Source organism: Ancylobacter defluvii (assembly GCF_018390605.1).
Taxonomy (GTDB): domain Bacteria; phylum Pseudomonadota; class Alphaproteobacteria; order Rhizobiales; family Xanthobacteraceae; genus Ancylobacter; species Ancylobacter defluvii.
The window spans coordinates 166,360-220,189 of record NZ_JAHBGD010000027.1 but is presented as its reverse complement, the minus strand read 5'-3'; the positions used below and the strand labels follow the sequence as shown (position 1 = coordinate 220,189).

The window sequence follows — 53,830 nt, the reverse complement described above, 5'->3', positions numbered from 1 at the left end:
ACGATCGCCAGGAGCGGCACGATCATCAGGTCCTCGAACAGGAGGATCGCGACCGACTTCTGTCCTTCCGCGCTCGAGATCTCGCCCCGGTCCTGCAGCATGGACATGATGACGGCGGTCGAGGACAGGACGAAGCCCGCCCCGGCGATGAAGGCGACCGGACCTGACAGCCCGAACACCACCGCGCCCGTCAGCCCCAGGCCCGCGATCGCGCTGGCGACCTGGGCAAGGGTAGATTAGTCGATACATATTATAGTTGATAAACTTGATCGTCGGAATCCGCGACCGCTTGCGCTATGGACATGCGCAAGCTGGTCGGCCGCAATCTCGCGCGCCTGCGTCAGGCTCAAAAGCTGACTCAGGAGGAGCTCGCCATGCGTTCGGGGTTCAGCCAGCAATATCTGTCCGACATGGAGCGCGGGCTCAAGAACCCGACGATCATCACACTGTACGAGATCGCGCTGGCTCTAAGCGTGAGCCATGTGGCGCTCGTCGAACCGGACGGCATGGCGGAGGAGACGGCGCCACAACCTAAGCAAAGGCGCGCCGCAGGCACGAGCCGGATCAAGTGACACGATACCGGAATATGCGGAGATCACGTTCGGACGGCGCCCCGATGGCCAGGCGACTTCCTCAGTTCGCGCGCGACGGACAGAAGCCGGGTCAGGGCAGGGTTGGGATTCGAGCGTGACCAGACGGAACGAAGCGGCAATCCCTGTCCTTTGAGAGGACGGCAGGTGACCGGTGCATGAGATGACACGGAAACGGTCGTCAGCGTCAGGCCCTGGCCAAGCGCGACCAGTTGCAGGAGGTTTGTCTCCCGGGCGAGCGGCTCAACGGAGAAGCAAACGGTAGGCACGTGGGCCAAGAGGTCTCGGAAAACGGGCAGAGCCGGGTCGCCCGCCATGAAAATGAAATGCCGCCCGGCCAGTTCATCAAGGCCGATCGCGTGCGACGCGGCCAGAACATCCCGCTCTGCCATGACGATAAGCACAGGCTCGTCCCACAGATCGAGTCCGGCCTCGCCCTTCACCGCGGGTGCCCCGGCTTCAATCACGACATCAAGTTCATGCCGGCGCGCTGCCTGATACTGCGACGCCGGATCCGCATCGACGAGTTCGACACGGACGTGCGGACAGACCTGCAGGAATCGGAGAAGCAGCTGCGTGAGGCGTGCTCCCGGCGTGATCGGGGGAGACCGATGCGAAGCACGCCATCCTGCGCGGTTCCGGCGCGCTCCACCGCCAGTGTGCCAGGATCTCCCGCGCGGGTCCCAGCAGACGACGGCCGGCGAAAGTCGGCCGCACGCCGGCATGGGACCGGGCAAAAAGGGTGGCCCCCATGGCATCCTCAATGTCACGAATACGCCGACTCAGCGTCGATTGCTGCACCCCGAGCCGGTCCGCTGCCCGTCGGAAGCTGCCCTCTTCCGCCGCAGCTAGAATGAACCGCCAATGTTTCAGCAGGAAGGGATCCAGGCGCTGCGCCAATGGCGGCAGTATCCCACTGCGCCTTCATGCACCGTCCTCGCGAGGCGTCGACAGGTGGAAGGCGGCGTAGATATAGCCGGTAGTACGCTCCAGCCGATCATCCATGCCTTGCTCGGCCATCAAGGCGAGGATGGAGGCGCGTTCGTGCTCGGTCGAGAACCAACGCTGGCGTTGCCGAAGGTGGGCGCTCTCGATGGTGACGAGACCGAACTCCGCCAGCATGGCCGCAATCTCCCCGTAGCCGAAGGGATGCATGGCGAAGCTCGCCACCCAGGGTCGGGTGGCGGCGGTCGCCTCATAGACCCGCTGGAATGTCTGTGCGGTCGCATAGCCAACGCACCCCGTGCTGATGATCAGATCCGCATCACGAAGGGCCTCACGATCCTCAAGGGAGAGTTGTTCAGTCTCCAGATTGGCAGCTATCGCCGTTCCTATCAGGCCGACGTCACGGGCGTAGCGCAACGCCTGCCCACTTGGATCCAGGCCCACGATCTCAAGGTCCTCCCGCAGCTTCTGGCGCGTGAAGAAGGCCTGGTGATCCTCAAGGCGTTGCGACGCCAGCGGCCCATCCGCCAGGGTATAGGCGGCGTAGAGATCGTCCAAGGTGAGCGGAGTGCGCAGCAGGGCCGCGTTGAGACCGTAGGACGCGCCGATATCCACGATCTTGAGAGGTCGATGCGGCCGCTGGCGGCGCAGGCGCGCGATGATGTTCTCGAACACCGGCCGGGTGCGGTCGCAGATCATATAGTCGAGAGCGAGATGAGCCTTGTAATAGGCGTGCGGCCAGGGCTGGTCATAGGTCGGCGAGAAGTCGTGCTTGGCCGCCCGCACCCCCGATTCAGATCCGCTCATCGACATCATCCGCCTTCGCATTCCCGCGTGTGATAGCGAGGAATTTTCGCGTTCGGCGCGGGCAATGGCAAACTACATTCAGGAATGTACGAGACATTTCATGAGCTTATGCTACGCGTCGTAAACCAGTATACCGGTTATCGAATCCGGAACGCTGTCGTTGACGATACATACTTTAAGATGTACCACTTGAACAATAGGAGGCCGCCATGACCGTGACTGTTGAGAGCCGACCCACGCCGAGGGAGCGGTTTTCCGCTATCCACCGCGCCCTGCGCGACCGCATCTGTCTTCTGATTTACCCGCCCGGCACGGCACTCAGCGAAGCCGAGCTCGCTCGCGAATTCGGTGTCAGCCGCACCCCCATGCGGCGGGTGATGCAGACGCTGGAGAATGAAGGGCTGATCGAGACCACACCCAATGTCGGCTCGATGGTAACGTCGGTGGAACTCAAATCCCTGCGCGATGCCTATGCGCTGCGCATGAAGCTTGCCGAACTGCTCGGCGACCTCAACCCAGCGTCCATGCTCGACGCCATTACCGCGACGCTCCGCGAGCTTCTGGCCGAATGCCAGCCGCTGAGCGGTCAGGTCGATGTGCGCGCCCTGGCCCAGATCAGCCACCGGCTTCAGGACGAGATCCTGCATCTTTCCGGCAATGCCGAATACCGGCAGGTTTCCGAGGTTCTCTACTACAAGACGATCCGCGCCTATCTCGAGATCCTGCCCGAACTCAATTGGTCGGCGGAGGTCACGGCACAAGCCGACGAGATCACCGAAATCCTGGCTTCGCTCGCCGCTGGCGATATCCGCGCGGTGGGCTTCATCCGGCGCAACCACATCGCCCGCACCCTCAACCGCATCACCAGCTTCATGCTGGGTGATCACGATTGAGGGTGCCCATGCTGATGAAGGTCACGAGCGCGCTGGCGCCATCAGGCAACGGGCCCCAGGCGGAAGCTCTGGTGCTGCGCTGCGTCGACAAGAGCTATGATGGCGTCACCAAGGTGGTGGACGCGCTTGATCTCGACGTTCACCCGGGCGAGTTCCTGACTATTCTCGGTCCCTCAGGCTCCGGCAAGACCAGCCTACTGATGATGCTCGCCGGCTTCGAGCCGCCGAGCGCCGGGACAATCGAGATCGGCGGGCGCGACGTGTCCAGGCTGCCGCCCTATAAGCGTAATATCGGCATGGTGTTCCAGCATTATGCGCTGTTCCCGCACCTGACCGTCGGCGAGAACCTGGCCTATCCACTCCAGGCGCGCGGCTGGCGCAAATCCGAGATCACTGAGCGTGTCGCGTGGGCGCTGCAGCTCATCCGCCTGGATGGCATGCGGGATCGGCGCCCGGCGCAACTGTCCGGCGGGCAGCAGCAGCGCATCGCCGTGGCTCGGGCGCTGATCTACAAGCCGCAGCTCGTGTTGATGGACGAGCCGCTCGGCGCGCTCGACAAGCAGCTGCGCGAGCAGATGCAGGACGAGATTGTCAGACTCCATCGCGAGCTACGACCGACCATCGTCTATGTCACCCACGACCAGAGCGAAGCCTTGTCGCTTTCCGACCGCGTCGCGGTGTTCGAAGCGGGGCGGATTGCCCAGATCGGAACGCCCTCTGAGCTCTATGAGGCGCCGCGCACCGCCTTCGTGGCCGGCTTCATCGGCGAGAACAACCGTATCACCGGCATGGTGATCGCCGCCAATACCGAATTCTGCCATGTCCGCTGCGCCGATGGCGCAGTCCTTGAAGCGCGAAACATCGCAGACGCGCGCATCGGCGATCGGGTGAGCCTTGCGGTCCGGCCGGAGCGGCTGCGGCCGGCACAGGTCGGGGATGGATCCTCGGTCGAGGTGGAGGTCGCCGACATCACCTATCTCGGCGAGGTTTCCCGTGTGCGCTGCCGGATGCGCGACGGCACCGAGATCATCTGGAAACTGCCCAATTGCGGCCAGAGCGCGCGCCCTGAGCGCGGCGCGACCATCGCTCTCGGCTTCTGCCGAGAGGATGCACGGGCCTTCGCCGCCTGAGCGCACCCTTCCCATCTTAAGGAGGTTCACCATGGTTATCGCGTGCCCGAAAGTGTCGTCCGCAGCCGTTCTCTGCCTTCTGATCGCTTCTGGCCCCGCGAGCGCGGCGGACGCTCTGACCATCGCCTCCTTCGGCGGCCAATACACGGCAAGCCAGAGCAAGTCGCAGTATGATCCGTTCACCGCCAGCACCGGCGTGACAATCAAGTCGGTCGACTACAATGGGGGACTTGCCGAGCTCACCGCCCAGGTCCGTTCGGGCACGGTGAACTGGGACATCGTTGATGTCGAGTTGCAGGATCTTGATCGTGGCTGCGCCGACGGTCTGTTCGAGAAGATCGATCCGGCGCAACTGCCGGCAGGCTCCGATGGGGTTCCGGCCATCAAGGACTTTGTTACCGGGTCACTTCATGAGTGCGGTGTCGGCACCGTCATCTGGTCCAATGTGCTGGCCTTCAGCGATCCGGCCTTTCCCGATGCCAAGCCGAGCCGGATCGAGGACTTCTTCGATCTGGAGAGATTTCCGGGCCGCCGTGGACTGCCCAAGCGTCCTCACGCCATACTTGAATGGGCGTTGATGGCCGATGGCGTGACCCCCTCTGAGGTCTATCGGGTGTTGGCAAAGCCGGAAGGTCTCGACCGTGCCTTTGCCAAGCTCGACACGGTGAAGGATCACGCCGTCTTCTGGGAGACCGGAGCGCAGATGATCCAACTTCTCGCCGATGGCGAGGTGGCGCTTTCTGCCGCTTATAATGGGCGCGTCCAATCGGCTATCTCGGAGGATGCCAAGCCGCTGAAGATCATCTGGGAGCGGCAGATCTGGAATGCGGACTACTACGCGGTCGTCGCCGGTACCGGAGCCAAGGAGCGGGCACTCGATTTCGTACGCTTTGCCACGGGCACCGCGCCTCTCGCCGCGCAAACCCAATACATCGCTTATGGCCCTGTGCGTCGATCCTCCCAGCCGCTGATCGCGCCGGCGATCGCCGCCACGCTTCCAACGGCACCGGCCAATTTCAACAACGCCCTGGCCTTCGACGCCGCCTGGTGGACCGCTCATGGCGACGCGATCAATGAACGTTATGCGGCGTGGCTGGTCCAATGAACGCGGCCTCGCCCTCCCGCGCCGGCTTGGCGCTCGTGCTTCCTCTGGTCGCCTTTATCGCTATCGCCTTCCTGGCGCCCATCGCGACAATGCTCCTGCGCAGCGTCCATGACCCGGAAATCGCCGAGCTCATGCCGCGTACGCGCCAGGCCCTCATTCGATGGGACGGGACTGGCGTTCCGCAAATGGCCACTAAAGCCGTCACCGCGGATCTACGGGAGGCGAGCGCGACCAACCGGATCGGTCGGCTCGCCCAACGCCTCAACCGCGAGCGGAATGGGCTTCGCGCGCTGATCGACGTCACCGTGCGACATCTGGAGCGGGAGCCTGACACGGAGCTTACGCGGATCGATCGAGGCTGGAGCGATCCCGATCTCTGGCGGATTCTGGCGCGCGTGACCTCGCCCTGGACGGGGCGACATCTGCTCAACGCACTTGATGTGACCGTGACGGCCGATGGTGCGCTGGTTCGGCAGGAGGAGGCGCGGCGGCTTTATGTCGATCTCTTCCTGCGGACCGCCTGGGTCGCCGCCTTGGTGACCCTCATCTGTGCGCTGCTCGGCTATCCCTATGCCTATGCCATGGCAGCGTCCGGCCCCTCATTGCGTACGCTGCTGCTCTTCCTGGTGCTGCTGCCGTTCTGGACCTCATTGCTGGTGCGCGCCACGGCCTGGATCGTGCTGCTGCAGCGGCGCGGTGTCATCAATGAAGGTCTGGTCGCGATGGGGCTGGTCAGCGAGACCGGCCGTCTGGACCTGATCTACAACATGACGGGCACCATCATCGTCATGGTTCACGTGCTGTTGCCCTTCTTCGTGCTTCCGCTCTATTCGGTGATGGCGGGACTGCCGACGTCCTATGTGCGCGCCTCTGCAAGCCTGGGAGCGCATCCACTGCGAACCTTCGCACGCGTCTATCTTCCGCTGACCTATCCCGGCGTTGCAGCCGGCGGTCTGCTCGTCTTCATCCTGTCGCTTGGCTACTACGTCACCCCGGCCCTGGTGGGAGGACGAACCGGCCAACTCATCAGCAATCAGATCGCTTTTCACATGCAGAGGAGCCTGAACTGGGGCTTGGCTGCCGCTCTTGGGACGTTGCTCCTGCTCGCGGTTCTGCTCCTCGCTTTGACGCTGCCGCGCCTCGCCGAACGCGGAGGGCTGCGCGCATGAACCGGCTCGCCCGTTTCGGGTTCTATCTTCTCTGCGGCCTGATCGCGGCCTTCCTTGTGCTGCCACTCCTCGTGATCGTGCCGCTATCCTTCAATCCGGAACCGTATTTCTCCTTCACGCCGGCCATGCTCCAGCTTGATCCGTCTGGCTGGTCAGTGCGCTGGTATCGGGAAATTGCGGAAAGCGCGCAGTGGCGGCTGGCGCTGCGCAACAGCCTGAGCATCGCGGCCGTCGTCACGCCGCTGGCAACCCTTCTTGGCACGATGGCGGCGCTTGGATTGCGGCGGCTACCGACAAGACCGCGCAAGATGTTTGCGGTCATCATCGCGTCGCCGCTGGTGGTACCGGTCATCCTGTTCGCCACGGGGATCTATTTCTTCCTGGCGCCGCTGGGGCTTACCCAATCCTTCGCCGGCATCATTCTCGCCCATACCGCATTGGCTGCGCCCTATGTGGTTGTGACGGTGGGCAGCACGCTCACCAACTTTGACGAGCGCCTGCTCCGCGCCGCATCCATTCTGGGCTCGTCGCCCTTGGCCGCCTTCTTCAAGGTGACCTTGCCGCTGATCGCGCCCGGTATCGCCTCAGGTGCTCTATTCGCCTTTGTCACGTCCTTCGATGAGGCCGTCATCGCGCTATTCCTGGCCGGCTATGACCAGCGCACTATTCCGTTGCAGATGTGGTCGGGTGTGCGGGATCAGTTGAGTCCCGCCGTGCTCGCCGCAGCGACGCTCATGGTGCTTCTCGTCACCATCGTCATGCTCGCAGCGATGCTGATCGCTCGCTCGGCGCGATCGGCAGGAGCACGCCGATGAGCCGTCCGGACTGGCTCGACGCCGACTTCCTGGCCGACGTCGCTACGCGGCTTGCCGGGCGTGACTGGCCTGCAGCGACGTTGGCGCCGCTGGTACACGGGGCGGGGCATGGCCTCGTCAGTGGCCTGGGTGATCTGCTGGCAGGCTTGCGGGGGCTCGCCGATGAGGATCTCGCCGACATCGGACCGGCAATCCCCCCTTTCCAGGAAACAGGCCAATGAGCGACCTCACGCGTCTGTCCTTGCGCAAGCTCCGGCGGCTGATGGTCTCCGGGGAGGTCCGGCCGGAAGAGGTGACCGCGGCGTTTCTGGCGCGAGCCGAAGCCCGCAATGATCGCGATCTCAGCTATGTCTCGATCGGCGCGGAAGGCGCACACTCGCGTGCTTGTCTGGTGGAGCAGGCCGGCGCATCGGGGCGCCTCGCCGGGATCCCCTTCTCCTGCAAGGACGTGTTCGACACGGTGTCGCTGCCGACCACGGCCGGATCGCGCGCCATGCATGATTACCGGCCCATCAGAGACGCGCAGGCGCTGGAGCGGCTCAAGGCCGCTGGTGCCATCCTTTTGGGAAAGAACAATCTGCACGAGTTCTGCTATGGCATCACCGGCGCCAACCCGACCTTTGGCACGCCGGCTAACCCGCATGACCGACGCCGCCTGGCGGGCGGATCCTCCAGCGGCTCCGCCGTTGCGGTCGCCAATCGGACGGCCATGTTTGCCATCGGCACCGATACGGGCGGCTCGGTGCGCGTTCCCGGCAGCCTGTGCGGCCTTGTCGGCTTCAAGCCGACGCGCGGGCAGATCAGCCTGAAGGGCGTGGTGCCGTTCTGCTGGTCGCTGGATCATGCCGGGATTCTTACGCGAAGCTGCGGCGACGCGGCCGAGGTGTTCCTCGCCATTCGCGAGGCGGATGAGGCCGTCTTGGCAGCGAATGCCGATCATTCCGAGCGTGGCAACTCGCTGCACGGCCTGCGGATCGGCGTACCCAGGGGAGGCTATCTTGAGAATGTGGCGTCCGACATTGCCCTGCGCGTGCATCAGCTGATTGCGGAATGCCGCCGGCTCGGGGCCCAGATCGTCGATGTGGTGATGCCGGACGCCACCCATGTGCGCACGGCCTCGCTGGCCGTCCAGCTCGTCGAAGCTTTTGCCTGGCACCGGACAAATCTCCAGCGCCGGTTCGATCTCTATGGCGAGGATGTGCGTGAGGGGCTGCTTCAGGGCCAGTTCATCCTGGCCGAGCATTATGTGCAGGCGCTCCGGCTGATCGCCGCGAAGCAGGCCGAGGTCAGCGAGCGGCTCAAGGATATCGATGTGCTGATGACGCCGACGACGCCGATCGTCGCGCCAGCGCTGGACCAGAAGCAGGTGTCACTAGCGGGCGTTGCGGTGCCTGTCGGCAATGCGCTGTCGCACTTCACCTGCCTGTTCAACCTGACCGGTCATCCGGCGCTGACCGTTCCCATCGGTCGGGACGGTGACGGCCTGCCGATCGGGTTGCAACTGATCGGTGCGCATCATCGGGATATGAAACTCCTGGCGACCGGCGCTGCGCTGGAGCGGGTGGGTCTGGCCGGCTGGATCGAGCCGAAGGATGAGATGGATGACGGTCCCGGCATGCAGCCTCCGCTGTCAGAACGGCGGGAGCTCTATGCGCATTAGGGATACGGCCGCTACGGATACTGTCCAACTCCGAGTGGCGCCGCCTGTGGAGATAGTTTTTCCCAATCTGGGAAAGCATCTTGTTCCCAATCTGGGAATTCGCTATAAGCTCCTATGCAGATCATCGCTCGCCGGACTCTCAAGCTCTTTTGGGAGCGCTATCCGCAAGCTGAGACGCCACTCGTGCTCTGGTATGCTCGCGTGGCGAAGGCCGCGTGGACCGGCCCTCAGGACGTGAAAGCGACCTTCGGGACTACCGTGGATTTCATAGGGGACAACCGCCTGATCTTCGATGTCGGTGGCAACAAGTTCCGCCTCATCGTCCACGTTGCCTATCCATTCCGTCGGGTGTTGATCAAGTTCGTGGGCACTCACGCTGAATATGACGCCATAGATCCGGAGACCGTTTGATGGACATTCGACCGATCAAGACCGACGCGGACTATGAGTGGGCGCTGGCCGAGGTGACTCGCTATTTCGAGCAACAGCCTGAACCGGGCTCGACGGAAGGGGACCGCTTCGACGTGCTCTCGGACCTTATCGCGGCGTATGAGGAGCGGCACTTTCCACTGCCAGATGCCGATCCTGTCGAAGCGCTGCGTGCTTTCCTTGAAGCGACCGGGCGAACGCAGCAGGATCTTGCGGTGTTGCTCGGCTCCGCACCGCGCGCATCGGAAGTCCTGCGCCGCAAGCGAGCCCTGACTGTCGATATGATCGGCAAGTTGAGCAAGGAGTGGGGTATTCCGGCGGATGTCCTGGTGCGGCCTTACAGGCTGGCGGCGTAAAACGTCTCCAAGGAAGGTTTCATCGCGCCGCGGGATGGTGATGGTACGATCAAGCTCATTGCGAAGGCGGACGATCAGTGGGGATATTGAGATCCATAGTAGCCGCCTTTCCGGGCATGACGTGATCGAGGTGATGTCCTTCCCGATCACACGCGTTAGTCCTGCATCAAGGACGTCGCGAGCGCGCGCATGACCAGATCCGGCAGCGCCGCCTCAAGAACCCTGAAATGATCATTCAGAGCGATCACAGCCGCCCCCATTTTTCCGTCGGCCAGCGCGGAGGCGAGGGCGGTGAGTGAGGCATGCAGCGGCACGGTCAGATCGGATGATCGATAGGCACAGCGGCGAACATGATGGGTCCGCTCGCACAGATCGATCACGTTGCGCTCGATCACATCGCTGCCCGTATATCGGCTCATGGCGATGAACAAGGCTTCGGTTCGGCGGGCCAGCGCAACGGCCGTCCTTGGATCGCACGGCGTCAAGGGGGGAGGTCCCAGGTCGGGCAAAGGGCGCAATGAAGCTTGAAATGCCCCCACTTCGAGGCTGTGTCGGAGGAGGAGTTGCAGGAGGTCGTGGATTTCCTGCATCTCGCGCAGGCGAAGTTCGCGAGCGAAGAAACCTCGCGCGGGAACAGCAGCGATATGACCTTCGGCATGCAGGCGGATCAGCGCCTCACGCACGGGCGTATTACTGACCTTCAGCTGATCCGACAGTTCGACGACGGCCAGATGCTGCCCAGGACGGAACCTGTAGAGCAGCGCCCGTGTCTTCAGGGCGCGGTAGACCTGATGCCGCCGGTCCCCGCCGAGACATCCTGATGGCCGCGATCCCGGGTGAAAGCGGTCCCCGTCACGTTTCATCCTCGCGTCTACGGCCCCTTCCTCAAAGAACTTTCAGGTTGCGGGGATAGGGCGTGAGATAGTCGAAACCGTCCTCGGTCACGACGATGGAGTCGCCGATGCGTCCGCCGCCCTTGCCGGGCACGGTAATGCCGCCATCGACGGCAAAGGTCATGCCGGCCCGTAGCTCGCGTGTTTCGCCGCGCTTGAGTTCCGGCGCCTCCAGCAGCGACATGCCGACCGAGCGGCCGGTGCGATAGCCGGGTGAAAAGCCGGCTGCCGCATAGGCCTCTTCCGCTGCGGCATTGACTGCCTCGCAGCGTATGCCTGGGCGGATCGTGGCCAGCGCCGCGCGCTGGGCGGCCAGAGCGGCTTCCTGGATGGACGCCTGCTCATCGGTCACAGCTCCTACATAAAACTGGCGATCAAAGCCGAGCTTGTAGTTGCGGAAACTCACCATGCCGCAGAAGCACAGATAGACAGGATCGCCGGATTCCAGCCGGCGCACGCCGGCGCGCCTATGGACCATGCAGGTGTCCGTGCCTGACTGCAGGATCTGCAGATTGTGGATCAGTGGCGAGACATAACGGTCCTGCGGATCGCGCAGCAGGGAAGCGGCCCGGCGCGTGCCGGCCTGCATGGCGGCGAGCGCGATCTCATATTCGGGCACACCGGGACCGATGGCATCTGCGGCCGCATCCATCATGGCGATCGCGACCGTGCCGGCCTGGCGCATGATGGCGACCTCGTCCAGAGACTTGATCATGCGCTGCTCGGCGATCAGCGGAGCAATATCCGTCAGGATGCGCGCGGGAAGTTGCTCCCTGATCTCGGCGGCGATCACATTCGGCAGCCGGGCCGTTTCGATCCCGATCGGCGTGGCCGTTGCGGGGTTGCCCAACAGGCCAATGAGCAGGTCCCGCCATTCCCGGCCGCCGTCGGTCCAGGGTCGGATGTCCCCGACCCAGCTCATGGCGGCGCACATTTCCGATTCCATCAGCGGAGTGAGGATCACCGGAGCCTGACCGGGACGCACGATCATCACCGTCGGCCGCCCGAATTCCATGCCGAGATAATTCCAATAGCTCCCGTAATAGGCGATCGAGTCCGGATCACTGAGAAGGGCCAGTCCGATGCCGGCGCTCTCGAGAGACCGCGCGAGAAGATGCGTGCGCATCTCAAAGGGGCTTGTCATTTGCCAACCTGTATGCAGCTATGGTGTGCCTCACGATAGAGAGACGCGAATTACGTTGTCAATAAAGGAATTATGACTGTGCTGTCCGGGAGTTCTTCCATATCTGCATACATCAAGGAGGCAGGGCGTGCGTGAGATCAAGAGCGATGCTGGTCGCCATCACCGGGCAAAGATCGGTTTCGTGCTGTTGGCGATGGAGCAGACGATCGAAGACGACATGTTCACGCTCCGCCCCAAGGGCGTAGGCATTCACTTCACCCGCGCGCGCATGGCGAACCGCGTCAGCGTCGACACGCTGGCGGCCATGGCGTCAGGCATTGCCGATGCCGCTAGCCTCCTACTGCCCGACGAGCCGCTTGATGTCGTCTGCTATGCCTGCACCTCGGGCAGCGTCGTCATCGGCGAGGAACGGGTCCTTGCGGAGCTGAACCGCGGCAAGCCAACGGCCCGGGCGACCTCGCTGATCACCTCGGTGATGCGGGCGCTGGAGGCGTTGAAGGTGCAGCGCATCGCCATCGCCACCCCCTATCTCTCTGAGGTCGATGCCATTGAGCGCAGCTACATGACGGCGCGCGGCTTCGATATCGTTCACATGCAGGGATTGGGCATCGAGAAGGACGCCGATATGGTGAGGGTCACGCCGGAAGCCATTCTGGATTTTGCCCTCAGCGTCGATCGTCCCGAAGCAGAGGCGCTGTTCATCAGCTGTGGCGCCCTGCGCTCCCTCGACGTGATCGAGGAGCTCGAGCGCAGGCTCGGAAAACCGGTCGTGACCAGCAATCAGGCGATGATGTGGGACTGCCTGCGTCTTGCCGGGATCGCGGACCAGCGGGATGATTATGGCATTCTGCTTCGGGAGCATTGAGTGAACGAGAGCGCGACGAACGAGACCTCAAGGACGCGGGCACCGCGCGGTCAGGTCACGGACATCTACCGGGCCTTGCGCGACCGGATCTGTCTGCTGCGCTATCCCCCGGGGATGCTGCTCGGCGAGCACGAACTCGCCGAAGAGTTCACGGTCAGTCGCACGCCGGTGCGCCAGGCGCTGCAGCGGCTGGAATATGACGGGCTCACCGAGACCCGCAATGGCGTCGGAACCATGGTGACGGGCGTCGATCCGAACGCCTTCCGCGATATCTACGCGTTCCGGCTGCGCCTGAGCGAAATGATGGGCGAGTTCCCTGCGGAAGAAGAGGTGCCGCGGGCCCTCTCCACGATCCTGGCGCTTCAGGACCGACTGGAGGTCCTGAAAGGCCAACGGGACATGGAAGCGTTCTGGCAGCTCAATCATGAGCTCCATCATGCCACCAACCGGCTCATCGCCAATCTCGCTTTGCGCGAGACCCATGAGCGCTATTACTTCCAGGCCTCGCGCATCTGGTACAGCGTGATCGAAGCCTTCTTCGAGGAGCAGCTCGCCGATCTGGCCAGCGAGCTCAACGAGATCGCGGGCGCATTACGAGCCGGCGACATCAGGGCGGTCGGCTATATCCAGCGCAACCACATCGCCTTTGGCCTGCATCGCGTCGCCAGCGCACACATGGCGGATTGATTCCGTCGGTCTGGCCGAACGCGGGACACGTCGTATCCAGCCCTCTGCGCTTACATATTATAGTTGATAAACTTGACGTGACAGAATTGCGATCGGTTTGCGCATGGATATGCGCAAGCTGGTCGGACGAAATTTCGCCCGCCTGCGTCAGGCCAAGGACCTGACGCAGGAACAGGTTGCCGAGCGCTCGGGTCTGAGCCAGCAATATCTGAGTGGCCTTGAGCGGGGCCGGCGCAATCCGACGATCATCACACTCTATGAGCTTGCCCGCGCTCTGGATGTCAGCCATGTCGCGCTCGTTCTGCCCCCTGATGAGAAGTGAGGGGCCGTCCAGCTGACCCCGGCCGGTGAGGCCGGGGGCCTGACCCGGGCGTGGTCTTAGTCACTGCTGCGCCCGTTGGGGCGCGACCCGTGAAGTTCGGATTGGCCTGCTGCCGGTTCCGTGGACACCGAGATAAGGTGTTCAACGGGACTGGAGAGCGGGAATGCAACGACGGAGGTTCAGCCGCGAGTTCAAGCTTTAGGCTGTAAGATTGGTGAAGGATCGGGGCGTTGCCGTTGCGCAGGCTGCCCGCGACCTGGATGTCCACGAGAACGTGCTGCGTAAATGGGCTCGCGAGGTGAAGACGGATCCTCAGCATGCCTTTCCCGGGCAGGGTCAGATGAAGCCCGAGCAGCTCGAGATTGACCGGCTGTGCAGGGAAGTGGCCAAGCTGAAGGTGGAGCCGAGGTGGATGTTCGGGGCGCCTGACCTCAGGAAACAACAGAATCGACATGCTCTCTTGACTTGTATGGTAGTATGCAAGAAGGTCTTCGAAGGTAGGAAACAACGAGATGCAACTTGCCAGACCAGACACCGCATCATTGCAAACGATGCGTGTGAGCGTCGTGGATCAGCTGTATGCGACCCTGCGCGGTGCAATTATCGACAACGACCTCAGCCCCGGCGCTCGCATCTCCGAGACCGAAATTGCGCAGCATTACGGCGTAAGCCGTCAGCCTGTACGGGAAGCTTTCATCAAGCTCGCCAATGAAGGGCTGCTCGAAATCCGCCCGCAGCGCGGCACCTTCGTCGCGAAAATTTCCCGGCTTGCCGTCATGGACGCTCGGTTCGTGCGCGAAGCTGTGGAAGCCGACATTGTCAAGCTGCTGGCGCAGGCGCCCGAGCCGACGCTGATCGCTGATCTGCGCAACCACCTCGTCCGTCAGCGCGACATTATCGGCGGCTCGGCTCGTGACTTCATGGAAGCCGACGAGGCTTTTCATCACACGCTTGCAGCCGGGGCCGGCAAGGAAAACGCCTGGCGGGTGATCGTCGAGATGAAGGCGCAAATGGACCGTGTGCGCTTCCTCTCCAGCATGCATTTCTCCGTCGCGCGCCTTGTCGATCAGCATACGCAACTGGTCGACGCCATTGCAGAGGGCGACGCAGGCGGCGCCGAACAGGCAATCCGCTTTCACCTGAAGGGGATTCAGCAGGACCTGCCGGTCATCGAGCAGGAACACCCCGAATATTTCCGCTAGTCCCGGCCCCCCGCCGGAAATCAAAAACGAGGAGGAAACGATGAAGATGAAGACAATTACTCGACTCGCCGCCGCCTGTGCCACCCTCGCACTGCTCGGCGGAGCCGCCATGGCGGACGTCACCCTCAAGCTTGGCCACCTCGCCAATGAGGACAACATTTGGCACAAGGCGGCCCTGAAGTTCGGCGAAGAGGTTCAGGCCCTCTCCGATGGCCGCGTGAAAGTACAGGTCTATCCCAACGAGTCGCTCGGCAAGGAGATGGACCTCATCAACGGCATGCAACTCGGCACCGCCGACATGACGATCACGGGCGAGAGCCTGCAGAACTGGGCGCCCAAGGCGGCGCTGCTGGCGCTGCCCTATGGCTATCGCTCGCTGGAGCACATGGACAAGGTCGCTTCCGGCGAGATCGGCAAGCAGATCGAGGCCGAGATCATCGAGAAGGCGAGCGTGCGCCCGCTCACCTATTTCGCGCGCGGTCCGCGCAATCTTTCCGCCAACAAGGAAATCAAGACGCCGGACGAGCTCAAGGGCTTCAAGCTGCGTGTCCCGAATGTGCCGATCTTCGTCGCGGCGTGGCAGGCCATGGGCGCCAACCCGACCCCGATGGCGTTCTCGGAAGTGTTTACCTCGCTGCAGAACGGGACGATCAACGGCCAGGAGAACCCCCTCGCCCTGTTCAAGTCGGGCGGCTTCTACGAGGTGCAGAAGGTCATCAACAAGACCGAGCATGTCCGGTCCTGGATCTACCTCGTCATCTCCGAGAGGACCTGGAACAAGCTGTCGGACCAGGACAAGGCGGCGGTCACGGAAGCCGCCAAGCGTACGCAGGTCCATGAGCGCGCGCTGTTTCTCGCCGACGAGGCGGCGCTGGTCAAGGATCTGGAAGGTCGCGGCGTGAAATTTGTCGATGTCGACAAGGAAGCGTTTGCCGCCAAGGCTCGCGATGCCGTGATCAAGGCGGTACCCGCCTCCATTCGCCCGCTTGCCGAGCAGATCTTCAACAGCAACTGACACGCCCGTTCCGGCCGGCTCCACCGGTGAGCCGGCCGGTCCGCGCGCGGAGGCATTCATGACACGTTTGTTCAAAGGGCTGGAGGGGCTGTGCCGCCTCCTGATCCTGGCGGCATTCCTCGTGCTGTCGGGCTCGGTGCTGCTGCAGGTGTTTGCCCGAACCTTCCTTGCCTCCGCCCCTGTGTGGACCGAGGAACTGACACGGTTCTGCCTGATCTATATCGGCGCCCTCGGTGCCGGTCTGGCGCTTCGCAGTGGCGACCTGGTCAATGTCGACCTTCTCTGCGAGAGCATGCCGGGTCGTCAGCCCTGGATGTTGCGGTTCCTCTGCGCGCTGCTCACCGCCGGTTTCGCCCTGGTTCTCATCCCCGCGGCCTGGGACTACACCTCGATCGGCGTGCGTCAGACCGCTCCTTCGCTCGGTTGGCGCATGGATTTCATCCACGCCGCCATGCTGGTCCTGTTCGTCACCCTCGCGCTGTGGGCGTTGATGCGCGTCTACGAGATGCTGTCCCGTCGCCATGACGGTCGCCCAATTCCGATGTCAGGGGACGAATGATGGGCCTCACACTGCTGCTTTGCACCTTCGTGATCGGGCTTGCCATTGGCCTGCCGGTCGCGGTCACACTCGGCATCTCCTCGATGGCCTATCTCGTCTTCGCGGACATCCCCCTCGTGGTGATTCCCCAGAAGATGTATGCCGGTATGGACAGCTTCGTGCTGCTCTGCATCCCCGGCTTCATCCTGGCCGGCAATCTCATGAATTCCGGCGGCATTACCGAACGCATCATCCGCTTCGCCAACGCGCTGGTCGGCTGGATGCGCGGCGGCCTTGCCCAGGCGAACATCGCCGCCTCGATGCTGTTCGGCGGCATTTCGGGTACCGCAGTTGCAGACGTCGCCTCGGTCGGCGGCATGATGATTCCCGGCATGAAAAAGGCGGGGTACCCCGCTGCCTTCTCGGCGGCGGTCACGGCGGCCTCCTCGACCGTCGGCCCGATGATCCCGCCGAGCGTGCCGATGATCATCGTCGGCTCGCTGTCCGGTCTTTCGGTCGGCAAGCTGTTCCTGGCAGGCGCGGTGCCCGGTGTGCTGATGGGGCTCGCCATGATGGTCACCACCTATTTCCTCGCGAAAAAGCACGCCTTCCCGCGCGAGCCGTTCAAGGGCCTGCGCGAACTGTTCACCTCCTTCGCGGGGGCGATCTGGGCCATCGCGATGACGGTTCTGATCGTCGGCGGCCTGCTGCTCGGCATCACCACCCCGACCGAGACGGCCATCGTCGCCTGTCTCTACGCGGTCGTTGTGGGCCTCTTCGTCTATCGCGAACTGCCCGTCAGCCGGATTCCGAAGATCATCATCGACAGCGCCATCAGTTCGGCGGGAATCCTCGTGCTGGTCGGCACGGCCAATGTATTCGGCTGGATCCTGGTGGCCGAGCGCATCCCGCAGATGCTCGCCGATACCGTGCTGTCAATCACCGACAACAAGTTCGTCGTCATCCTGCTGATCAACATCCTGCTGCTGTTCGTCGGCATGTTCATGGAGACGATCGCGGCGCTGATCATCCTGTTCGTGCCGCTGCTCACGCTGGCGACCGCGGTCGGCATCGATCCGCTGCACTTCGCCTGTTTCGCCGTGCTGAACCTGATGATCGGCTTGACGACGCCGCCCGTTGGCGTGTGCCTGTTCGTGGCGGCCAATATCGCGCGGCTGCCGCTCTCCCCGGTCATCAAGGCCATCGTGCCCTACATCATCACCAACATCATCGTCCTTCTGATGGTCAGCTATTTCGCCCCGCTCGCGACCTGGCTGCCCAACCTGCTGATGCCGTGAGGTCTGTCATGAGCGATGAAATTCCCAGCCGCGTGGTTCGCCTCCATGCGCAGGACGACCTACGGATCGAAACCCTGCAGGTCGCCGACCTTCAGGCCGGCGAGGTGCGCGTGGCCGTGCTGGCCGGCGGCATCTGCGGCTCGGACCTGCATTACTGGCACGAGGGCGGCATCGGCACGATCCGCGTGCGCGAGCCGATCATTCTCGGCCATGAGGTGGCCGGCCGCATCGAAGCGCTGGGCTTCGGCGTGGAGCGGCTCAAGGTCGGCCAACTCGTGGCGGTCAACCCCTCGCACCCTTGCGGGGAATGCGAGTTCTGCCGCAAGGGCCTGCCGCGCCATTGCATGAACATGCGCTTCAAGGGCTCGGCCATGTACCTGCCCCATGAACAGGGTATGTTCCGCGATCACCTCGTCATCGGCGCCGCCCAGTGCTTCCCGATGCCGGAGGGCGTCTCGCCCGGCGCCGCCGCGTGCAGCGAGCCGCTCGCGGTGTGCCTGCACGCCGCCAATCGCGGCGAGGCGGTCTCGGGAAGCCTGAAGGGCAAGACCGTGCTGGTGACGGGTGCCGGGCCGATCGGCGTGCTGTGCGTCGCGGTCGCCCGCCAGCGTGGCGCGGCCGAGATCCTCGTCACCGATATTCAGGATGCGACGCTCGCCATTGCCCGGAAGATGGGTGCGGACCACATCGTCAACACCGCCCGCGAGCCGGAAGGGCTTGCCCGCTGGCAGGAAGGCAAGGGCAAGGTCGACCTGGTGTTCGAGTGCTCGGCGGCGGCGGCGGCGATCCGCGATGCGGTCAGCGTGCTGCGTCCGCTCGGCACCCTGGTGCAGGTCGGCGTCGCCGGCCCGACGCCCCTGCCGCTCAACGTGATGGTGGGCAAGGAAATCCTGTTTGTCGGCTCGCAGCGCTTCGACAGCGAGTTCGCCGAGGCGGCTGAATTGATCGGATCCGGCGCCATCGATCCGCGCCCGATCATCACCTCGACCTATCCGATCGGTGAAGCGCTCGCGGCCTTCCACGCGGCCTCCGACCGCTCGGCCTCGGTCAAAGTGCAACTTGCCTTCGCTGCCAGCTGACCGCACGTTCGACACGAAACACGAAAGACGACCTCATGAGACAAACCTGGCGCTGGTTCGGCCCCAAGGACCTCTGCTCCATCGACGACATCCGGCAGGCGGATGTGGAAGGCGTGGTGTCGGCCCTTCATCATGTGCCGACCGGGGCGGTGTGGACGCCGGAAGAGATTGCCCGGCGTCAGACCGAGATCGCCACCATGACGGATGGCGCGCCCTCCACCCTCACATGGGATGTGGTCGAGAGCCTTCCGGTTTCCGAGGACATCAAGCGGCAAAGCGGCGAATGGCGCGACCATATCGCCAACTGGAAGACCTCGATGCGCCACCTGCGCGCGGCCGGCATCGAGGTGATCTGCTATAATTTCATGCCGATCCTCGACTGGACACGCACGGACCTCGCCTACCGCCTGCCGAGCGGCGCCACCTGCATGCGTTTCGACGCCATTGATTTCGCCGCTTTCGACTTGTTCATCCTGGAGCGGGCCGGTGCGATGGAGGGCTATGAGCCCGAGCTCGTCGAGACCGCCCGGGAACGCTTTTCCAGCATGTCGGACACCCGCAGGTGCGAGCTTGCCGGCAACGTTGTCTTTGGTCTTCCCGGTTCGGCCGAGGCGATGTCGATGGAGGATGTGAAGGCCCACCTGGCACGCTATGACAACATCTCGCCGAGCACCCTTCGCCAGCATCTGGTCGACTTTCTCGCGGAGGTCAGCCCGCTCGCCGAAGAGATCGGCATGCGGCTGTGCTGCCATCCCGACGACCCACCGTTCCCGCTGCTCGGACTGCCGCGCATCATGTCGACGGAGGCCGATTACCGCGCGGTGATGGAAGCCGTGGATATTCCGGCCAATGGCATCACGCTGTGCACTGGCTCGCTGGGCGCGCGCGCGGACAACAATCTGCCGGATATGATGGATCGCCTCGGCAGCAGGGTGCACTTCCTCCATTTGCGCAATGTGGCGCTGGAGGCACGCCATCTAGGCGGCTCTTTCCATGAGGCGGCACATCTGGAAGGCAATACCGACATGGTGGCGATGATCGCCGCTATCCTTGCCGAGGAAGGTCGGCGCAAGACGGCCGGGCGCGCCGACTGGAACATTCCGTTCCGCCCCGACCATGGCCAGAACATCCTCGACGATCTCAACCGGGGCGGCCAGCCGGGTTATCCTTCGATCGGACGCCTGAAAGGGCTGGCCGAACTGCGTGGGATCATGATCGCCCTGTCGCATCCGCTTCCGCGGGCTCGGCAATGAACAGGCTTTCCGCAACGGCTTTTTCCGCCGGAGCAGCCGTCTGGCCGCGTTACCGCCCGGAGGAGTATCGGGCCGGCATCGTGCATCTCGGGCTCGGCAATTTCGCTCGGGCGCATCTCCTCGACTATACCGACAAGGTGCTGGCGCGGCGCGGTGGCGACTGGCGGGTGATCGGCGTTTCGTTGCGGGGAACAGCGGTCGCCGAGGCGCTGAATCCACAGGATGGACGCTATGTGTTGATCGAGCGTGGGCTGGAGACCCATGCTCGGGTGATCGGCGCGCTCAAGCATGTGATCGCCGGCCCGCGTATGGCAAGCTGCGCGCTGGCCGCGATGTCCCGTCCCGGCTGCCGGATCGTCTCGATTACCGTGACCGAGAAGGGTTACGGTATAGCCAGCGACGGCGCTCTCGATCGTACCCATCCAGCGGTTGCGGCTGACCTAGCCCATCCCGAGGCGCCGGCCGGCGTGATCGGGCTGATCGTCGCGGCGCTCGCCGCGCGGCGAGCGGCGCGCCTGCCTGCTTTCACCGTTCTTAGCTGTGACAACCTCTCACATAACGGGCAGAAGCTGCGCCGGGCGGTTCTTGAATTCGCTGACGCGACCTACCCGCACGATCTTGCCGGCTGGATCGCGGCCCATGCCACCTTTCCCTCGACCATGGTGGACCGCATCACCCCGGCTGCCACGCGCGACACGCTGGCCGCGGCGCAGCAGCTCACCGGGCATGAAGATATTGCTGCGGTCGAAACCGAGCCTTTCCGGCAATGGGTGATAGAGGACGATTTCAGCGCTGGCCGCCCGGAGTGGGAGCTCGAAGGTGCTCTGTTCGTTCGGGATGTCGGCCCTTACGAACAGATGAAGCTGCGTATGCTCAATGGCGCGCATTCCATGCTCGCCTATAGCGGTCAGCTCTCGGGCAAGGCCTATGTGCGGGACGTGATGGCCGATCCGGCCCATGCCGTTCTGGTGCGCCGTCATCTGAAGGCCGCCGCCGCCACTGTGCGCGGCTTGGCAATTGATCTCGATGCTTATGCCACGGCTCTCGCCGAGCGTTTCACCAACCCCTCGATCGCCCATGCTACCGCGCAGATTGCAATGGACGGCACGCAGAAACTGCCCCAGCGCATCACCGCACCCGCAATGGAAGCGATGGAGGCCGGTTCGCCGGTCCGACCCTTCGCCTTCGCGCTGTCAAGCTGGGTCGCCTATCTCGCCCGCCGAGATGCCTGCGGTGCTCCAATTCGCGTTGATGATCCGCGGGCCGATGCGCTTATCGCGGCGGTCTCCGGCAGAAGGGATGCGGCGACGCTGCTTGCGACCATCGCCGCCGCCTGCCCTGACGTTCTGCCTGAAGCCATGAGTACCGGGGCATTTGGCGCAAGGCTGGAGGAGTCTCTTGACGCTATCCTGCGCGAGGGCATGACGGCGGTCATTACCCAGGAAGCAATGCTGGATGCTGAGTAAGGCGATGGGTCTTCTTTCCGTTGGCGAGGCGATGCTGAGGTCGGAACAAGAGCAGTGCGAAATCGTACGCTAAGGCCGAACGGAGCACCGTCTATCGCGGCACCCGCGCCGCTGGTCGGCAAGAACGCCCATTTAGGTGTCAGACAGCGATGGAGTATCTCGTCCGGGCTGGAGTGCGCCCCTGCGGGTAGACAGGATCAGGCTGCGGTTTTGACCGAGAGCCGGGCGTGTTGATCCTCGAACTGCTGCGGGCTGAGATAGCCGAGCGCGGAATGTAGTCGGCTTGCGTTGTAGACCTGATCGATGAAGCGCGGAAGATCGGCGGCACATCGTCGAAAATCTCGTAGGCCATAGGATAGACGGCCTCGACATTGAGCGTTTTCATGAAGCTCTCGGCCTTGGCGTTATCGTATGGATTGCTGCGGCGCCTCATCGATCCGACGAGACCGTGTTCGGCGAGCGCCTGCCGGTAGCCCGGCCGCGTATTACGAGCCACGGTCCGTGTGGTGGATATAGTTGGGAGGCGGTCTCCGCTTTTCAATGGCTGTGCGCAGGGCGGCCACCGGCCGCGGCCATCCATGGAGATCCGCACGCCGGCGTCCAGCAGCACCTGGGTGAAGCGCGGGCTGGTGAACTGGCTACTCTGGTCGGTATTGAAGATGCTCGGCCGCCCGAACCTGGACAAGGCCTCCTCCAGCGCCTCGATGCAGAAGTCCAACTCCATGGTGTTGGACAGTCGCCAGGACAGAACCCTGCGGCTGTGCCAGTCCATGATGGCGACCAGGTACAGGAACCCGCACCGCATCGGGATGTAGGTGATGTCGGCGCACCTGACCTGATCGGGCCTGTCGATGACCATGGTCCGAAGGAAATAGGGGAAGATGCGGTGCTGCGGGGGGGCGCGCGCACCGTGGTCTTCGGCCGCTGGTAGATGGCGGCCAGCCTCATCCGGGCCATGAGGCGCCGCACGCGCTTGCGCCCGACCTCATGTCCCTGCCGGCGCAGATGGCGCACCATCTGCCGCGAGCCGTACCAGGGCGTCTCGAGGAACTGGCCGTCGATCGCCCGCATGATGGCAAGGTTCTCGGGGCTTTCGGTCCGCGGGCTGCCGTAGAAGGCCGATCGGCTGATGCCGACCAGCGCACACTGGCGCGTGATCGGCAGTTCAGGATGATCTGGTTCGATCATCTCGCGTTTGGCCCCCACGCTCATCGCCCGGAGGCCCGACGCAAAGAGTCCCGTTCCACCACCAGTTGGCCGATCCTGGCATGGATCTGGTCGATCTCGCTCTCGCGGGCGCCGTCGGCGGCTTGCGCCTTGCCGGAGAACACCGTCGCCATCCCCTCGACCGCCTGCTTCTTCCAGGCGTTGATCATGGTCTGGTGGAGGCCATGCTTCGCCGCCAGCTGCGCCACTGTCTGCTCCCCGCGCAGCGCCTCCAGGGCCACCTTCGCCTTGAACTCAGCTGAATTTCGCTTCCTCTTCCCGGTCATCGGGCTCGTCCCTCCGTCAGGCCGAACCAAGCTTAACTCCCTGTCCGATTGTCGGGGACCACCTCAGTCCGGAGTGTCGCCTTTTGCGGCGTTAGACCGCCTGTCCCACGTTCACACGAGCTCCGGGTTCAGACGACGAGATCAACTTATCTTCCAGCAACACTCTGGCCGCATCGCGGTTTGCCTCCACCAAGGCGGGATCGCGTGTCGATTGGGCGATCACGATTGAGCCATGGACGAGCGACAAGATCTGAACCACGGCTTTTTCGGACTCGTTCAATGCCAAAGGCGCGACGAGTGACGCAACAAAGTCGTGCAATTGCTTGAAGTACTCGGAGATTGTCGCCTGTACGTCCGGGGAGTTAGCCTCCGGCCCGAATTCGGCCAGTCCCTTCACGAAGGGGCAGCCGCGGAAAGACGGCGCACGCAAAGGCTCGTCCAGTGCGTCAAAAATGGCGAGAACGCGCTCCAGCGGCGATAGGCCGGCTCTTTCGGTCGCGGTTGCGAGCATCTGAAACCACGCATCACTTTTATAACGCAGATAGGTAGCGATGAGGTCGGCCTTGGACGGAAAGTGCTTGTAGAAGGTCATCTTGGCCACGCCGCTTTCGGCAATGATCCGATCGATCCCGACGGAGTTGATGCTGAGCCGGTAAAACAGGTCCGACGCCGTCTTCAAGATGCGTTCTCGCGGGGCAAGGGCGTCAAGCGATCGCCCATCCACATCCATGAACGCACGCACGCCGCGCTTTTTCATTTTCCTTCACCTCAAATTCTTCGCTCGCACAAAGACAGACTAATCTGTCTATTTTTCGATTGCAAGGGTAGACAGGTCTGTATATATAGCTAGCTGAGCGCTGAGGAAAACAGAGAAGGGACTTGAGATGAGCGGAAAAGTCGTTGTTGTGACCGGTGCGAGCAGTGGTTTTGGAAATCTCACGGTATTGGAACTCGCAAGGCGAGGTCATACGGTGGTTGCGACCATGCGGGACATCGAAGGAAGAAATGCCAAGGTCCGAAAGGACCTTATCGACGCGGCTAAAGCCGAAGGACATGCGCTGCAGGTGCTGGAGATGGACGTCGCCGACGAGGCCTCGGTCAATTCCACAATCGACCAAGTCTTCAAGCAGCATGGAAAGATCGATGTTCTGGTCAACAATGCCGGATTGATGCCTGTGGGGATAACGGAAGCCTACACGGTGGCAGATATCGAGCGGCTGTTTGCGGTCAATTTCTTTGGCGCCGTGCGGGCAGACCGCGCCGTGCTGCCGCATATGCGTGCCGCCGGCAGCGGGCTCCTCGTTCACGTGACGTCCCTGATGGGCCGGGTGGTCTTTCCATTCTTCGGCACCTACTCAGCAAGCAAGTTTGCACTCGAGGGGCTTGCCGAAGCCTATCGGTATGAACTGAAGGGCTTCGGAATCGACTCCGTCATCGTCGAGCCGGGGCCATTCCCCAGCAACCTCATCTCGTCGAGCCCAGAGCCATCCGACCAGGCCGTCCTTGCATCCTACGGCGAGGTTGCGACGATCCCGGGTCATATCAAGGCCCACGCCAATGACGGACAGGACGAGGCCAATCCCCCGCGGCCCCAGCGCGTGGCAGATGCAATCACGCAACTCGTCGAGGCCACGGAGCGGCGTCCATTGCGCACAGTCGTAATGCCCGAGGGTCTGGACTTCGGTATCCATCGACTGAACGAGGCCGTACGCCCGATCCAGAACGACATGCTCACCTCGTTCGGCATGTCGGACATGCTGTGACGGGAGCCCAACGATGAGCACTCTCTACAGCACGAAAGTCGCCGCAATTGGCGGCCGCAGCGGCACCGTCCGCAGCGAGGACGGCCTTCTCGATCTCCCGCTGGCCTTGCCCACGACGATGGGCGGCAAGGGCGGCGCGACCAATCCGGAGCAACTGTTCGCGGCCGGCTATGCGGCCTGCTTCGAGAATGCGGTGATCCACGTCACCCGCAACAAGACGACCAGGGTGAAGGATGCCGACATCGTGGTGGTGGCCGAAGTGGGCTTGTCGCCAAATGGCAGCGGGGGTTTCGCGCTTTCAGTGGCGCTCGACGTTACGATCACCGGGGTCGATCAGGCAACGGCCGAGGAGATCGTGCAGGCGGCGCATGCGACGTGCCCCTATTCGAACGCGGTGAAGGACAACATCGACGTGGCCATCGTCGTTACGGTCACCTGATCTCAATGCGGGACGCGGATATGACGGAAGGGAACGACGGACCCCGTTGCGCCTGGATCGCCAAGTCTGCGTCCCGCTACCGAGTCGAACTGCTGACGGGCTCTCCCGTCCGGTGCGAGCGCTACCTGCTATCGGCGTAAACTACGACCTCCGGCGCCATCACTGGGCGGTTGCCGACTGTCGCCAAAATCGATCGATCTTCGGAGAAGGTCTCACCTCGCGATCTTGTATCCTCAGATTTGCGCTACTATCTAGTGCGCTATGAAAGAGCCCACTAGTGATTTAGCCGAAGCGGCCTCGGACAATCGGTCAGGGGCCGGCAACGAGCTGTCGTTCGCCGTTTACCGCGCAGCCAACCGGATGGCGCGGATGCACAAGCCGTTCCTCGAACCGCTGGGACTGACGTTCCCGCAATATCTTGTCTTGCTCGAACTCTTTGCCGACACGCCGCGCACGGTGGGCGAGCTGGGCGGAAAGCTCGGCATGGATACGGGCACCATCACGCCGCTGCTGAAGCGGCTGGCGATGGCGGGAAAGGTCACGCGGGTCCGCGACACTGCCGACGAACGGCGCGTCCTCATCGACCTGACACCCGCTGGCGAAACGCTCCGCCCCGCCGTCCTGGCGATCAGCGGTCAGATCAGGACCGCCTGCAAACTCGACGAACGCGGCGCCACCGACCTGCGTCGGACGCTCGACGACTTCGCCCTGCCGGCGGTCGAAAGCGATCCGAAATGACGGATCGACGATGCGGCGGCGGCAGGCGGCTCGCGATGCCAGCCCCGCGTCGCCTTCCTTTCGCATTACCTCATCCCCCCAGACACGGTCGGCTGCGGCACATCGCCAAGCCGGCTCCAAATCAAACAGCAAAAGGACAGCACACATGAAGATCGGCATTCTTGGAACCGGCAACATCGGCAAGACCCTGGTCCATCGGTTAAGCGAGGCAGGGCACGACCTGAAGGTCGCCAACTCGCGTGGTCCCGAAACGATCGGCCCCGATATCCTGTCGTCCGGCGGACGGGCGGTGACGGCAGAGGACGCGGTCCTTGATGTCGACGTCGTGATCCTCTCCATCCCCTTCAACAAGATTCCGGATGTCGCGCCACTGCTCGCCGGACTTCCGGACGAGACGGTCGTGATCGACACGTCCAACTATTATCCCTCTCGCGATAACCGGATCGAGGCCGTCGAGGCAGGGCAAGTCGAAAGCCTGTGGGTGGCCGAACAGCTCGGTCGACCGATCGCCAAAGCCTGGAACGCGATCGGCACCGCGTCCCTTGCCAACAAAGGCAAGCCGGTCGGTGCGCCGGGCCGGATCGCACTCCCCGTCGCCGCCGACCGGGACGAGGATCGCCGGGTCACGCTGGCGCTGGTCGAGGATACGGGGCTGGACGCCTTTGACGCCGGCAGCCTCGCCGATTCGTGGCACCAGCAGCCTGGCGCACCAGCCTATTGCACCGACCTGACCCGTGACGAGATGGGTCCGGCGCTGGCCGCGGCCGAAAGGGCTCGACTGCCGAAGCGTCGCGACCTCGCCGGCGCGGCGATGATGGAGCGGCTGGAGGGTGCGGCCAACGGACTTGATCCGGACTACCTGCCCCGCCTGAACCGCGCACTCTACATGTAATCGACACCATCATGCACCGGATGATGGGGCGGGCTGCCCCATCGTCCGTGGCCGACGGTGGACTGCGAGAGACCAATGACCCGCCAAATGATTATCGGTCTGCATCTGGGCAACGGATATGGCTCGCTGCCCGGCTCGTGGCGCATGTCGGGGGTCGATCCCCTGAGCTATACCAGCTTCGATGCGAAAGTCCGGCAGGCGCAAGCCGCCGAGCGTGGCAAGCTGCACTTCCTGTTCCTGCCCGATGGACCCAGTTCGGTCGCTGCCGACATCGAACATGAATCTCCCGGCTTCAATCTCGACGTCATGATGACACTCGCCGCGGTTGCCCGCGGCACCGAGCGGATCGGTCTCGTCGCCACCGGCTCGACGACCTTCAACGAGCCGTACAATCTCGCACGCCAATTCAAGGCGCTCGAAAAATCATGAGCCACGGGCACGTCTCAACCGATTCCGACATTCGCTTTTGAGCGAAATCTGAGGAGCGCTTTACCGACACGAAGCCGTGTCGCGAACCAAAGTTCGAATCCCGCCCGTTCCGCCATTTCAGTCCCAAACTGGGCACGCCTAGCCCCGCCGATTTCCCTCCTGAAACGGCAGCCAGCGTTCGGAGCAGGTCTCCTTTCGATCCGATGATGCGGACTTCCTTGTCTCCGACCTCCACTCGCTGAGCCAAGGCGCGCAAATGATCGCGCCGATAGCCGCCGCCTTCGATGCGCATGCGCTTGCGAGCGATGTCGGCGAAACGCACCACCATGGCAGGCGTCACGGCGTCCTCGCCTGAGGTGGCAAGAGAGGTTTGCGCACGGGCCACATCGGCGCGCGCCTGGTCACGGATCGCCTTGAGCCCGTCGATCCCTTCCTTCAGAGCGGGATCGGTGATGTCGGCCACGCCTGATTCGATCGCGTCATAGAGCCGGCGTAGTCTCTGGTCGGCTTCGGTGGCGCGCTTAGTAAGCTCGACTATGTGCTCGCAGCGGCGCTCCAGCCGCTCTTGGCGATGCGTGAGCATGGAGGCGAGGATTTCTTGTAGCCGCTCGGGCTGAAGGAGGCGCTGCTCGATATGGCTCGCCACAAGAGTGTCGAGGGTTTCCATAGGGATGGCGCGGCCGGCACAGCCGGTGTCGCCCTGCCGTGCCTTGATCGAGCAAGCGTAGTACCGATAGCGCCCGCTCTTGCCGGTACGGATGGTCATGGCCCCGCCGCACTGGGCGCAATAGCATATGCCGGTGAGCAGCGTCGGACCGCTCACCACGCGCGGCGGCACGATCTTCGGATTGCGCGCCTGAAGCTGCTCCTGCACGGCGTCGAAGACGGTGGTGTCGATCAGCCGCGGCACGGCGACCACCACCACCTCGCTCTCCGGCTTCTTCTGCTTGCTCTTGGAGCGGCTGTTGAACTGGTGCTCGCCGACATAGGTGCGGCGAGTCAGCACCCGGTGAAGCTGACCGATTCCCCAGCGCCCACCTTCGCGAGTGTAGATCCGGTTGCGGTTGAGATGGCTGACGATGGCCTTCACGCCCATCGGACCGGAGCGGCCATCACCATTTAGGGCGAGATCGAAGATCAGCCGCACCGTGTCGGCGTGGAGCGGATCGATCTCCAGCTTCTTCTTCACCTTGGCGCCGCGCTGTTCGGCCTCGACCACGCGATAGCCGATCGGCGGGCGAGCACCGTTCCAGAAGCCCTGCCGGGCCTTCTCCTTCTGCGCCCGCAGGACGTGCTTGGCGTTCTCCTTCGACTGGTACTCGTCAAACAGCGCCATGATCTGCCGCATCATGACGTGCATCGGGTCGTCGCCCATCTCTTGGGTGATCGACACCAGCCGCACGCCATTGCGGGCGAGTTTGCGGACATAGAATTCCAACTCGAAGTGATCGCGGAAGAAGCGCGAGAAGCTGTGCACCACCACGACATCGAAGGGCGCGGGCTTTAGCGTGCCCGCCTCAATCATCCGCTGAAATTCGGGCCGGCGGTCATTGGTCGCCGAGGCCCCCGGCTCGACATAGGTCTCGACCAGTTGATAGCCGCGAGCTTGGCAGTACGCTTCGCCTTGCCGGCGCTGGTCGGGGATCGAGACATCGTGCTCGGCTTGCCGGGCTGTGGAGACGCGCAGATACAAAGCGGCACGCAGCGGAGCGGTCATGGCAGAGCCTTTCGTGTCGGGCGGTCATTCCCCTTGGATCAGCTCCTCGAGAATATCCCCGAACCACGCGTCGAAGACAGCAATCTCCGCCTCTGTCACCGGAATGTATTCCGGCCAGTCGTCGGTGACAGTCATGGGGGTGGAGACCGGGGGCGTTCGCCGCCGACGCCGAGGCGGAGGTGTTTCGGCGTAGGTGTAGAGGTTGTCCGGCAAGTGGCCCGGCGCAGATCGATATGCGGTGTATCGAGTGGGTGAATGTGAGCGTCTGGTCATCCCTAAAACTGACGCGACGGCGACCGATGCCCAACAGCCGATCTATGACCTGCAATACGCAGTACTTCCTTGGCCAGAAGCGGCCATGTCGACACGCCCGTGCGGATGGCGGCTTTGCGCCCCCCCCCCCCGTCATTGATCCGGTAACGGCCGTGTCCCGAAAGCGGGCTTCAGTGAAATACGATATTTACGCACCTTTGAGCCAAGAGCACTCGTCAAATGCCGGCCAAAAAGACGACATTAACTTGGCAATCACCACGACTGAGCAACCGCCGTTCATGCATTGAGTGCCGGTGCGCAAGCTCGGGCGACCATTCTTGGTCTATGAGCGTAGGTCGGAACTGGGCCCGGCCAGCTTCCGCCTCGACCGGTAGGGGCGTACGCATTGTCACCACATGTAGAGCTATTAGCTGCTAACCAAGCGCAATATATTGATCTTTGCGATTAGTTGCGTAGGATCCTGAATGCTAGTCTAGGTTATGGTCGAGGCAATGGCAGGGTTCTTTTCAGCGAACGAGATCACGTTCCAGCCCATCTCGACTCCCAACAGTGGATTCAGGCCAGGGCAGATCGGAGCGCTGCATGCCGCGCTTTCGCATTTCTCGGTTTACGACGAGCCGGCTACCCTCTGCTTGCCCACCGGCTATGGCAAGACGGCGCTGATGATGGCTCTCCCCTTCGTCCTCAAAGCAAACAACGTCCTGATCGTCGAGCCTTCCGAGGCGCTCCGCCGTCAGACCACCGGTCACTTCGCCGCCCTTTCGGTTCTCAAGAGGATTGGCATCGCCGACGGGCTGACGGCCTTGCCAAACGTCTTGAGCCAGAAGGGGCGCCCTGTTGATTTGGCCGAATGGGAAGAGATGCGGGCGACCGACGTGATCGTCTCCACCCCCCAGAGCACTTCGCCAAGCGTCGCCCCGGACGCGCCGCGCGATCTTTTCGATCTCGTGATTTTCGATGAGGCGCATCATGCCCCGGCCGATACCTGGTCGGCCTATCTCTCGCACTTCGCCGGCGCGAAAGTCGTGTTTCTGACCGCCACGCCGTTCCGACGCGACCGCAAACCGATCCCGGGACGTCTGGCTTACTGGTATCCCGTGTTGAAGGCGTCACGGGAGCAGGCGTTCGGGAAGGTCACTTTCAAGCCGGCGGTGGTGAAAGACGACCGCAACGAGGAAGAGGTCGACCGGGCGGTCGCCGCCGCGGCCGTAGCTCAACTCGCCAATGACAGGAAGGACGGCTTCGATCACCGGATCTTCGCGCGCGCCGCAACCATCGCCTCCGCCAAGCAGCTGGGCGAGCTTTACGAGAAGCTCGGGGCCAAGGTCGCGGCGATCACCAGCCATCTCTCGCTGAAGCGCCAGACGGAGATCGAAGCCGAACTGATCGACGGCAAGCTCGACGGCGTTGTGTGCGTCGACATGTTTGGCGAAGGCTACGATTTCCCGAAGCTGAAAATCGCGGCCCTCCACGCGCCGCACCGCTCGCTGGTTCCGACCCTTCAGTTCATCGGTCGCTTCGCCCGAACCAACGATGTGGCGACCGGCGACGCGACCCTGGTGGCGCCTGTCAGCCGGTTGAAGGAAGCCAATACTCGGCTGTTCCAGGAGGGCGTCGACATTGCGGAGCTGATCGACGACGCAGCGCAGGCGCAGATCGCGGATGCCGAAGCCAACCGGGCGATCCTCGAGGTCCTCAAGCCCAAGAGGCAGATGGACTCGGACTACGACGCGGTGACGCCGCTGCTGCTTCAGCTTTACGCCCACGCGCGAATTTTCGAGTGCGAAGAGCGGCCCGATTTCTCACTGTTCGAAGAGACGGTCGGCCGGAACCTACTCCTGGTCAAACAGTGGACGTCCGAAGACGGATTGATCACGCTTCTGCTGACGATCGACAACTCGCCGCCCAACTGGGCGACGTCGGACGTCATCGCGAATGTCCGGCATGATTCGTTTCTTCTTGCCTTCAATGAAACCAGTAAGCTGTGCTTCATCGGGTCGACGCGGCGTACCGATCGTCTCTACATCAGCCTGATGGATACGGTTTGCGAAGACAAGCATCGGCCGATCAGCTACGAGCGGACGCGCCGCGCGCTGGCCGGCCTGACCGACCTGCGCTTCTACAACGTCGGCCTACGCAACACGACGCTGAACACCCAGACGGAATCGTATCGGACGGTGACCGGACCGCGGGCAGAGCGCGCGATGACCGCCGGAGATGCCCGCGCCTATGTCCAAGGCCATTTCTTCGGCAGCGGCGTCGTTGGAGAGGATCGCGAGACGATCGGCGCCAGCAGCAGCTCGCGCGTGTGGAGCAACCAGCGGCTGACGGTCGCCGGGTATCTCGACTGGATCACCGCCTTGAACCACCGGCTGAGCGGCGGTGGCACGATCGCCTCTTCGCAGCTGGACATCGTCCAGCACGCCAAGACGCTCGAAATGCTGCCGGAGCAGATCATCGCCGCTGGGTGGAACAAGGTTGCCTATCGCTCCGCGCCGCGGGTGCGGCTTAGACGAGGGGCCAGCCAGTGGCTCTATTTTCAGGTCACCGACCTTGAAATCGACCACTTCAACGTCTCGGCCGACCGTGCCAGGCTCGCCTTTCGTGTGGGGACGGACGCGCTCGGGATCGGCTTCGAGTTTCAGATTGGCGGCGGCGCCATCATCCGGCAGACCGAGCCCGAGTGGGCGATCGAAGTCTTGTCGGGCGTCGATGACTGGACTGAGTTCTCGACCTGGATGTCGATGAACCCGCCGGTGTTCTATTCAGCGGACAAGTCGTCGTTCCAGGGCGTGAACCTCATCAGCCCCCCGAGCGTGACGATCAACAAGCTGTCCGACGACGACACGTCGACGCTGGATTGGACCGGGTGCGCGATTGGCATTGAATATGACACGACCAAGAGCGGGGGCGAACTCACGGTTCACCAGCAACTCGAGAAGCATCTCCTCGCGGCCGATGGGCTCACGGCTCTGCTATACGATCACCGTAGTGGGGAGGCAGCTGACTACATAGCGGTCCGCCAGAACGGCGAACACGTCCAGATTTCACTCTATCACTGCAAAGGCGCCGGCGGCCAACCGTCAGGCGGTCGCGTAGGCGACGTCTACGAAGTTGCCGGGCAGGTCCTGAAGTCGGTCGCCTATTGCGATCCGATCGTTTTGCGGGAGCATGTCGAGCACAGGACGCACCTGACCCGCCACGTCACTCCGTCGAAATTCATCGTCGGCGACTTGACCGTGATCCAGAAGGCGCTTCAGGATACTGCCCCCGATAAGCTCACCTTTGCGATCTATGGCGTGCAGCCCGGAATCGCCCAGTCCCAGATTGATGAGCATCTCGCGGATCTAATGGCGTTTGGCTTGGAATACGTTCAGCGCGGCGGTGCAGCGAAGGCGGCCTGGTTAATCAGCCCGTGACGAAAGGTGTACTCGCTCGATGAGCATGTGTGCAGCGCAGCGTCAAACGCGATCCGAAGTTCGACGTATGCAGACACCGCAGTAGCGGTACGTGGAGCTCCGAAGCGAGAACGGCATAATTTGAATAGCAGACGGGCGGCTTAGGAGATTTAATCGACCGCTTTGCCCCAGAAGGTGACGATCTAAGCTTCTGGGCGCTCGCCCTCTGGCCACGTTTTGAATGGCCGCTGAAGGAGGCATTTCACTGCAGCCATGTATATTGGGAGCGTCAAGAACGTCAGCGCTAATCCCTCTGGACAGCGCCTCGATGTTGCCAGTCCCACATGACCTTCTCGTTAGCTTGAACCCAGTCGGCGAGCTTCTCGACCTCCGTGATCGCGGTCATCAGCTTCTCCTCGCTGATCTCGATCTTCGGCCCGCCCCACCAAGGCGGCGTCTCCTCGAGATCCAGGGCGTCCTCGTCAGTATGCTCCTTGTGATCGGGGCCGACGACGAACGGGTTGCGGTGCTTGAGCAGCGTCTGTTGTTATGCTTGGCTTGGAAGATAACGAAATCGGTGTTGTGGGTGAAGTCGTTGCGAGCGAGCACGACCTACTCGATGAGGTCGAAGCGCACATTACACGTCGCATATGCCTCTCTCATCACGTGCTCAATGATCTGTCGATTACCCTCGACCCACCCGACCTTGAAGTGGGCGCGCCGCGCCTTGTCATCCTTGAACTCAATGCCGAGATCGCGTTCCAGCTCCTCGAAGTAACCCTTGAGGGTATCGGCGAGAAGCGAGACGGCGAAGAGCCCAACGAGCTCCTTCACGTGCTCGGCCTGCATGAATTCCTCGACGAACGGTGGCTCGGCGCTGTCGGTGTCCGGATTAAACGGGGGGCGGGTCCCAGGGCGGCACCTCGTCCTCTATCTCGCGCTGCATCTGCTCGAACGGCAGGCGGCCCTTGCCGTAGAACAGGCGGATCAGCGCCGTGCGCTCTCGCATGAAGTAGGAGAGATTCATCTAGTCGCCTCGGATCACATCAAGGAATGCCTGGGTCCACACCGACTGCAGCTCGGCGTGGGTGCAGTGCACCCGTTCGAAGCCCTTGCGCTTGGAATCGAGCAGCGTGAGCACGCGTTGCTCCATCTTGTAGGCAGCGTCGCGGTTCTTCATTCGCTGATGGAAGCCCACGTCCCATTGCTCCAGACCGCCAAGTTCTATCGGGATGTGCTGATTGACGGAGGCGCAACGCTCATCGATGTCGTCAGCCCACCCGATCTTCCAGACGTCGCGCTTCCCGAAGCGAAGGCCATATGTCCACGACTCGCCTTCGGTTGCGGACCGATTGACATGATAGCTGGCATCGGTCGGACGTGGCCCCGTGGTGTTGCGGAGGGCATAGTTCAGTCGCCGCATACGCTCCAGCGCCGGCAGGACGGGCAGTTCGATCTCGACGGCGTTCAGCGCCATGATCGCCGCGACGTCGGCGAAATCGATGATTTCCTCCACTCCGGATGTTGCCACCATCGTCAGCTGACGCGATAGCGTCTGCGTCAGCACCGGCGCCGGCTCGAACTGCCAGACCCGTGTCGTGGCCACTGCGTACGGGAACTTGAAGTTTCCGCGCTCATCGAAGTCGCGCTCGTCGAGCTGGCCGCGATCCACCAAATCCAACGTCCGCAGCGGCTCGAAGCCGATCTCGGCCATGCCCAGGATTCTGCCCTGGTGTTCTTCGGCGGTACGTTCAGTCTGGGTACCAACGAGTACAAGCCGGTCGCCGCGGCCTGCCATCCGCAACAACCTGTCGACGTGGCCCTTCACGCCGAAGGTGGCCAGCGGCAGTCGCTTGAATCCGAAGCCCCATACGCGCGTCGCGAAAAGCTTCATCGCTGCTCCTTACTCGGCGAGCTCGGCCGACCGGACCTTCCGCAGCGTGCCCGTGGTCGGCACCCGAACCGAGAACCAATCGAACCGCATGATGTCGGCCTGCTCCTGCTTCCAGGTCTTCCCCGGGCGCGTAAGCACGTGGTCGCCAGGGGCATCGGTGCTTTCGTTGACGACGATGCAATTCAAGGCCGGAAGGTCGTTTTCGACGCAGCATGTGCCTACAAGGCCGAGCGTCCGAGCGAGCGTGATGCCCGCGCGGCGATCCATGCCCATCGCCTCAGCGAGGTCGCCGTAAGTCATAGTGTACGGAGCCCTGGGGTTTCGCTTCGACAGCATCACGTGGGCGACGAGGATGAGCCATATCTGCTGGGCTCGGACGTGGACCGCATCGCCACGGGCAAAGCGTCTCAGCGGCGGGGCTTCGATATCGGGCACGGTAGTCTCCTGTTGCAGGAACCGTGCAAATCTGCACGTTAACAGCAAAAGTGCAAGAGGAATGCAATCGAGGCGAGGTGCGAGCTTTCTCCCTCGACCGCGCTCGATCCTCGTGGAAAACGCTGCACTTCAAGCTCGATGAACCAATGGACAAGGCCACGCAAAGAGCGCTACCCACACGATCTGGCACCCTGTCGGTGACGCGCCCGTTCGCCGGTTCTTGAACAGTCCCGTCTGCGTCGAGCGCACTCTCCGACCGAGCAGCGTCGACGCTAGAGTGCGATCGACTAGGCCCCGTCGACTCGCTGCCGCCAAGCGCCTAGCAGCGCTCCCGACATGCCGAGACGCGCAAACCATTGGTCGAGAGCCTGCTTTCGGGGCTTTCCTGCCGATTGGCGTCGCAATTGGGAACGTCGGGTTATGCTGCCACCGGTCATTCGTGGATTCTTTGAAACCCTTCTCCCAGGCTCGACGTGGAAACGAGCTCCTCAAACCCCGAAGAAGGAGCACGGCATGGAGGGGTCGAGAAAGGTGAGCGGATTGGATGAGCCAATCACATATTCGGGCCAACGATCCGCGAGATCAGAGGGTGGACGGAGTGGCGAGCGGCGGCAGGCACTCCCCGCCGCGTCGTGCCATGACTGCACGATCTCCTTGATCATCGTCTCTCCGAGTATGGCAGGCACGGTGAAGCGGACCGAGCGATCCATGTCGTCGAGGCAGAGATGGACGAGGTGATGGTGCAGAGTGCGTGTCCGCTCCAGAAGGTAGGGCAGATCGAAAGTCCGACCGTCTTGGGCGAACATGTAGAAATCGTAGAGGTGCCCCGGCATTCCCGCTTCTAGCGGCTCCCGACACCATGGTCTTCGCTGTGATCGAACGCTCAATCCCACCACCAACGATTTGTCGCGGAAGCCTACCTGAGCCCACGTCTTCTCCTCCACCTCGACCCACGGCAGCGGATCAAATGGAAGGAAGTGCTTGGCGATCGGGTCGCTCTCCTGCGGTATAACCGCGTTCATGTCGTTGTAGCTGGTGCAGAACGTCCAGAAGCCTTTGTCGATGTCGCGGAGGAATTGCTTGAGGCGCGCTAGGTCATCGACATGGCCCACCCGGAAGTGGGCCACCCGATGACGAATCTGCGCCACTTCCCTGAGTTTCGCGTCCCAGAGGTCCTTGGGCGGCAGATAAACCGAGAAGCAATCCCAATGGTTCGCGATGAGCTCGGTCAATTTGCTGAGCTGGGCGTAGCTCAGCGCATTCATCTCGGGCGTCGGCATATGGGTCAGGGATTTGTCGGCCTGGAACGAATTGGAGCTGGGGTTCAGGCCTTTCGCCCAATCATCACCAAGCAAAGCTCGCAGCTCGACATAGACCATGGTTCGCAACCAGGTTTCGAGCTGCCACAAGCGAGAATAGGTATTAAGGACGTGGACCGGGACCTCCGGGACCTGCTCGAAGCCGCTCTGATCTTTCGTATCGTTGCCCTCGGACATCCAGGTTCCACTTTCACAGCGCACGCGGGCAGGTGATTACCGAGCTGCCCGTTGATATGGATTGCTGATGACACAGCTTTTTTCCCAGGCACAGCTAGAAGCCATCGCCGGCGCACTTGGCGATACCGAGGAAGGCTTGCGTGGCCAAGAAATTGTGATGCTGATTGCCGCCTGCAAGATGGTCGACCCCGGCGAGATTACCAAGTGGCAGCGCATCTACAACGCGCTCGCGGAAGCCCATGCCGGTCCGCTACGGCAGGGTCAAGGCCGTAGCCGCGTGAGCGGTGGCGCGAAGCGCCAGCCTTGATTCGGCGGCAGCAGACCGGCCACCTTTTTCCCGCGGAAGGCCTTTCCCATGAATGGCGTTGGCCGGCGAACGGAGATATCATCAGGATCGACGCTCTGCCACGGCTCGGAATGCACGCCGCCGGCAAGAGCGAGCAGCAGCAAGGTAGCGAGCAGAGTGCGCAGGATACCGTCCGGCTGCTGCACTAGTTAGAGAGGCGCGGCGGGGGCTCAGGCAGTGCCTGCAGCGCCGCGATGATCGCCTTCGTGCTCTTGCCGGCAGCGCACATGCCGTCTGCCAGCTCCCCAAAGTCAACGAGATCGTGATGGCGAGTGTCGCTCGCCCGTTGGAGCGGGATGAGCCAGGCGGCATGACCCCGCGCCGTCAGCCCCTCGAAATAAAGTCTCTGCGCAGAGAAGGGCACATTGGTCTCGCGCGGGTCGCCGATGACAAAGATGCGGCGCTGCGGATCGGCTGGGATCTTGTCGAGCGCGTCATAGGGATCGAAGCGCGTTAGCCTCTCACTCGGCTTCAGCAGGCCACGGGCTTCCAGATAGGCGCGATAGGCTGAGGCCCCGGATGAAATCACGGCACAACGAAGATCTTGGCGCCGCGCGAGCATCTCAGCCACCAGCGTTCCGCCGCCGCTGTGGCCGCCGAGCGCAAACGCGCCGATGCCGTATCGCTCCTTAAGCCCGTCGAGCGCGGCATCGACCAGTGCCGCCTCGACCGGCCTGCCGCGCATCGTGAAATGCTTGCCGGCGCTGCCATAGGTGCCGGGACGGGCGAGAAAGATCGCAGGCACGCCGAACTCGCTCGAGAGTCGCTGTTCGAGCGCCACCATCTCGCGCGGTCCGAAGCCGCTCTGCCTCTTGTCGGCATTGTTGCCCTTCGGCCCAAGCACATCGCCGTTCAGCCAGACCATGGCGACGGGATTCGGTCCGGGCGCGAATGCAAGGCCGGCCGCGAAATAGCGCATACAGACAGAAGCACCGCCAGCTTGAACCCAGATTGCGGTATTCTTCTGCTCCAACGCCGCGCATTCCTGCTGCGTGATCGCGATGCCAGCGACCACCTTGGCGGGATCGAAATTCGCCTTCTCCGGCACGGACTGAGCTAGGGCTGGCCCCGTTGCTGTGGCAAGGGCCAAGCTTATCACTGCCGCACGGCAGATTGTCGTCGATAGAGTCTTCATGCTTCCTCCGTCTTCGTTCGGGCGAGAGAAGAGCGATCGAATCCGCCCCATCTTTGGCGACGGGTTCCATGCCTCGCCCTCGACCAGCGGCGGAACACGCTCGTCGACATGGGGCTAGCCACACGGCGGCCCAGCGGCGGCATCGAGGTGCCCGATCTCATCAACCGCCTTCAGCGCCGCGAGGTGGAGCGCGTTGCCGCCGACCTCGCCAAAACGACCGGTTTGACCTACCAGCCCTCCAGTCGCGGCGAGTATGTCTCCGGCATTGTGACACGCCAGCTTCAGCTGGTTTCCGGCCGCTTCGCCATGCTGGAGGACGGGCTCGGCTTCCAGCTCGTGCCCTGGCAGCCGGTGCTCGACAAGCAGATCGGCCGTCACCTCTCGGGCGTCATGCGCGGCAGCGGCGGGATCGAGTGGAAATCTTGGCCGGCATAGGGGGGGCTGGGGCTCTAGTATAATTATCCCGTTATTTAAGGGCCTGATCCGCATTAGACCGACCGGCGCTATCTCGTACAATCAGTGCCACCGGCAGGCGGACGCAGCGGGCAGGACGAGGCTTCTTATCTCGAATACGCTCGATCAACATTTCCGCTGCGTGACGCCCCATTTCACCCCGGTCCCACGACAGTGCCGAGATCGGTGGCGATCCGAGTTCGGCGAGGTCCGAGTCGCTGCCCGCCACGATGCCGATATCCCTGCCCGGCACCATTTGGGCCGCGCGAATCGCGCGCAGTGTTCCTGGAAGCATGTCCACGGCCGCGACGAACAGCGCAGTAGGGCGGTTGTCGCCGGAAAGCAGCGTCGTGGTCTCGCGGAAGGCGACCTCGTTGGACAGCACGTGGTTGCGGATCAGACGTTCTTCGACCTGCACGCCATGACGATCATGCGTGCGCCTGTAGCCGGCAATGCGACTACGCGAGGGATAGGCGGCGGGATCGCCAACGATCATTCCGATGCGGCGGTGACCGAGTGCGAGCAGATGTGAGGTCGCCTGATCGGCACCGTCCTCATGGTCGGCCATGACGCGGTCGACATTGGTCATCATCTCCCGGTCGATCAGCACGATGGGCATGGACGCCGAGGCAATGCCCTGTGCGAGTTCTACGTCCGCCTCGTCGCTCATCGTCATCATCACGCCCTCAACGCGACGCTGCGCGAAGCTGCGCAGAAGGGAGAGTTCGACGTCCTTCTCGTTCGACGTGCTGGCGAGCAGCAGCGTGTAGCCCGCCTCGCGGAACACCGCCTCGGCCGCCTTCACATAGCTGGCGAAGGCGGGGATGTCGAAATCGCGTATCGCACAGGCCACCATGCGGGTGCGGGCATTGCGCAGGCTGCCGGCGACCGCGTCGCGCTCATAGCCGAGCGCCTCGATCGCCTCGCGCACGGCCCGCCGCGCCTGCGGTGTAACCGATGGATGGTCGTTGAGCACGCGCGAGACGGTGCCCAGCGCCACCCCCGCTTTTGCCGCCACATCGCGGATCGTCGCCTTCTTGATCACCGCCATGACCGCCCCTCGCTGCCGCGCCGCAGTACCGCCTGCCGGGATTTGAGGCGCGATTTCGCCTTTCGAGGCAGCAGTTGGGCGACATTTGCGCAGATAATTTGGAACCGGTTCATTGACTAATATTCCTGTTGTGTAAGCATTTACATATCATCAAATGGGAATCGATGAACATGTTCCAAATCGCCGAACGCCTCGCCCGCGTCAAGCCGTCCCCAACCGTGATGCTCAATGGCCGCGTCGCCGAGTTGGCCGCGCAGGGGCGCAGCGTTCTGAGCCTGGTCGCGGGCGAGCCGGACTTCGACACGCCGGAACACATCAAGCAGGCCGCGAAAGACGCCATCGACCGCGGCGACACCAAATACACTGCGGTCAACGGCACGCCAGCCCTGCGCGCCGCCATTGCCCGCAAGTTCGAGCGCGAGAACGGGCTCGCCTACAAGCCGGACGAGATCATCGTCGGCAGCGGCGGCAAGCAGGTGGTCTACAACGCGCTGATGGCCAGTCTGTCGGCGGGGGACGAGGTGATCATCCCCGCGCCCTACTGGGTGTCCTATCCCGAGATGGTGCTGCTTGCCGAGGCCACGCCGGTGATCGTGCCCTGCGCGCCGGAGAAGGGCTTCCGCCTCGACCCCGCCGACCTCGACGCCGCCATCACCGAGCGGACCCGCTGGGTGATCCTGAACTCGCCGTCCAACCCATCCGGCGCTGCCTACAGGCGCGAGGAGCTTGCCGCGCTCGCCGAGGTGCTGCTGTGCCATCCGCAGGTCTGGATACTCACCGACGACATCTATGAGCATCTGACCTATGGCGACTTCCGCTTCACCACCATCGCCGCCGTGGAGCCGCGGCTGCGGTCGCGCACGCTCACCATGAACGGCGTTTCCAAGACATATTGCATGACCGGCTGGCGCATCGGCTATGCCGGCGGCCCGAAGCCGCTGATCCGGGCGATGTCGGCGATCCAGTCGCATTCCACCACCAACGCCTGCTCCATCAGCCAGGCGGCGGCGGTGGCGGCGCTCGACGGGCCGCAGGACTTCATCGCCGGCCATGTCGCGGCCTTCGCGCGCCGACGCGACAGGGTGGCGGCCGGGCTCAACGCGATCGAAGGCCTGACCTGCCGCGTGCCCGAGGGTGCCTTCTATCTCTTCGCCTCCTGCGAGGCCCTGCTCGGTAGCCGGGCGCCGGACGGGCAGCGCATCACCACCGACGAGGATGTTGCGCTGTATCTTCTGGACGCCGCGGGCGTCGGGCTGGTGCATGGCTCGGCCTTCGGCTGCCCCGGCTACGTCCGCCTGTCCTACGCCGCCTCCGACGAGAAGCTCGACGCTGCGATCGCTCGCATCGGCGTGGCCTGCGCGGCGCTGGAAACGGCCGCCTCGGCGCAGGCTCTCGGCTAGGCACCGGCAGGCGCACCCGCAATGACCCGTGCTCTCCTCCCTCCTCGCTCCCTGTCCGAACGGGCGGTCGTGACGCTGCTGGCGGCAGCCGCCTTCGTGGTGGCGCTGAACGCCACGGTCATGTTCCCGCTCGGGCCGTTCGTGGTGGCGGAGATCGGCGGCAAGGTGGATGCGCTCGGCTATCTCGGCGCGGCCTATTCCTTCGCTGCCGCCGTGGGCGGCTTCGCCGCCTCCTTCGTGCTCGACCGCTTCGATCGCCGCACGGCGCTGGCTGGCTGCGTCTGCGTGTTCACCGTGGCGACCGGCGCCGGCGCGCTCGCTCAGGACATGACCTCGCTGATGGCCGCGAGGGCGGCGGCAGGCATCGCCGCGGGTCCGCTCTGGGGTCTTCTCGTCGCCATCGCCAGCGATGTCGTGCCGATGGAGCGCCGCGGCTTTGCCATCAGCCGGCTGGTCGGCACCTACGGACTGGCGCTGGTGGTCGGCCTGCCGCTGGGTACGCTGCTCGCCGCCATGCCCGGTGGCTGGCGCTGGGCGCTTGCCGTACTGGCGATCGGGGGCGGTGCCATCTCCGTCGTCACGGTGGTCGCCATCGGGCCGCGGCGCGAGCATCTGGCCGAAGCGCAGGCGCGTCCGCTGAGCCGGGCCTGGCGCGGCGTGCTTCGGCTGATGGCCGGGCAGCCCAGCCTCATCGCCTTCCTTCTCATAGCGGCGTCATCCTTCTCGGCGCTGCTGGTGTCGCCGAACCTGCCCGTCTTCGTGATGCGCAACACCGCGCTCGGACCCATCGGGCTCTCCGGCGTCTATCTGCTCGGCGGGCTGATGGCGCTGGCGGTGGTGCCGCTGGCAGGGCGAGCCATCGACCGGATCGGCGCGCTGCCGGTAGCCACCGGCGCCGCTGTGGTCACCACCGTCGTGCTCGGCGCCGCCTTTCTCGCCGCCGCGCCGCTGCTCCCCGCGCTTCCCATCCTTGCCATGGTGCTGGTGATGCAGCTTGTGCGCAGCTCCATCACGCAGGGCTCGGCCACGAGGGTGCCGCTGCCAGCCGAGCGCGCCGCCTTCCAGTCGCTGGCGGCGGCGGTGACCAATCTCGCCCAGGCGCTCGGCGCCGGCACCGCGCCGCTGCTGCTGAGCATCCGGCCCGATGGACGGCTTGCGGGCATGGACCTTGTCGCCTGGTACGCCATCGCCGCGTCCTGGACGGCGCCGCTGCTTCTGATGCGTCTCGAGACGGTGCTGCGCCGACGGGCCGCGGCGCCGGTGGTGGAGGGCTGATCATGCCGGGACATCGCGATTTCTCCGCCTCGACGCTGCCCCGCGCCTATGCCGGCTGCGGCGAGCCTCCAATCGAGACCGATCCGCTGATCGGCGCGGCGCGGGCGCATGTGGCGGTGATCGGCGGCGGCATCACCGGCGCGAGTGCGGCGCTTCATCTCGCGCAGGCGGGCAAGGTGGTGCACCTGCTCGAAGCCGAGCGGATCGGCTCCGGCGGCTCCGGCCGCGCCTTCGGCCAGGTGGTTCCCTATCTGCGCACCGAGCCTGCCGGCGCCCGGGCGGCGCTCGGCGCCGAGTGCGGGGAGCGGTTGGTCCGTGCCGCCGCTGCCGCGCCGGAACGCGTCCGCGCGCTGGTCGAGCGCCACGGCATCGCCTGTGACATCGAGGCGGGAGGCCTCGTCTTTGCCGCGCACGCGCCCTCGGGCGCCAAGGCGCTGCGTGCGCGGCAGGTCGCCTGGGCGGAGCGTGGCATCGGCCTGCCGCTGCTCGACGCGGCCGGTGCGGCGGCGGCCATCGGAGGGGGGCGCTACCTCGCCGCACTGGTCGAGCCGCGCGGGCTGACGCTTAACCCGCTCGCCTATACGCGCGGCCTCGCCCGCGCCGCGCGTGACGCCGGCGCGAGGGTGCATGAGCGGAGCCCGGTCACCGCGCTCACCCGCGCCTCAACCGGCTGGAGTGTCGAGACCGCACAGGGCACGGTACTTTGCGACACGGTGATCGTCGCGGCGGGCCTCGGGCTCGCTGGACTGTTCAAGCCGATGAAGCGGCGCCTATTGCCGTTCCGCGTCCATGAGGCCGCCACCGCGCCGCTGCCCGCCGAAGCGCTCTCTGGCGTGCTGGAGCGCCACCGCGCGCTGACCGACACCCGCCGGCTGCCCTCCGGGGTGCGGCGTACCGGCGAGGGTCGGCTGGTCGTCACCTTGTCGGGGCCTTCGGGAGCGAGCGGCGCCGGTGACGCCGACGCCGGCCTAACGCGGCTGCGGGCCCTGTTCCCGCAGCTCCACGTGCCGGGCTTCTCCGAGCAGTGGAGCGGCTGGGTCGATCTTTCCAGCGACCAGTATCCGCGCCTCGTCGAGCCGGCGCCCGGCCTGCTCGTCGGCTACGGCCTCAGTGGGCGCGGGCTCGGTCTCGGAACCGCTCTCGGACAGTCCCTGGCGCAGCGCGCGCTCGGCGCCCTTGCGGAGGATGCTCCCTTTCCCGCAACCGCCGGCCGACCGCGTGACTGGCTGCTCGGCTCCACCTGGATGGCAGCCGCGGCAGCCGTCGCCATCCGCAGTATCGAGCGACGGCAGGCCGACGGGCCGCACGCCGCTCTCTCCTCCAGCAACGGACCTCGACCCTGATGGCCATCCTTACCTGGCTCCACAATGCCTATGGACGCGACCTCATCGACGGCATTCGCGCCGCGCTGCCAGACGAGGACATCCGCGAATGGCCCGAAGCCGGCAACCCCGACGACATCGACATCTGCATCGTCTTTCGGATGCCGCCCGGCTTCCTGAAGCCGTTCCGCAATCTCAAGCTGATGTCGGCGACCGGTGCGGGCATCGACCACTATCTGCTCGACCCCGATTTTCCCAGAGGCATCCGTATGGTGCGGGTGGTCGACCATGACTTCGCGGCGCGCATGGCCGACTACGTGCTGGCCTGGACGTTGTTCCACCATCGCGACCTCGCGCATTTCCTCGCCGCCCAGGCGCGCCACGACTGGGCCTACAAGATCATGCGCTCGGCATCGGACGTCCGCGTCGGGGTGATGGGGCTGGGCCAGATGGGCCGGCTTGCCGCCGAGCGCCTGGCCGCGATCGGCTACGATACGGCCGCCTGGTCGCGCTCGCCGCACGAGGTGCCGAGCGTCACGTGCTTCCATGGCGCCGGCGGGCTGGACGACTTCCTTGGCCGCACCGAAATCCTCGTCAACCTGCTGCCGCTGACGCACGAGACCCGCGGCATCCTCGGGGCCGCCACCTTCGCGCGGATGCCGGCGGGCGGCGTGGTGATTTCCGCCGCACGGGGCGGCCATCTCGTCGAGGCCGACCTTGTCGCCGCCCTGCAGGCGGGCACGCTGCGTGCCGCCACCATCGACGCCTTCCCCACCGAGCCGCTGCCGGCGGACAGCCCGCTCTGGGAGGTGCCGAACCTCTACGTCACGCCGCATTGCTCGTCGACGGCGAGCCTCCAGACCATCGTGGACACCTTCACCGGCAATGTCCGCCGTTTCCGTGACGGGCAACCGCTGCTGAACGAGGTCGACACTATCGCCGGCTACTGACCCCAACACGACAGGAGAGTGATCATGATGAGACAGCGTTTTTCCGGATGGACCTCCCGCCTCGCGATCACTCTGGTGATCGCCCTCGCCGCCGCCCATGCCCAGCCCGGCCGCGCAGCCGCGCAGGAGCGCCCCAAGCTTGACTTCGCGGGGTCCGTCACCTGGCTCGGCATGGTCCCGGTGCTAGTGGCGCTCGACAAGGGGTATTTCGCCGAAGCCGGCCTCGACGTGAACCTGCAGGTCGTCCTCAACTCCAGCGACCGCGTGCGGGCGCTAACGGCCGGCTCCGTCGCCTTCAGCAATCTGGGCCGCACCACCGTCATCAGCGAGATGGCGCGCGGCAACACCAGCTTCTACTACTTCGCCAACATCGACGACTCTCCGGGCAGCGAAGGCTGCTGGGCCCGTCCGGGGGTGAAGAGCTTCGGCGACCTGAAGGGCAAGAAGGTCGCCGCCAATACCTCGGCCGAGATCACCATGGCGGGCCTGCTCGCCAAGGAGGGCCTCAAGCCGTCCGACATCTCCTATGTGAACCTGCCGCCGAACGAGATGCAGCTCGCTCTCGCGCGCGGCGATGTCGATGCCGCCTGCATCTGGCAGCCCATCCTCGACGGGCTGAAGAAGGCGGTGCCGGACGGTGTGCTGCTCGGCACCGATAAGGACACCGAGATGTATGCCCGCTTCGGCACCATGTCGGCGCCGGACATCATGATCATCTCGCGCAAGCTGGTGGAGGAGGACCCGGCGTCCGCCGCCAAGCTCGCAGGCGCGGTGATGAAGGGGGCGGATTTCGTCAACGCCCATCCCGAGGATGCTGCCGAGACCGTCGCCCACTACTTCCGCCAGCCGGCCTCCACCGTGCTCGCGGGCATCAAGGGCTTCACCTATTACGGCTCGAAGGACTGGCCCGACCACATGCGCAAGCACAGCGCGCAGATGGACTACCTCGCCGGCTGGCTGGCGCAGAACGGCAAGATTCCTGCAAAGCCCGATGTGAAGTTCTGGGAGAACACCAGTTTCGTGCCCAAGCCCTGATCCCGGCTCGGGATTGCATACCCCCGACCGCCAAAATGGAGACGAGCTGATGAGTACGCCCGCCCCCGGCGATCTCGCCTTGCCCGCCCGCGAGTCGCCGACCGGGTCCGCGTCCGGCCGGCGCAGGTGGCGCCTGTCCGGTCTCGGCCGCCCGGTGCTGCTGCTCAACCTTCTGGGCATATTCGCCTTCTACGCCGTCTGGGCGCTGGCAACGGAGACCGGCGCCGTGTCACCGCTGTTCTTTCCTTCGCCGTCCATGGTGGCGGCGGAGGCGAGAAGCGTCGCGGGGACGGCAGACCTGTGGATGTCCGTCGTCGCATCGGGGCGGCGCGTCTTCCTCGGTTTTGGCCTCGCGGCGCTGGTCGCGGTGCCGCTCGGCATCGTCATGGGCTGCTGGTGGCCGGCGAAGGCGACGATCGACCCGCTGATCTCGCTGCTGCGTCCCCTGCCGTCCATCACCTGGATCCCCCTCACCATGCTTTGGCTCGGCATCGGGGAGGGGCAGAAGATCGCCATCGTCTTCATGGGGTCGTGGATCTACATACTGCTTTACACCGTTGAGAGCACCAAGCGGGTCGACCCGCTGCTGATCAAGGCGGCGCGCAATCTCGGCGCCGGCAGCTTCGCCGTGATGCGCGAGGTGGTGCTGCCGGGCTCGCTGCCGGGCATATTGGCCGGTCTGAAAGTCAGCCTCGCCATCGCCTGGTCCTGCGTCCTGTCCGCCGAGATGGTGGCCGCGCAGACCGGCCTCGGCGCGCTCATCTGGTCGGCCAAGGATTGGAGCAACATGCCGTTGGTGCTGGTCGGCATGATCTGTATCTCCGCGACGGTTCTCGTCGCCGACCTCATAGCCAACTGGATCGAAGCCCGGCTCCTGCCCTGGGAACGGGCGCGCCGCACCCATTGATGGAGCCCACGAATGACGAGTTTCCTGTCCGCCCGTGGCGTGTCCAAGACCTTCGGGAACAGCGCCAGCGGCGTGCTGGCCCTGAGCAATGTCTCGCTGGACGTCAGGGAGGGCGAGTTCGTCTGCCTTCTCGGCGCCTCGGGATGCGGCAAGTCGACCCTGCTCAACATGTTCGCCGGATTCATACCGCCGAGCGTTGGCGAGCTTCGATTGCGCGGTGAGCCGATCAGCGGCATCGACCCGCGCTGCGGCATGGTGTTCCAGTCCTACGCGCTGTTCCCCTGGAAGACCGTGCGCGAGAACGTCGCCTTCGGCCCCAAGATGCGGGGCGCAGGACGCCGGGAGCGGCGGGACATAGCGGAACGGTTCATCGAGATGGTCGGCCTCTCCGGCTTCGGCGACCATTATCCCACCGAGCTTTCAGGCGGCATGCAGCAGCGCGTGACGCTGGCCCGCTGCCTGGCCGCCGACCCCGAGGTGCTTCTGATGGACGAGCCCTTCGCGGCCCTTGACGCCATGACGCGCGAGATATTGCAGGAGGAGCTTGGCCGCATTCATATGCGCAGCGGCAAGACCGTCGTGTTCGTCACCCATAATATCGACGAGGCGCTGATCATGGCCGACCGGATCGTGGTGATGTCGCCGCGGCCCGGCCGCATCTCGGCATTCATCGGGAATGAACTGCCAAAGCCTCGCAATATCGATACCCAGTTGCTTCCGAGCTATGCCCGCATGAAGCGGGAAGTCTGGAGCCATATAGCCGGCGACATGGCAGCGATGCGAGACAACAATTAATAGGTTTGCGTGCTGATTTTAGATCGCCTAGTGGCGACGGCCTATCTGGGAGGATCTCTTGCCCAGCAAAGGAACCTCCGTGCTGCGCTGGTGTAATGCCTGTTCAGAACTGCCTTCGCCATTGAGAGTGCCCGTAGGCAAGCCTACAATTTTTCAGATGTTACACAACTCGACTATGTCCAGCTCCAGCAAGTCTCCGTGCCCCCGGCAGCGGACGCGCCAGTTCGATGTCGTGCTGTCCGAGGCGCTGGACCGCATCAACCGGGATCAGGAAGACGTCGCTGCCGTATTCAAGCGGATGCGTTTTGCAGGCGTGCGGCTGGTCACCTTGTCCGAGGGTGAGATCAGTGAGCTCCATGTCGGCCTCAAGGGCACGATGAACGCGCTGTTCCTCAAGGACCTCGCCTTAAAGACCAATCGTGGCATTCGGGGACGCGTGGAAGCCGGCAAGCTCGGTGGCGGCAATGCCTATGGCTATCGCGTGGTGAAGCAGCTCGACGCCAAGGGCGATCCTATCCGAGGTGAGCGCGAGATCATCGAGTTTGAGGCGGAGATCGTCCGCCGGATTTTTTGCGAGTACGCCGCAGGCAAGGGACCGCAGCGCATCGCCGCCGATCTGAACCGCGAGGGCGTTGTTAGCCCGAGTGGCGGACGCTGGTCCGACACCACCATTCGCGGCAGCCGCACCGTCGGCTCCGGCATCCTCAATTGCGAACTCTAATCGGCATCATCCGCTGGAACTGGCAGCGTCGCCTCAAGGACCCCAACACGGGCCTACGGGTCATGTGGCGAACCCCTGAGAGCCGCCTGGGGCGCGCAAGGATGTCCCGGAACTGCGGATCATCTCCGATGAGCTGTTGCCGTGCGCCAAGGCTCGGCAGATCGAGTTGGTCAATATCTACAGGAACAGCATCGAAGGCTCGCGCCGCGCCGAGGAGCGCAAGGCATCAGAGAACGCTCTGAACTCCACCCGACGCCCCCGCACCATGCTGTCCGGCCTGACGTTCTGCGGCTGTTGTGATCAGCCTTACGTTCGCCGAGGGCAGGACCGCTATTGCTGCACCAGCCATCTCATGGGCACGGGTTGCACTAACAGCCGGACGATCACACGCGCCAAGCTTGAGGAGCGCGTCGTCAACGGCCTGAAGAACCGGCTGATGGCGCCGGAGAAGGCTGCCGAGGCCATGCGGGCTTTTGCCGAGGAAACCAACCGACTCAACCGTGAGCGCCGCTCATTCGCAGAATCCGACCGCCAAGAGCTGGAGAAGACCGAGGCAGCGATTTAATGATTAATGGGCCATCCTATTCCGGTTCGCTATTCCGGCGCCGTCCACTTGTTCAATCGTCCTCGACGAACACTTCCTTTCGCCGACGGCGGATCGATGGGAGAACGGCGACGATGACGCAGGCAAGGCCCAGAGCGAGGAGCGTCGCCGAGATCGGCCGAGTCAGGAACACGGTCGCATCGCCGCGGGAGATGATCATCGCGCGGCGCAGGTTCTCCTCCAGCAGCGGTCCGAGCACGAAGCCGAGCAGGAGCGGCGCTGGTTCGCAGCCGAGCCGGATCAGCACATAGCCGAGCACCCCGAAAACGAAGACCGAATAGACGTCGAGCGGGTTCGAGTTGATCGAGTAGCAGCCGATCGTCGCAAAGATGACGATGGCCGGAAAGAGGACGCGGTACGGGATCGTCAGCATCTTCACCCAGAGACCGATCAAGGGGAGGTTCAGGATGACGAGCATCGCGTTGCCGATCCACATCGAGGCGATGATGCCCCAGAAGAGTGCCGGCTGGTCATTGATGACGTTCGGTCCGGGCGTGATGCCCTGAAGGATGAAGGCGCCGAGGATCAGCGCCATCACCGGATGGGCGGGAATGCCGAGGGTCAGGAGCGGGATGAAAGAGGTCTGCGCCGCCGCGTTGTTGGCGCTTTCGGGACCGGCAACGCCCTCGATGGCGCCGTGGCCGAACTCCTTCGGATTTTTAGACAGGCTCTTCTCGGCGGAGTAGGACGCAAACGACGCCAGTATGTGCCCGCCGCCGGGCAGGATTCCGAGGATCGAGCCGAGCGCGGTACCGCGCAGAACGGGCGCGACGATCCGCCGGAAGTCGGCCTTGGACAGCATGAGGCCCGTCACCTTCGAGATGCCGACTTCACGGGTTCTCTCGTTTTCGAGGTTCTTGAAGATCTCGGCGATGCCGAACATGCCGACGGCGAGCGAGACGAAGCTGATGCCCCCATAAAGCTCGGAAAAGCCGAGGGTGAAGCGCGGCGTGCCGGAGGTCACGTCCTGTCCGACGGCACCGAGCATGAGGCCGAGTGCGATCATCGCCAGTGCCTTGAGGACCGAGCCGTTGGCGAGCGAGATCGAGACGAGGAGGCCAAGGACGAGAAGCGAGAAGTATTCCGCCGCACCGAAGTTCAGCGCCACCTTCGCGAGCGGGGGAGCGGCGACGGCGAGGATCATCGTGGCGACGGAGCCGGCGAAGAAGGAACCAAGGGCGGCGGTGGCGAGTGCCGTCCCGGCCCGGCCCTTGCGCGCCAACTGGTAGCCGTCGATGGCCGTCACGGCCGAGGAACTCTCGCCCGGCAGGTTGATCAGGATCGCCGTGGTGGAGCCGCCGTACTGTGCGCCGTAGTAGATGCCCGACAGCATGATGAGCGCGGTGACCGGCGCGAAGGTGAAGGTGATCGGCAGGAGCATGGCGATCGTTGCCGTCGGTCCGATGCCTGGAAGGACGCCGACCAGCGTGCCGAGAAGCACGCCGACAAAGCACCACAGCAGGTTCGTGGCCGTGAAGGCGGTCTCGAAGCCGAGAGTCAGATGAGACAGGAGATCCATTAGCCGGGGCGCCCTCAAAATATCTGGAGCGGTCCGAAGACCGGGCCGATGGTGGAAAGGGATATTCCAAGGCCGAGCTTGAAGACGACCCAACAGACGACAGCCAGCGCTGCCGAGATGCCGAGAGCCGAACTGAGGGTGTTCCGCACCGAGGCCAAGGCCGTCACGAAGGAGCAGAGGAACACCACAGGCACGAGCCCGAGTTCGCGGCCGAAGGCGCCGAAGAGAACGAGAGCGACCCCGACAAGGGCTATCCCTCTCCACGGAACGGGTCCGCTGTCCCCTTCTCCATGCTTATTCAATCCCGTCAGCATCACCGCCAGCCCGAGCGCGCCAAGCATCAGCGCCAGGGCGAGCGGGATGAACCCCGGACCCATTCGGACGGGCCGGCCCATCTCGTAATTCGTCGATTCCCAGCCGAAGGCGATCGCCAGCGCGAGGAAGATGAGGCCCGCCGTGATGTCACGGTAGGATCGGACGGTCGCGCCGTCCTGCTCTGGAGTGTCTGACATCCGTTGCCCTCCCAAGGACTGGATCCAGCGGATCGGTCGCCCCAGGGAGAACCAGGACCGCGTGGAAATTGGTGACGTTGGACTGTCGGACCCGGTGACGACGTGGACACCGAGCCGTTCGCAGACGCCTTAGCTGTCGCGTTCCGCGTGTGAGTCAGCGCAATCGCACGACGCGCGCCGGTTCCGTGCGGGCGTTCTGGCTGTCGGCCGCGTCGGGAGTCGCCGCGCAGTGTCCAGTCAGGGGCGACCCGAGGCGCCCGACAAAGGCAAACAGGTCGGCCTCGGATCGAAGATGGCCGGCTCGGCTAACCTCTCCTCACCATTCGCTCGAAGATGGAACCCGCGCGGCTCGCGTCTTGGCCATCCCGGTACCGCGGCAGCTGGGCCGCCGCGTGGTCCAGGACCGCTGCCGCGACGGCCTCGCCGCAGGTCGTCGTGTCCGCCGATCCACCGAGATCCCTGGTCCGGGTCTCCGGTCGGAGCAAGCTGGCTTCGATGGCGGACAGGATGCCGGCTGCCGCTTCCGCCTCGCCGAGGTGGTCGAGCATCATCGAACCCGCCCAGATCTGGCCGATCGGATTGGCGATGTTCTGGCCGGCGATGTCCGGCGCCGTGCCGTGCACAGGCTCGAACAGCGAGGGGAAGCGCCGCTCGGGGTTGATGTTGCCCGAGGGCGCGATCCCGATCGTACCTGTGCAAGCAGGACCGAGATCAGAGAGAATGTCGCCGAAAAGGTTCGATCCCACCACGACGTCGAACCTGTCGGGGTTGAGGACGAAATGGGCGGTAAGAATATCGATGTGGTACTTGTCCCAGCGCACGTCGGGGAAGTTCGCCGCCATCGCTTCCACGCGCTCGTCCCAATAGGGCATGGTCACGGAGATGCCGTTCGACTTCGTGGCAGAGGTCAGGTGCCCGCCCCGGGTCGCGGCGAGTTCGAACGCGAAGCGAAGGATCCTGTCGACGCCGATGCGCGTCATTACGGACTCCTGGACAACGGTCTCCCGCTCGGTGCCCGGAAAGATCCGGCCGCCGATGGACGAGTATTCGCCCTCGGTATTCTCCCGCACCACCACGAAGTCGATGTCGCCCGGCTTCCTGTTGGCGAGCGGCGAGGCGACGCCCGGCATCAGGCGGACCGGACGCATGCCGACATACTGGTCGAACTCCCGTCGGAACTGGATCAGGGAGCCCCAGAGCGAGATATGGTCGGGCACCTTTTCAGGCCAACCGACAGCGCCGAAGAAGATCGCGTCGTGGCCGGCGATCTGGTCCTTCCAGTCGTCCGGCATCATTTTGCCGTGCTGCTCGTAGTAGTCGCACGATGCGAAATCGAAGTGATCGCAGCGGAGTTCGAACCCGTAGCGCTCACCGGCCGCCTGAAGCACACGAAGCCCCTCAGGCACGACTTCCTTACCGATGCCATCGCCGGGGATCACGGCGATGCGATAGACACGGTCGGTCATGGACATGGCCTCGATGGTTCCTGGACGATCGAGGACGGGCCGGCGGCCCGCCCATCGAGTGCTGGATCAGTCCGCGAACTGGCCAGCCGCCTTGATTAGGGGCCGCCAACGGGCGATCTCGCTGTTAAGCCGCTCCTGCAATGCCTGCGGAGTCGCCTTGTCCTTGGTCACGGGAAAGGTCGCGATGGCATCCAGCCGCTGTTGGAGGGCCGGATCCTGGACCGCCACCTGCAGCGCGGATGTCAGCTTGGCGACCACATCCGGCGGCGTGCCCTTCGGGGCGTAGAGACCGTGCCAGACGCTGAGCTCGAACTTCGGGAGACCGGCCTCGTCGGCGGTCGGGAGATTCGGGAAGGCCTTCTGGCGCTCCGGCGAGGTGACGGCGTAGCCCTTGATCTGGTTGGCCTTGAGCGCCCCGGCCGTGTTGGTCGCCTGATCGCAGGTCATATCGATCTGGCTGCCCATGAGGTCGGTCATGATGGGGCCGTTGCCCTTGTAGGGGACGGTCGTCATCTGCTTGTCGATCGCGGACATGAAGAGCATGCCGCAAAGGTGCGAAGCCGCTCCGACGCCCGCGTTGGCGTAGGTGATGCCTTCTCCTTCTGCCTTGATCGTAGCGATTAGCTCAGCGAGCGTCGTGGCTTTGAAGTCGGGGCGGGCCACGATCGTCATGGGCGCTTCCGTGACGAGGCCGATCGGAGCGAAGGCCGTCGTCGGATCAAAGTCGAGCTTGCGGTAGAGCGTCGGCGCCGTCGACATGCCGATGTGGTGGAGCAGGATCGTGTAGCCGTCCGGGGTCGCCTGTGCGGCGCGGCTTGACCCGATGGTGCCGCCGGCTCCCGGCAGGTTTTCGACCAGAACCTGCTGGCCGAGCGACTTGGACATGGCCTCCGCGGTCAGGCGCGCAACGGAGTCTGTCGGACCGCCCGCGGCGAAGGGCACGTACATCGTGATGGGCTTGCTGGGGTAGTTCTGTGCGGCAACGGATGTGACGGTAGCCAGGCAGATTGCAAGACTCGTAATAAGTCTCTTCATGCGGTCCTCCCAAGGATGCGAGACGTGGCCGACGGTATTTGAGTTTTCCCGGCCTTCAGCTCGACGCCGCATTTCCCGTGTTCTATCCCATGCCGTCCAATGCCAAATCGGCCTCAATCTATGCGCGGGATTTGACGAGGAACGCGGCCCTGTTGGACGGCCTTGCCGTCATGCGGTGCCCGCACGCGCTCGTGCGCTCACGACGAAGGCTTGCGCCGCCAACATTTTGGTGTGCATCACTTTTTTGACCGGCGAAGCCGCCGAGCGGGAATAAGGCTGCGTCGCCCGACGCGGGAGCGTGCCGCAATCGAGGCGGAAGAAGCCGGCTCTCGTGCGGCCCGTCGGCGCGCGCGTTCTCATGCTTGGAACGACGCGGCAGGCGCAGCGTTTCCGGTGCGGGAAGAGGGCCGGAGATCCAAATATAGGTATCTATATACCAGAACAATGAAGCCGGAGGCCGTCGGGATGCCGCCGGAAGCCGGGCATGACTTTATTCAGCGTCCTCCGGTGTCATCGCTGGAGCGAACGACCAGTTCCAACCTCAAGGCCGCGCTCAGCCGAGCGGTGACTCTCCCAGGTGAAGGCAGTGCTATGGTGCCGCAGAGTGAGCCGGTGGTGACCAGCGTGCCGACGACCAGTGCGCCCGGCGATCGATCATCGGAGTTCGCGAATTCGA

Annotated in this window: 55 protein-coding genes and 4 pseudogenes (1 of these 59 cut by a window edge); 38 read left to right on the top strand and 21 right to left on the bottom strand. The window is 64.0% G+C overall.

Features of this window, described 5'->3' with window-relative positions:
* Nucleotides 1-230 (bottom strand): annotated as a pseudogene (locus tag KHC24_RS23395) (cation:proton antiporter domain-containing protein); the annotation flags it as partial.
* Nucleotides 231-296: 66 nt separating this feature from the next.
* Between KHC24_RS23395 and KHC24_RS23390 the strand changes: the two are divergent.
* Complete coding sequence (locus KHC24_RS23390) at nucleotides 297-572, top strand: helix-turn-helix domain-containing protein (RefSeq protein ID WP_213366527.1); 276 nt, start codon at nucleotides 297-299, stop codon at nucleotides 570-572.
* 23 nt (nucleotides 573-595) lie between these two features.
* Here KHC24_RS23390 and KHC24_RS25305 read toward each other — a convergent pair whose 3' ends face one another.
* From KHC24_RS25305 to KHC24_RS23375, 3 genes and pseudogenes are all read right to left on the bottom strand, one after another.
* Complete coding sequence (locus KHC24_RS25305) at nucleotides 596-1,315, bottom strand: LysR substrate-binding domain-containing protein (protein ID WP_246547605.1); 720 nt, start codon at nucleotides 1,313-1,315, stop codon at nucleotides 596-598.
* Nucleotides 1,296-1,490, bottom strand: a pseudogene (locus tag KHC24_RS25690) (helix-turn-helix domain-containing protein); the annotation flags it as partial. The gene KHC24_RS25305 and the pseudogene KHC24_RS25690, both read right to left, overlap by 20 nt.
* Nucleotides 1,491-1,514: 24 nt before the next feature.
* A complete protein-coding gene (locus tag KHC24_RS23375) occupies nucleotides 1,515-2,351 on the bottom strand; it encodes a hypothetical protein (protein ID WP_246547568.1) in 837 nt (278 codons plus the stop codon).
* 200 nt (nucleotides 2,352-2,551) lie between these two features.
* Between KHC24_RS23375 and KHC24_RS23370 the strand changes: the two genes are divergently transcribed.
* From KHC24_RS23370 to KHC24_RS23330, 9 genes are all read left to right on the top strand, one after another.
* Nucleotides 2,552-3,235, top strand: a complete 684-nt coding sequence (locus KHC24_RS23370) for a GntR family transcriptional regulator (protein WP_246547565.1) — start codon at nucleotides 2,552-2,554, stop codon at nucleotides 3,233-3,235.
* 8 nt (nucleotides 3,236-3,243) lie between these two features.
* Nucleotides 3,244-4,365 (top strand): ABC transporter ATP-binding protein, encoded by a 1,122-nt coding sequence (locus KHC24_RS23365; protein WP_213366523.1) that lies wholly within the window; start codon nucleotides 3,244-3,246, stop codon nucleotides 4,363-4,365.
* A gap of 31 nt (nucleotides 4,366-4,396) precedes the next feature.
* Complete coding sequence (locus tag KHC24_RS23360) at nucleotides 4,397-5,470, top strand: ABC transporter substrate-binding protein (protein ID WP_213366521.1); 1,074 nt, start codon at nucleotides 4,397-4,399, stop codon at nucleotides 5,468-5,470.
* Nucleotides 5,467-6,639, top strand: a complete 1,173-nt coding sequence (locus KHC24_RS23355; protein WP_213366519.1) for an ABC transporter permease — start codon at nucleotides 5,467-5,469, stop codon at nucleotides 6,637-6,639. The genes KHC24_RS23360 and KHC24_RS23355 overlap by 4 nt, the downstream gene beginning before the upstream one ends.
* Nucleotides 6,636-7,454, top strand: coding sequence for an ABC transporter permease (locus KHC24_RS23350; protein WP_213366517.1), 819 nt, complete (start codon nucleotides 6,636-6,638; stop codon nucleotides 7,452-7,454). Before KHC24_RS23355 ends, KHC24_RS23350 begins: the two co-directional genes overlap by 4 nt.
* On the top strand, nucleotides 7,451-7,675 hold the full coding sequence (locus KHC24_RS23345; RefSeq protein ID WP_213366515.1) for a hypothetical protein: 225 nt from the start codon (nucleotides 7,451-7,453) through the stop codon (nucleotides 7,673-7,675). Before KHC24_RS23350 ends, KHC24_RS23345 begins: the two co-directional genes overlap by 4 nt.
* The gene (locus KHC24_RS23340; protein ID WP_213366513.1) at nucleotides 7,672-9,114 is read left to right on the top strand and encodes an amidase; all 1,443 of its coding nucleotides are present in this window, start codon (nucleotides 7,672-7,674) and stop codon (nucleotides 9,112-9,114) included. Before KHC24_RS23345 ends, KHC24_RS23340 begins: the two co-directional genes overlap by 4 nt.
* 114 nt (nucleotides 9,115-9,228) lie before the next feature.
* Nucleotides 9,229-9,525 carry a type II toxin-antitoxin system HigB family toxin gene (locus KHC24_RS23335; protein ID WP_213366510.1) on the top strand — a complete coding sequence of 99 codons (297 nt, stop codon included), beginning with the start codon at nucleotides 9,229-9,231 and terminating at the stop codon, nucleotides 9,523-9,525.
* Nucleotides 9,522-9,899 carry a helix-turn-helix domain-containing protein gene (locus tag KHC24_RS23330; RefSeq protein ID WP_213366507.1) on the top strand — a complete coding sequence of 126 codons (378 nt, stop codon included), beginning with the start codon at nucleotides 9,522-9,524 and terminating at the stop codon, nucleotides 9,897-9,899. The genes KHC24_RS23335 and KHC24_RS23330 overlap by 4 nt, the downstream gene beginning before the upstream one ends.
* A gap of 155 nt (nucleotides 9,900-10,054) precedes the next feature.
* Here the strand turns inward: KHC24_RS23330 and KHC24_RS23325 are convergent, their stop codons facing one another.
* Together KHC24_RS23325 and KHC24_RS23320 are read right to left on the bottom strand one after the other, a co-directional pair.
* The gene (locus KHC24_RS23325; RefSeq protein WP_213366504.1) at nucleotides 10,055-10,762 is read right to left on the bottom strand and encodes a GntR family transcriptional regulator; all 708 of its coding nucleotides are present in this window, start codon (nucleotides 10,760-10,762) and stop codon (nucleotides 10,055-10,057) included.
* Nucleotides 10,763-10,784: 22 nt separating this feature from the next.
* A complete protein-coding gene (locus tag KHC24_RS23320; RefSeq protein WP_213366501.1) occupies nucleotides 10,785-11,936 on the bottom strand; it encodes a M24 family metallopeptidase in 1,152 nt (383 codons plus the stop codon).
* 127 nt (nucleotides 11,937-12,063) lie between these two features.
* Between KHC24_RS23320 and KHC24_RS23315 the strand changes: the two genes are divergently transcribed.
* The 11 genes and pseudogenes from KHC24_RS23315 to KHC24_RS23265 all read left to right on the top strand — a co-directional run bounded on the left by KHC24_RS23315 (nucleotide 12,064) and on the right by KHC24_RS23265 (nucleotide 21,661).
* The gene (locus KHC24_RS23315; RefSeq protein WP_213366498.1) at nucleotides 12,064-12,801 is read left to right on the top strand and encodes a maleate cis-trans isomerase family protein; all 738 of its coding nucleotides are present in this window, start codon (nucleotides 12,064-12,066) and stop codon (nucleotides 12,799-12,801) included.
* Nucleotides 12,802-13,488: a GntR family transcriptional regulator gene (locus KHC24_RS23310; RefSeq protein ID WP_213366495.1), complete on the top strand. Its 687-nt coding sequence runs from the start codon at nucleotides 12,802-12,804 to the stop codon at nucleotides 13,486-13,488. It abuts the gene before it with no gap.
* 103 nt (nucleotides 13,489-13,591) lie between these two features.
* A complete protein-coding gene (locus KHC24_RS23305; RefSeq protein ID WP_213366491.1) occupies nucleotides 13,592-13,810 on the top strand; it encodes a helix-turn-helix domain-containing protein in 219 nt (72 codons plus the stop codon).
* Nucleotides 13,811-14,021: 211 nt separating this feature from the next.
* Nucleotides 14,022-14,213: pseudogene (locus KHC24_RS23300) on the top strand (transposase); the annotation flags it as partial.
* A gap of 109 nt (nucleotides 14,214-14,322) precedes the next feature.
* The gene (locus KHC24_RS23295) at nucleotides 14,323-15,012 is read left to right on the top strand and encodes a GntR family transcriptional regulator (RefSeq protein WP_213366489.1); all 690 of its coding nucleotides are present in this window, start codon (nucleotides 14,323-14,325) and stop codon (nucleotides 15,010-15,012) included.
* A 40-nt stretch (nucleotides 15,013-15,052) separates the two neighbouring features.
* Nucleotides 15,053-16,027: a TRAP transporter substrate-binding protein gene (locus tag KHC24_RS23290; protein WP_213366486.1), complete on the top strand. Its 975-nt coding sequence runs from the start codon at nucleotides 15,053-15,055 to the stop codon at nucleotides 16,025-16,027.
* Between the two features lie 58 nt (nucleotides 16,028-16,085).
* Nucleotides 16,086-16,586: a TRAP transporter small permease gene (locus KHC24_RS23285; protein ID WP_213366483.1), complete on the top strand. Its 501-nt coding sequence runs from the start codon at nucleotides 16,086-16,088 to the stop codon at nucleotides 16,584-16,586.
* A complete protein-coding gene (locus KHC24_RS23280) occupies nucleotides 16,583-17,863 on the top strand; it encodes a TRAP transporter large permease (RefSeq protein ID WP_246547562.1) in 1,281 nt (426 codons plus the stop codon). Before KHC24_RS23285 ends, KHC24_RS23280 begins: the two co-directional genes overlap by 4 nt.
* Before the next feature lie 20 nt (nucleotides 17,864-17,883).
* Complete coding sequence (locus tag KHC24_RS23275) at nucleotides 17,884-18,942, top strand: L-idonate 5-dehydrogenase (protein WP_213366579.1); 1,059 nt, start codon at nucleotides 17,884-17,886, stop codon at nucleotides 18,940-18,942.
* Between the two features lie 35 nt (nucleotides 18,943-18,977).
* Nucleotides 18,978-20,195 carry a mannonate dehydratase gene (gene uxuA, locus KHC24_RS23270; RefSeq protein WP_213366481.1) on the top strand — a complete coding sequence of 406 codons (1,218 nt, stop codon included), beginning with the start codon at nucleotides 18,978-18,980 and terminating at the stop codon, nucleotides 20,193-20,195.
* On the top strand, nucleotides 20,192-21,661 hold the full coding sequence (locus KHC24_RS23265) for a mannitol dehydrogenase family protein (RefSeq protein WP_213366477.1): 1,470 nt from the start codon (nucleotides 20,192-20,194) through the stop codon (nucleotides 21,659-21,661). Before uxuA ends, KHC24_RS23265 begins: the two co-directional genes overlap by 4 nt.
* Before the next feature lie 559 nt (nucleotides 21,662-22,220).
* On the opposite strand, the pseudogene KHC24_RS25300 reads toward KHC24_RS23265, so the two are convergent.
* Together KHC24_RS25300 and KHC24_RS23245 are read right to left on the bottom strand one after the other, a co-directional pair.
* Nucleotides 22,221-23,154 (bottom strand): annotated as a pseudogene (locus tag KHC24_RS25300) (IS3 family transposase); the annotation flags it as partial.
* A gap of 91 nt (nucleotides 23,155-23,245) precedes the next feature.
* On the bottom strand, nucleotides 23,246-23,911 hold the full coding sequence (locus tag KHC24_RS23245; protein ID WP_213366465.1) for a TetR/AcrR family transcriptional regulator: 666 nt from the start codon (nucleotides 23,909-23,911) through the stop codon (nucleotides 23,246-23,248).
* A gap of 127 nt (nucleotides 23,912-24,038) precedes the next feature.
* Here KHC24_RS23245 and KHC24_RS23240 point away from each other — a divergent pair, with 127 nt between their 5' ends.
* The 5 genes from KHC24_RS23240 to KHC24_RS23220 all read left to right on the top strand — a co-directional run bounded on the left by KHC24_RS23240 (nucleotide 24,039) and on the right by KHC24_RS23220 (nucleotide 27,415).
* The gene (locus KHC24_RS23240; protein WP_213366463.1) at nucleotides 24,039-24,917 is read left to right on the top strand and encodes an SDR family oxidoreductase; all 879 of its coding nucleotides are present in this window, start codon (nucleotides 24,039-24,041) and stop codon (nucleotides 24,915-24,917) included.
* Between the two features lie 13 nt (nucleotides 24,918-24,930).
* Entirely contained in the window at nucleotides 24,931-25,356 is a 426-nt protein-coding gene (locus tag KHC24_RS23235) for an organic hydroperoxide resistance protein (protein WP_213366460.1), read from the top strand.
* Between the two features lie 369 nt (nucleotides 25,357-25,725).
* A complete protein-coding gene (locus KHC24_RS23230) occupies nucleotides 25,726-26,094 on the top strand; it encodes a MarR family winged helix-turn-helix transcriptional regulator (RefSeq protein WP_213366457.1) in 369 nt (122 codons plus the stop codon).
* 145 nt (nucleotides 26,095-26,239) lie between these two features.
* Nucleotides 26,240-26,986 (top strand): NADPH-dependent F420 reductase, encoded by a 747-nt coding sequence (locus KHC24_RS23225; RefSeq protein ID WP_246547558.1) that lies wholly within the window; start codon nucleotides 26,240-26,242, stop codon nucleotides 26,984-26,986.
* A gap of 75 nt (nucleotides 26,987-27,061) precedes the next feature.
* The gene (locus tag KHC24_RS23220) at nucleotides 27,062-27,415 is read left to right on the top strand and encodes an LLM class flavin-dependent oxidoreductase (RefSeq protein WP_213366451.1); all 354 of its coding nucleotides are present in this window, start codon (nucleotides 27,062-27,064) and stop codon (nucleotides 27,413-27,415) included.
* On the opposite strand, the gene KHC24_RS23215 is transcribed toward KHC24_RS23220, so the two are convergent.
* Nucleotides 27,393-29,132, bottom strand: coding sequence for a recombinase family protein (locus KHC24_RS23215; RefSeq protein ID WP_213366448.1), 1,740 nt, complete (start codon nucleotides 29,130-29,132; stop codon nucleotides 27,393-27,395). The two genes, KHC24_RS23220 and KHC24_RS23215, sit on opposite strands and share 23 nt — an antisense overlap.
* A gap of 752 nt (nucleotides 29,133-29,884) precedes the next feature.
* Between KHC24_RS23215 and KHC24_RS23210 the strand changes: the two genes are divergently transcribed.
* Complete coding sequence (locus tag KHC24_RS23210; RefSeq protein ID WP_246547557.1) at nucleotides 29,885-32,824, top strand: DEAD/DEAH box helicase; 2,940 nt, start codon at nucleotides 29,885-29,887, stop codon at nucleotides 32,822-32,824.
* 591 nt (nucleotides 32,825-33,415) lie between these two features.
* On the opposite strand, the gene KHC24_RS23205 is transcribed toward KHC24_RS23210, so the two are convergent.
* From KHC24_RS23205 to KHC24_RS23190, 5 genes are all read right to left on the bottom strand, one after another.
* Nucleotides 33,416-33,652 (bottom strand): hypothetical protein, encoded by a 237-nt coding sequence (locus KHC24_RS23205; protein WP_213366445.1) that lies wholly within the window; start codon nucleotides 33,650-33,652, stop codon nucleotides 33,416-33,418.
* 43 nt (nucleotides 33,653-33,695) lie between these two features.
* A complete protein-coding gene (locus KHC24_RS25470) occupies nucleotides 33,696-33,830 on the bottom strand; it encodes a hypothetical protein (protein WP_271180521.1) in 135 nt (44 codons plus the stop codon).
* Nucleotides 33,831-34,697: a GIY-YIG nuclease family protein gene (locus KHC24_RS23200; RefSeq protein WP_213366442.1), complete on the bottom strand. Its 867-nt coding sequence runs from the start codon at nucleotides 34,695-34,697 to the stop codon at nucleotides 33,831-33,833.
* Nucleotides 34,698-34,706: 9 nt separating this feature from the next.
* The gene (locus KHC24_RS23195; RefSeq protein WP_213366439.1) at nucleotides 34,707-35,132 is read right to left on the bottom strand and encodes a hypothetical protein; all 426 of its coding nucleotides are present in this window, start codon (nucleotides 35,130-35,132) and stop codon (nucleotides 34,707-34,709) included.
* A gap of 488 nt (nucleotides 35,133-35,620) precedes the next feature.
* On the bottom strand, nucleotides 35,621-36,628 hold the full coding sequence (locus KHC24_RS23190; RefSeq protein ID WP_213366436.1) for a hypothetical protein: 1,008 nt from the start codon (nucleotides 36,626-36,628) through the stop codon (nucleotides 35,621-35,623).
* Between the two features lie 67 nt (nucleotides 36,629-36,695).
* On the opposite strand from KHC24_RS23190, the gene KHC24_RS23185 reads away from it, so the two are divergent.
* Entirely contained in the window at nucleotides 36,696-36,935 is a 240-nt protein-coding gene (locus tag KHC24_RS23185; protein ID WP_213366435.1) for a hypothetical protein, read from the top strand.
* 184 nt (nucleotides 36,936-37,119) lie between these two features.
* Here the strand turns inward: KHC24_RS23185 and KHC24_RS23180 are convergent, their stop codons facing one another.
* Nucleotides 37,120-38,109, bottom strand: a complete 990-nt coding sequence (locus KHC24_RS23180; protein WP_246547555.1) for an alpha/beta hydrolase family protein — start codon at nucleotides 38,107-38,109, stop codon at nucleotides 37,120-37,122.
* Between the two features lie 108 nt (nucleotides 38,110-38,217).
* Here KHC24_RS23180 and KHC24_RS23175 point away from each other — a divergent pair, with 108 nt between their 5' ends.
* Complete coding sequence (locus tag KHC24_RS23175; RefSeq protein ID WP_246547553.1) at nucleotides 38,218-38,544, top strand: DUF3363 domain-containing protein; 327 nt, start codon at nucleotides 38,218-38,220, stop codon at nucleotides 38,542-38,544.
* Between the two features lie 31 nt (nucleotides 38,545-38,575).
* Here the strand turns inward: KHC24_RS23175 and KHC24_RS23170 are convergent, their stop codons facing one another.
* Nucleotides 38,576-39,613: a LacI family DNA-binding transcriptional regulator gene (locus tag KHC24_RS23170; RefSeq protein ID WP_213366429.1), complete on the bottom strand. Its 1,038-nt coding sequence runs from the start codon at nucleotides 39,611-39,613 to the stop codon at nucleotides 38,576-38,578.
* Between the two features lie 170 nt (nucleotides 39,614-39,783).
* Between KHC24_RS23170 and KHC24_RS23165 the strand changes: the two genes are divergently transcribed.
* From KHC24_RS23165 to KHC24_RS25290, 9 genes are all read left to right on the top strand, one after another.
* Nucleotides 39,784-41,013 carry a pyridoxal phosphate-dependent aminotransferase gene (locus KHC24_RS23165; RefSeq protein ID WP_213366576.1) on the top strand — a complete coding sequence of 410 codons (1,230 nt, stop codon included), beginning with the start codon at nucleotides 39,784-39,786 and terminating at the stop codon, nucleotides 41,011-41,013.
* Between the two features lie 21 nt (nucleotides 41,014-41,034).
* A complete protein-coding gene (locus KHC24_RS23160; RefSeq protein WP_213366426.1) occupies nucleotides 41,035-42,288 on the top strand; it encodes an MFS transporter in 1,254 nt (417 codons plus the stop codon).
* 2 nt (nucleotides 42,289-42,290) lie between these two features.
* Nucleotides 42,291-43,631, top strand: a complete 1,341-nt coding sequence (locus KHC24_RS23155) for an NAD(P)/FAD-dependent oxidoreductase (RefSeq protein WP_213366424.1) — start codon at nucleotides 42,291-42,293, stop codon at nucleotides 43,629-43,631.
* Entirely contained in the window at nucleotides 43,631-44,560 is a 930-nt protein-coding gene (locus KHC24_RS23150; protein ID WP_213366421.1) for a 2-hydroxyacid dehydrogenase, read from the top strand. The genes KHC24_RS23155 and KHC24_RS23150 overlap by 1 nt, the downstream gene beginning before the upstream one ends.
* A 24-nt stretch (nucleotides 44,561-44,584) precedes the next feature.
* Nucleotides 44,585-45,595: an ABC transporter substrate-binding protein gene (locus KHC24_RS23145; protein ID WP_213366418.1), complete on the top strand. Its 1,011-nt coding sequence runs from the start codon at nucleotides 44,585-44,587 to the stop codon at nucleotides 45,593-45,595.
* Between the two features lie 49 nt (nucleotides 45,596-45,644).
* Entirely contained in the window at nucleotides 45,645-46,502 is an 858-nt protein-coding gene (locus KHC24_RS23140) for an ABC transporter permease (RefSeq protein WP_213366415.1), read from the top strand.
* Between the two features lie 12 nt (nucleotides 46,503-46,514).
* Complete coding sequence (locus KHC24_RS23135) at nucleotides 46,515-47,297, top strand: ABC transporter ATP-binding protein (RefSeq protein ID WP_213366412.1); 783 nt, start codon at nucleotides 46,515-46,517, stop codon at nucleotides 47,295-47,297.
* Between the two features lie 175 nt (nucleotides 47,298-47,472).
* Nucleotides 47,473-48,018, top strand: coding sequence for a recombinase family protein (locus KHC24_RS25295; protein ID WP_246547550.1), 546 nt, complete (start codon nucleotides 47,473-47,475; stop codon nucleotides 48,016-48,018).
* A 166-nt stretch (nucleotides 48,019-48,184) separates the two neighbouring features.
* Complete coding sequence (locus tag KHC24_RS25290) at nucleotides 48,185-48,583, top strand: recombinase zinc ribbon domain-containing protein (RefSeq protein ID WP_246547547.1); 399 nt, start codon at nucleotides 48,185-48,187, stop codon at nucleotides 48,581-48,583.
* Nucleotides 48,584-48,635: 52 nt separating this feature from the next.
* Here KHC24_RS25290 and KHC24_RS23125 read toward each other — a convergent pair whose 3' ends face one another.
* The 5 genes from KHC24_RS23125 to KHC24_RS23105 all read right to left on the bottom strand — a co-directional run.
* Nucleotides 48,636-50,141: a tripartite tricarboxylate transporter permease gene (locus KHC24_RS23125; protein ID WP_213366410.1), complete on the bottom strand. Its 1,506-nt coding sequence runs from the start codon at nucleotides 50,139-50,141 to the stop codon at nucleotides 48,636-48,638.
* Nucleotides 50,142-50,155: 14 nt separating this feature from the next.
* Complete coding sequence (locus KHC24_RS23120; RefSeq protein ID WP_213366407.1) at nucleotides 50,156-50,653, bottom strand: tripartite tricarboxylate transporter TctB family protein; 498 nt, start codon at nucleotides 50,651-50,653, stop codon at nucleotides 50,156-50,158.
* A gap of 305 nt (nucleotides 50,654-50,958) precedes the next feature.
* The gene (locus KHC24_RS23115; RefSeq protein WP_213366404.1) at nucleotides 50,959-52,125 is read right to left on the bottom strand and encodes a tartrate dehydrogenase; all 1,167 of its coding nucleotides are present in this window, start codon (nucleotides 52,123-52,125) and stop codon (nucleotides 50,959-50,961) included.
* 60 nt (nucleotides 52,126-52,185) lie between these two features.
* Entirely contained in the window at nucleotides 52,186-53,154 is a 969-nt protein-coding gene (locus KHC24_RS23110) for a tripartite tricarboxylate transporter substrate-binding protein (RefSeq protein ID WP_246547544.1), read from the bottom strand.
* A 494-nt stretch (nucleotides 53,155-53,648) separates the two neighbouring features.
* Nucleotides 53,649-53,830, bottom strand: the 3' portion of a protein-coding gene (locus KHC24_RS23105; RefSeq protein WP_213366401.1) for a 2-keto-4-pentenoate hydratase. Its footprint extends 592 nt past the window's final position; only the last 182 of its 774 coding nucleotides appear in the window; the start codon falls outside the window, past its right edge; the stop codon is at nucleotides 53,649-53,651.

Coding starts and splice junctions, on each gene's coding strand:
- KHC24_RS23220 (WP_213366451.1), top strand. CDS start 27,062: ATGACCCGCCAAATGATTATCGGTCTGCATCTGGGCAACGGATATGGC.
- KHC24_RS23125 (WP_213366410.1), bottom strand. CDS start 50,141: ATGGATCTCCTGTCTCATCTGACTCTCGGCTTCGAGACCGCCTTCACG.
- KHC24_RS23285 (WP_213366483.1), top strand. CDS start 16,086: ATGACACGTTTGTTCAAAGGGCTGGAGGGGCTGTGCCGCCTCCTGATC.
- KHC24_RS23230 (WP_213366457.1), top strand. CDS start 25,726: ATGCACAAGCCGTTCCTCGAACCGCTGGGACTGACGTTCCCGCAATAT.
- KHC24_RS23190 (WP_213366436.1), bottom strand. CDS start 36,628: ATGTCCGAGGGCAACGATACGAAAGATCAGAGCGGCTTCGAGCAGGTC.
- KHC24_RS23295 (WP_213366489.1), top strand. CDS start 14,323: ATGCAACTTGCCAGACCAGACACCGCATCATTGCAAACGATGCGTGTG.
- KHC24_RS23120 (WP_213366407.1), bottom strand. CDS start 50,653: ATGTCAGACACTCCAGAGCAGGACGGCGCGACCGTCCGATCCTACCGT.
- KHC24_RS23165 (WP_213366576.1), top strand. CDS start 39,784: ATGTTCCAAATCGCCGAACGCCTCGCCCGCGTCAAGCCGTCCCCAACC.
- KHC24_RS23390 (WP_213366527.1), top strand. CDS start 297: ATGGACATGCGCAAGCTGGTCGGCCGCAATCTCGCGCGCCTGCGTCAG.
- KHC24_RS23335 (WP_213366510.1), top strand. CDS start 9,229: ATGCAGATCATCGCTCGCCGGACTCTCAAGCTCTTTTGGGAGCGCTAT.
- KHC24_RS23200 (WP_213366442.1), bottom strand. CDS start 34,697: ATGAAGCTTTTCGCGACGCGCGTATGGGGCTTCGGATTCAAGCGACTG.
- KHC24_RS23145 (WP_213366418.1), top strand. CDS start 44,585: ATGATGAGACAGCGTTTTTCCGGATGGACCTCCCGCCTCGCGATCACT.
- KHC24_RS23180 (WP_246547555.1), bottom strand. CDS start 38,109: ATGAAGACTCTATCGACGACAATCTGCCGTGCGGCAGTGATAAGCTTG.
- KHC24_RS23160 (WP_213366426.1), top strand. CDS start 41,035: ATGACCCGTGCTCTCCTCCCTCCTCGCTCCCTGTCCGAACGGGCGGTC.
- KHC24_RS23345 (WP_213366515.1), top strand. CDS start 7,451: ATGAGCCGTCCGGACTGGCTCGACGCCGACTTCCTGGCCGACGTCGCT.
- KHC24_RS23210 (WP_246547557.1), top strand. CDS start 29,885: ATGGTCGAGGCAATGGCAGGGTTCTTTTCAGCGAACGAGATCACGTTC.
- KHC24_RS25295 (WP_246547550.1), top strand. CDS start 47,473: ATGTCCAGCTCCAGCAAGTCTCCGTGCCCCCGGCAGCGGACGCGCCAG.
- KHC24_RS23320 (WP_213366501.1), bottom strand. CDS start 11,936: ATGACAAGCCCCTTTGAGATGCGCACGCATCTTCTCGCGCGGTCTCTC.
- KHC24_RS23375 (WP_246547568.1), bottom strand. CDS start 2,351: ATGATGTCGATGAGCGGATCTGAATCGGGGGTGCGGGCGGCCAAGCAC.
- KHC24_RS23340 (WP_213366513.1), top strand. CDS start 7,672: ATGAGCGACCTCACGCGTCTGTCCTTGCGCAAGCTCCGGCGGCTGATG.
- KHC24_RS23365 (WP_213366523.1), top strand. CDS start 3,244: ATGCTGATGAAGGTCACGAGCGCGCTGGCGCCATCAGGCAACGGGCCC.
- KHC24_RS23110 (WP_246547544.1), bottom strand. CDS start 53,154: ATGAAGAGACTTATTACGAGTCTTGCAATCTGCCTGGCTACCGTCACA.
- KHC24_RS23150 (WP_213366421.1), top strand. CDS start 43,631: ATGGCCATCCTTACCTGGCTCCACAATGCCTATGGACGCGACCTCATC.
- KHC24_RS23235 (WP_213366460.1), top strand. CDS start 24,931: ATGAGCACTCTCTACAGCACGAAAGTCGCCGCAATTGGCGGCCGCAGC.
- KHC24_RS23140 (WP_213366415.1), top strand. CDS start 45,645: ATGAGTACGCCCGCCCCCGGCGATCTCGCCTTGCCCGCCCGCGAGTCG.
- KHC24_RS23305 (WP_213366491.1), top strand. CDS start 13,592: ATGGATATGCGCAAGCTGGTCGGACGAAATTTCGCCCGCCTGCGTCAG.
- KHC24_RS23170 (WP_213366429.1), bottom strand. CDS start 39,613: ATGGCGGTGATCAAGAAGGCGACGATCCGCGATGTGGCGGCAAAAGCG.
- KHC24_RS23225 (WP_246547558.1), top strand. CDS start 26,240: ATGAAGATCGGCATTCTTGGAACCGGCAACATCGGCAAGACCCTGGTC.
- KHC24_RS25470 (WP_271180521.1), bottom strand. CDS start 33,830: ATGAATCTCTCCTACTTCATGCGAGAGCGCACGGCGCTGATCCGCCTG.
- KHC24_RS23280 (WP_246547562.1), top strand. CDS start 16,583: ATGATGGGCCTCACACTGCTGCTTTGCACCTTCGTGATCGGGCTTGCC.
- KHC24_RS23370 (WP_246547565.1), top strand. CDS start 2,552: ATGACCGTGACTGTTGAGAGCCGACCCACGCCGAGGGAGCGGTTTTCC.
- KHC24_RS23155 (WP_213366424.1), top strand. CDS start 42,291: ATGCCGGGACATCGCGATTTCTCCGCCTCGACGCTGCCCCGCGCCTAT.
- KHC24_RS25305 (WP_246547605.1), bottom strand. CDS start 1,315: ATGCCGGCGTGCGGCCGACTTTCGCCGGCCGTCGTCTGCTGGGACCCG.
- KHC24_RS23355 (WP_213366519.1), top strand. CDS start 5,467: ATGAACGCGGCCTCGCCCTCCCGCGCCGGCTTGGCGCTCGTGCTTCCT.
- KHC24_RS23325 (WP_213366504.1), bottom strand. CDS start 10,762: ATGAAACGTGACGGGGACCGCTTTCACCCGGGATCGCGGCCATCAGGA.
- KHC24_RS23215 (WP_213366448.1), bottom strand. CDS start 29,132: ATGACCGCTCCGCTGCGTGCCGCTTTGTATCTGCGCGTCTCCACAGCC.
- KHC24_RS23135 (WP_213366412.1), top strand. CDS start 46,515: ATGACGAGTTTCCTGTCCGCCCGTGGCGTGTCCAAGACCTTCGGGAAC.
- KHC24_RS23115 (WP_213366404.1), bottom strand. CDS start 52,125: ATGTCCATGACCGACCGTGTCTATCGCATCGCCGTGATCCCCGGCGAT.
- KHC24_RS23205 (WP_213366445.1), bottom strand. CDS start 33,652: ATGCAGGCCGAGCACGTGAAGGAGCTCGTTGGGCTCTTCGCCGTCTCG.
- KHC24_RS23360 (WP_213366521.1), top strand. CDS start 4,397: ATGGTTATCGCGTGCCCGAAAGTGTCGTCCGCAGCCGTTCTCTGCCTT.
- KHC24_RS23185 (WP_213366435.1), top strand. CDS start 36,696: ATGACACAGCTTTTTTCCCAGGCACAGCTAGAAGCCATCGCCGGCGCA.
- KHC24_RS23240 (WP_213366463.1), top strand. CDS start 24,039: ATGAGCGGAAAAGTCGTTGTTGTGACCGGTGCGAGCAGTGGTTTTGGA.
- uxuA (WP_213366481.1), top strand. CDS start 18,978: ATGAGACAAACCTGGCGCTGGTTCGGCCCCAAGGACCTCTGCTCCATC.
- KHC24_RS23290 (WP_213366486.1), top strand. CDS start 15,053: ATGAAGATGAAGACAATTACTCGACTCGCCGCCGCCTGTGCCACCCTC.
- KHC24_RS23350 (WP_213366517.1), top strand. CDS start 6,636: ATGAACCGGCTCGCCCGTTTCGGGTTCTATCTTCTCTGCGGCCTGATC.
- KHC24_RS23265 (WP_213366477.1), top strand. CDS start 20,192: ATGAACAGGCTTTCCGCAACGGCTTTTTCCGCCGGAGCAGCCGTCTGG.
- KHC24_RS23175 (WP_246547553.1), top strand. CDS start 38,218: ATGGGGCTAGCCACACGGCGGCCCAGCGGCGGCATCGAGGTGCCCGAT.
- KHC24_RS23245 (WP_213366465.1), bottom strand. CDS start 23,911: ATGAAAAAGCGCGGCGTGCGTGCGTTCATGGATGTGGATGGGCGATCG.